Genomic DNA, 49,883 nt, shown 5'->3' with positions numbered 1-49,883 from the left:
AAAGTTCACCCATCCTTTTCTTTTGGAAAATTAATTCAAAATCATTTTACAAACCTAAGAGCCGACAAAGGCAGGCCCATAAGGCATTGGTTGAAAACGAATTTTCAATTTCGAGGCATGCCGATAATTATCGGGACGGGGTATTAAAACCTTTGGTGGTGCCAATAAATTTACAAACCTAAAGTATCTATCACACTTCCGCAGGTGAGCATCGCATCTCCGTAATAAGGATTACGTATTTCCGAAGAAGAACTCAACCAGACCGCACCCTTGCTGTTATTTGCCATTGGGCAACTTTGCACATACAAATCAGGTGCAATTCCCGAAATATTATTTACTAAAACAACCATATTTTCATTCAAAATAACAAACGCTGCACGCTGTTCTTCTAAAGTCTCTGACGCCGAAATCGCCTTGAGCTTTTGCTGAATCATCTCAAAATGAGATTTTACCATTCCCTCCAAATCTTGATTTTCTACAGATTGAAGCTCTACCTGTAAATTTGCTGCTGCACTACTAATGTGTTCAACTTCTGAGGCCACAAAAGCATCTTTTAAGGTCAAATAATTTGGTACTACATTTTTCAGTTGACTTTGAAAATCCTTTGGTAATTGCATTCTCATTGTATTCATCTCCTCAGTTGAAGTACCTTCAGAGGTAGCATTCATCATCGATTTTTTTCCGCTCAATTGTGCTGCTGCATCTACGGTAAAGGTTCCATTGGTAACGATTTCCTCTCCGTTGCTTAATCCTGAAACAATACTATAACTATCGCCTATTTTCTCACCCAAGGTGACCTCTCGCATTTCAAAAATAGATGCATTCGCATTAGGCTTTACATAAACTAGCGAGCGTTCGCCCGTCCACATCACCGCAGAAGCAGGAACCATTAAACCTGAATTCTTATTAGACACACCGGTTACTTTTGCTTCTACAAACATTCCGGGCTTTAATAGATCTTCAGCATTATTTAAAGTTGCACGCACGGTAACTGTACGTGATTGGGTATCTAAAACCGGATCAATAAATGAGATTTCCGCATCAAATATTTTGTTGGGATAGGCATTGCTGCTAATGCGTATGCTTTGTCCCTTTTTAAGCTGATTGATCTGACTTTCATAAGCATCAAATTCAGCCCAAACCGTACTCAGGTCGGCTATTTTAAAAATGGGATTTCCGTCCATCACGTGTGCCCCCTCGTTAACCGAAATTTCACTCACCACTCCAGAAAAGCTTGCATAAATAGGAAATCTAGTCACCGTTTTTCCGGTCTCTTCAATTTGGTCTAAAAGCGCATCAGAGATCATCCAGTTTTTAAACTTCTTACGCACTGCTGCATATAATTTAGGTTGAGCGCCTTTTAGCTTTGCTGCAGTAAACAATTCTTGTTGAGCCGCTACCAATTCCGGCGAATAAATAGTCGCAACTTCTTGTCCTTTACGCACCTCCTGCCCTACTGAAGAAACCAATAAGCGTTCTACCCGACCGTCAAAATGTGCCGGCTGGGTTGCAGTCTCATCTTCATTCACGGCTATTTTACCCGACAAAGTAAGCGCCTCTGAAACAGCATCACTAGTGCCAACCACCGTAGTTTGAATATTGGCCAGCGCCAGAGCATTCTCAGTCATTTTAAACTGATTTGCGGTAAGTCCATCGCTACTACTTTCTGCAGGAATTAGATCCATCCCGCAAATAGGGCAATCACCGGGTTCTTCACGCATAATTTGTGGATGCATTGAGCAGGTCCACATTTGAGAGGCATTCTCATGATTATGGGATTCTTCAGCCGTATCCTGTTGTTCTTCCGCAGCATTGAATAAGACATATCCCAATCCCAGACCTACGATCGCAGCCAATACTATGTATACAATTGATTTATTCATCATCAAAAAAGTTTAAATCTATTTTCGCTTTTTCTTCAGCTTTCTTAAAGTTGGCGAACTAATATACCAAAGCACAAATCCGCTCAAAACGGTTATCAATCCCAAAACTGAAAATGCGCGTAAAAGCCAATTATTAATATCATCACGACTTTCATAATCCATGGTGTGCGTCATCCAGAGAAAGTCAAACCAACGCCAGTCGCGATGTCGCACCGTTTGAAACGCCCCATCTTTTGTAGAAATGTAGGCTTTAATCGCATCGTCGCCTTTATAACGCACCACATACGCCGGCAACAAGCGCTCGCGATACTCGTGATGTTTTCCTGCGGAAGTTATATGCGTAACGTCTGCAACTTCCAGATGATCTGCCATATGCTTTGAAGCAATACTTAGGGCTTCTTCCTCGGTAATTTCTTCCTTTTGCTCTCCGGTCTGGGCGTTGTACAAAAGACTATCATTCACCCAATAATACGGTGTAGCATTGATCTCTCGCAGTGCAACTGAACGGATCCTTAAAGTTGAATCTAACGCAGATGGACTTACCAAATTCTCAAAGGCTACCGGTGCTGCCGGTTTGCGTAAATGATCCCCGTGAATTTCATCGATATCTGTCCAACTGAAATACAAGCCACTCACCGTCCACAGGATGAATTGAATCCCGATAAAGAGCCCCAAATACCGATGGGCTTTTCTAAGCTGTTTACGTACTCTAATTTTTCCCATCAATACTTATTCTAAAGATTTTGCGCGCAGTCGTAACGCATTTGCAATTACTGAAACCGAACTAAAACTCATCGCCAATGCAGCAATCATTGGCGATAGTAAAATCCCAAAAAACGGATATAATACTCCCGCCGCCACCGGTACACCAATGGAATTGTAGACCAGTGCAAAAAATAAATTTTGCTTGATATTACGCATCACGGCATCGCTTAGATTTTTGGCTTTTACAATACCGTGCAAATCGCCTTTTACCAGCGTGATCGCGGCACTTTCTATAGCGACATCAGTTCCCGTGCCCATTGCGATCCCTACATTGCTTTGCGCCAAGGCCGGCGCATCATTGATGCCATCACCAACCATTGCCACGTGTTTTCCTTCTTGTTGCAACCGAGCAACTTCTGCTTGTTTATCCTGCGGAAGCATTCCTGCTTTAAAATCGGTTAGATCAAGTTCGTTAGCCACGGCGCGTGCGGTATCTTCGTTATCACCGGTGAGCATGATTACGGAGATTCCTTTTTCTTTTAAGCTTTGAATAGCCTTTTTACTCGTCGCTTTGATCTTATCAGATATCACCACATACCCCAGAACCTCATTATCAACAGCTAAAAAGGAAACCGTTTTTCCCTTTTGTTGTTCGCTTAAGGCTTCTTTTTCCAAAACCGCATCCAACTTTGCTGAAGCTTCTTCCATCATTTTTTTATTGCCTAAAGCAACTTTTTTACCTTCAAGGCTTCCGGTTACTCCCTTTCCGGTAACTGCATTAAAATCTTCAGCTTTAGAAATAGTTATGTTTTTTTCTTCAGCATAACGCAGGGTCGCTTCTGCCAAAGGATGTTCACTCAAGGCATTGAGCGCAGCGATATAGTTTAAAACTTCAGTTTCTGAACTATGGTGTACAGCACCAATTTTTTCAACTGAAGGTTTTCCCTCGGTTAGCGTACCGGTTTTGTCCACGATGAGTGTATCTATCGCATTCATTTTCTCGAGGGCTTCGGCATTTTTGATCAGTACTCCGTTTTGCGCTCCTTTACCTACACCTACCATTACAGACATAGGCGTTGCCAGTCCTAAAGCACAAGGGCACGCGATGATCAAGACCGCAATCGCATTGATCAAGGCATAAACATAAACCGGTTGCGGACCAAAAATCGCCCATAGAATAAACGTGATGATCGAAACTCCAACCACAATAGGGACAAAATATCCTGAAATTCTATCTGCTAATTTTTGGATGGGTGCCTGACTGCGACTGGCTTTATTGACCATCTCAATAATTTGAGAAAGCAAGGTTTCTCCCCCTATTTTTTCAGCTTCCATCAAAAAAGATTGGTTACCATTGATGGTCCCGCTACTCACGCTGTCGCCTTCGTTTTTAGAAACCGGAATCGGCTCACCGGTGATCATCGATTCGTCTATAGAAGTTTCGCCTTGGGTTATTTTACCGTCTACCGGAATTTTAGCCCCTGGCTTCACCCTTAAAATCGCTCCTTTTTCTATGGAATCTATAGCGACCTCGTGTTCTTCTCCATCAATCACCTGAATGGCTTTATTAGGTGCTAGTTTCAACAATTCTTTTACCGCCGAATTGGTTTTACTGTGCGCACGAGCTTCTAAAACTTGCCCCATTAATACCAAAGTGAGAATTACCGTTGCCGCTTCAAAATACACGTGCACCGTGCCTGATTCTGTTTTGAATTGCTCCGGAAAGAAATCGGGTACCAGCAAACCAAAAACACTAAAAGTCCACGCGACCCCGGCACCTATGCCTATAAGTGTAAACATATTGAGATTCCAGGTTTTTACAGAGCGCCACGCGCGTTCAAAGAACATCCAGGTCGCATAAAAAACGACAGGAAGCGATAACCCAAACTGTACCCAGTTCCAATACTTTAGCGGCATAAGATCATACAACGGATTGTTGTTGAGCATCTCGCTCATCGCGATCAAAAACACCGGAAGCGTAAAGCCTAAGGCGATCCAAAACTTGCGCAACAACTTCTTATAGCTTTTCTCTTCTGCAGAGAGGTCGGGTTCTTTAGGTACCAGATCCATCCCGCAAATAGGGCAACTTCCCGGTTCTTCCTCGACGATCTCAGGATGCATCGGGCAGGTATAGTGCTCTGCAGAAGTGGCTGAAAGCGATTGCTCCTCGACCAAGTCCATCCCGCAAACCGGGCAATCGCCAGGCTTATCATAGGTTTTATCGCCTTCACAGTGCATCGGGCAATAAAAAGTACCGGTACCTTGGGTGTCGGCTTTTTGCTTTTTGCTCTCGCTTGATTGATGACCGTGTGCTCCCGATTTGTGTATCGTATAAGCCCCGCCATCATCTGCAAGTGCCTTTTTAAACCTTGCTAGCGGAATATGCTTTTTCATCGTAATGCTAGCTTCAGCTTTTTCCAGATCGACGCTCACCGATTGAACACCTTCAACATTCGCTAAAGTCTGCTCCACGTGATTTCGGCAGCCATTACAACTCATCCCGTGAATGTGATAGGTATGTTGCATAGCTTCATCTTCTGAAGCCGGCATATGAATACTATACCCACCTCCATCTTCCGCAAGTGCTTTTTGAAAAGTTTCTAAAGGAATATGCTCGTGCATCTCGATAGTCGCTTCAGCATTTTCCAGATCAACGCTCACCGATTGAACACCATCCACCTTTGCCAAGATCTGCTCGACGTGGTTTCGGCAGCCATTACAACTCATTCCGTGTATATGATAGGTATGTTTCATTTTACTATTTGTTTGTAAATAAGGTCGTCGCTAGACAAAAAACTTTACGATTAAACCTCCGGCTAGCCAGAGATAACAAAGGAACGCGGCATACTTTAATGTGCTCTCCAAAGTCTTGCTTTTAGGTGCCATTTCTTTCATATGCATAAGATCCTTCCGCTTAAAAAAGCCCAGATAGATCAGGTATCCTGAAACAGCTAGAAAAGCGAGATTCAAGAAAAACGTGTAATTGATCTTGAAGTATTCTGAATCTTGAACCGTAACCTGCGAAGGATCTGGAAGCATACTCAAAAGATCAAAACCATAATGCAAGATCAAAGAGGCTCCCACCAGTGCGGTGAACAATAAAAACAGAATAAACAACGACATCTTCCAGCCGTAGTATTTGGCGTTGATTCTCAAAATAGGAAACACCACCAGATCGCTGAAAATAAACGCCATTACGCCGGCAAAGCTCACCCCTTTTCCAAAAAGCAATGCTGCCAGCGGAATATTCCCCATAGAACCGATAAAAGTGATGAATGCTGCGACCGGACCTACGATGATGTGCTCTAAGATTTCCAGAAAACTAAAGTCGGTATTCCCATTTCCTGAGCCGATAAACAAGGTTTGAAACCACGCATCAGGAACAAAAGCTGCCACGATACCGGCAATTGTGAAGCCCACGGTTACGTCTTTCCAAACCATCTTCCACTCCATTCCGTATTGCTTAGAAACTTTTGCCCAGCTTTCTTCAGACTTCATTTTTTGTTTCCAGGATTTGGAACCTGAATCCTCATCGGCTTCAGTATCACCCAGGTTTTTACGCGCTTGCTCAATGAGCTTTTTCGGATTGATCAAACGGATTAAGATCCAGCTCAACAGAATAAGCAAAATACCTCCCACATATTCTCCAACCACAAATTGCCAACCCAGAAAGATAGAAATGATAATCCCGAGTTCAATAACCAGATTAGTCGATGCCAATAAAAAGGCAATACTCGATACAAAACTTGCTCCTTTTTTAAACAGAGATTTGGTGGAAGCCAGCGCCGCAAAGCTGCACGAACTGCTGATAAACCCAAAAAAGGTTCCCAGCAGAACACCTTTGGTCTCCTTGCCTCCCATTGTTTTTTGCATTTTCTTTTCGGTGACAAAGATCTGTATCATACTGCTTATGATATAGCCCAGCGCAAACGCCCAAAGTGCCATCCAAAAAAATCCTGCCGTGGTGTAGGCTGCCTCGCCCCATTGGTTAAAAAAGTCAGTCATAAGCTTGTATTTATTGCGTTATCGTTGCTGTTACAGAACCACAGTTCAGCATTTTATCTCCAAAATAAGGGTTCTTGATCGCCGACTCGTTAGAAAACCAATCTGCTCCTTCGCCACTAAAGGCCATTGGGCAATGCTGCTTATACAGTGTTCCTGCGTTGATCGTACTTTTAAAATAAGCTTCAACAGCATTCGAAAATTTGGAAAAAGCTTCGCGTTGTGCTGCAACATCTTCGGTCTTTGCGATTCCTTCAGCCATTGCTTTTAGCTTGGCATTATCTTCGTCAAAAATCATTGCCAGTTGTGCTGCTTCTTGTTTCGCTTTTGCTGCATCAGTAGCGACCAAAGCTTCACGTACCGCATTGTAAGCTTTCCAAACTGCCATGGCATTTTCATCAGTAAACGCTAATGCCGCAGTATCTTCATTCATAGCTTCTGAAGTTTTTTCAGAAGTTGCGTGGTTCATTTCGCCCATTTCATCCATCTCGTCCATTTCCATAGATTCATCCATAGCATGATCCATTTCTAGTTCAACTTCAGCATCCTTATCTGATTTTTTATCATCCCCACAAGAAGCTAAGGTTAATGCCAAAACGGCGACACTCATAAATTTTACAGTCTCTTTCATTGTTTTAGATATTAGTTAAATAATTGATTAAAGCAGCCTGCTCATAGTAGTTTTGAACAGCCTGTAATTGTTTTAATTGAAATTCTAATTGTAATTCTTGTATATCAAGCACGTCGTTAAAATCGATGCTGCCGGTCTCGTAGCTTTTAAGCAGAATCTCTTCAGCATCTTGTGCCTGAGCTATATTTTGTTTTTGGGTATTAAAATTAATACGCGCCGTATTTTTATTCTGTTTAGCTTCTGCTAAAAGATTTTTTAAGGTGTTCAATCGTTGCGCTTTTTGCGCATCCAGCTCTTGCTGTCGCAACTCATTTTGGCGAGAAACCGATTTGTATTTGGAATTGAAAATAGGCACCGAAACCGAAACCATAGGCATCACGATATCCTTACCATTATCTGCCGGAAACATATCAGTACGTTCAGAAACCGGAATATAATCTAAGCCTACACCCCATTTTGGCGAAGCTTCCTGACGGTTTAAAATTTCAGCTTGTGTGACGCTTTCATACAATTTATCATACTTCAAAAGCTCAGGATTCGCTGAAAGATCATCTGGATTAATCTGCGCATCTTCCGTCGGAATAGATAGACTATCAACAACCAGAATCCTTCCTTCTGAAGCTGTGTTCAAGGTGTTCTTAAACTGAATTTCTGCAGCGACACGTCGCTCTTCAAGAATTTGCTGCTGCGCTTTCAATTCGTTTTGACGCATCTCGAGTTTCAGCACATCTACCGCCGAAGCCTTTGCGACTTCCACTGCATTCAATGCTAATTCCTTGTAGCGCTCGAGCAGCTCCACATTTTGCTGCACAACTTTGCTTTGGGCTTCTATAGTATACAATTTGTAATAGCCTTGAGCGACCGCCAGGCCCAGCTTCCGCTTTGCGATCACATACTCGAGATATTCTGTTTCTACCAAAGCATCTTGATACTTTTCACGTTTTGCTATAGTGCCAAACCAAGGCAACATTTGCTTCACCGAAAAACGCGCGCGCTGTGCGCCAACACGAGTTTCTGGCGTACTCACAAAATACCCCACACCAAACTCGGTATCCGGAAGGGTATTCACTTCATTCACCTTTTCTTGCGCGATCGAATAACGCAATTCATACGCCTGAACTTCCGGATTGTTGGTTTCAGCTTCTGCTATATAACCGCTCAAATCCTGAGCAGGCGCCACAGCGGTGAAGCCTAATACTATTGCGATCGCTATGTTGATTCTCCTATTCATGGTTTTTAAGTGCTAATTCTTTTTTCCAGCTGTACAACACGGGAACTATAAAGTACGAAGTCACGTCAATGATCATCCCGCCAAAAACGGGTATCGCCATCGGGATCATAATATCACTTCCCCGTCCTGTAGACGTCAATACCGGCAATAATGCCAAAATTGTGGTTACCGTTGTCATCAAACATGGTCGTATGCGTTTACCGGCAGCCTTAAGCGTAGCGAGACGTATTTGTTTTTTGTCCTTTGGTTTTTCAGCATCAAAAGTCTGGGTAAGATAAGTGGCCATCACAACCCCATCATCGGTCGCGATTCCAAAAAGTGCAATAAAACCAACCCAAACCGCTACACTCAGATTTATGGTTTTCATATTGAATAAGTCCCTGAGGTTCGCACCAAAAAAGTCGAAGTTTAAGAACCAATCTTGACCGTATAACCAGAGCATAATAAAGCCTCCGGCGAAAGCCACTGCGATTCCTGTAAAGACCATTAAGGAAGTTGTTACCGATTTAAACTGAAAATAAAGGATCAGGAAAATGATGATTAAAGCTAGAGGAACTACTACAGCTAAAGTTTTTTCAGCACGCAATTGGTTCTCATAAGTACCGGTAAATTGATAACTGATCCCTTGCGGAACCACCAACTCCCCGGAGTCTATCTTTGACTGAAGCACTGCCTGTGCATTTTCTACCACATCTACTTCAGCATAACCATCGAGTTTATCAAATAACACATAACCTACCAGAAAGGTATCTTCACTTTTGATCACCTGTGGACCTTGCTCATAACGGATATCTACAAGTTCGCCCAATGGCACCGGACTCCCACCGGAAACCGGAACATAAATTTTCTTAAGATCATCGGGGTTTTCACGAAGCTCTCTAGGATAGCGCACCCGCACTGAATACCGCTCACGACCTTCTACGGTTTGGGTAATAGGCATTCCGCCTACAGCAACTTCAAGAACCTGCTGCACATCTGCAATGCTAATACCATAACGTGCCAATCGATCGCGTTTGATGTCGATGAGTAAATAAGGTTTACCCACGATGCGATCTGCAAAAACAGCCTCTTGTTTGACGCCTTCGGTTTGCTTTAAAAGTTTTTCAAGCTGAAAACCAAAAGCCTCGATCTGTTTTAAATCCTGTCCTTTTACTTTGATCCCCATAGGGGCACGCATTCCTGTTTGCAACATCACAAGCCGCGTTTCTATAGGTTGAAGTTTAGGCGCAGAAGTCACTCCCGGAAGTTTAGAAACCCGAGCTATCTCATTCCAAATATCATCAGGAGACTGAACCTCAGGACGCCAATTGCGGTAATATTCCCCATCTTCATCTTCGATCAAAGCTTCAGCTTTAACCGGAAAACTTCTATTACTTACAGAACCTTCATCAACTTCAGTAGAATTTGGATTAGAGGTTTTTCCTCCTGCTTTCAATACAAAATAGCCCGCCTCATCCACTTGATACCGTTGCTTTTTACCGGCGGTATTCAGCATATATTCGGGTTTGTATTGAATGATATTCTCGTACATCGATAAAGGTGCAGGATCGAGTGCCGACTCGGTTCTTCCGGCTTTTCCCACCACAGTTTCAATCTCCGGGATACTCGCCACAGCCATATCAAGCTGTTGTAACACGCGTTTATTTTCTTCTACACCGGCGTGCGGTAAAGAAGTAGGCATTAGTAGAAAAGTACCTTCATTAAGCGCCGGCATAAACTCTTTACCCGCATTAGAAAGTATAAATCCGCCGGAAATCAATAAGCCAAGCGGAATGCTTAAAAACACAATTCGATTGGCCAATGCCCAGCCTAAGATACGTTCGTAAAAACGACGCAACAGCCAAAATGCACCAAAAAATGCTGCACATAAAAGCGCTACAAAAATAAAGTTGATGAGGATGCTTCGGTTGAATCCTAATGGGCGCCAATAGGTTGCCAACAGAATTGCGATGGCTACGACGGTCAGTATACCTTCGGCATTTTTTAAATTGTTGAAAGGAAGCGCTTTCGCTGCGCGTAAAAAATAAAGTGCTCCAAAAGCGATCAATAGCAAGCCTAACCAAACTCCGTAGAAAATCGCTATAACACCTAAAACAATGAGAAGGGCATTAAGTGTTCTCGCGGTGGTCTTTTTAAAGCTGCGCTTTCTAAAAATTAAAGCGGCAAAAGGCGGAATGAGAAAAAGTGCAATGACCAGTGAAGCCGTTAATGCTGCGGTTTTCGTAAATGCAAGCGGTCGAAACAATTTACCTTCTGCTCCCACCATCGTAAATACCGGGATAAAACTGATGATCGTAGTAAGCACGGCCGTAACGATCGCTCCGGAAACCTAAGCAGTAGCATTATAAATAATCGTATTGAATGGAAGTTTTGAGGATTTACCAACTTCCTCATCCAAATGCCTGATCATATTTTCAGTCAAGATGACGCCTACATCTACCATCGTCCCGATGGCAATAGCGATACCTGAAAGAGCAACAATATTGGCATCTACCTCAAAGAGCTTCATCGCTACAAACACCATCAAAACAGCGACCGGTAATAATCCGGAGATCAAGACGGAAGCTCTCAAGTTGAAAATCATCACCACGATCACAAGAATAGTGATAAGAATCTCCATCGTGAGTGCTTCATCAAGCGTACCTAGAGTCTCATGAATAAGTTGTGTGCGATCGTAAAACGGAACGATCGTTAACTGGGATTTTCGCCCATCTGCAAGTGTTTTTGAAGGCAGCCCACCACTAATTTCCTGGATCTTCGCTTTGACATTGGTGATGACTTCCATAGGGTTGGCGCCATAGCGCGCAACGACAACTCCGCCTACCACCTCTGCGCCTTCTTTATCAAGAATTCCGCGTCGTGGCGCAGGTCCTAAGCTCACTTGAGCCACATCTTTAACGCGAATAGACGTATACTCTTGAGCGGTGATCACGGCATTTTCTATATCTGCAATAGACTTGATGTAGCCTAAACCGCGTACCAGGTACTCCGCCTTATTGATCTCTAAAGTTTGTGCTCCTACATCTTCATTACTCGACTTTACCGCTTTGACCAAAGCATCGAGGCTTATACCGTACTGCTTCAATAATTCTGGATTTACATCGATTTGATATTCCTGAACATAACCTCCAATGGAAGCTACTTCGGAAACACCTCCAGCAGAAGCCAGACCATATTTCACATAATAATCCTGAATGCTGCGCAATTCCTGCAAGTCCCAGCCGCCGGTCACATTACCAGCTGCATCGCGTCCTTCTAAAGTATACCAATAGATTTGGCCCAATCCTGTAGCGTCAGGTCCCAGAGTTGGGTTAACACCGTCCGGTAGTAAACCGGAAGGCAGCGAGTTGAGCTTCTCTAAAATGCGACTGCGGCTCCAGTAAAATTCGATGTCTTCTTCAAAAATGATGTAGATACTTGAAAAGCCAAACATCGACGAACTGCGTATCGTTTTCACCCCGGGAATCCCAAGCAAGGCAGACGTCAACGGGTACGAAATCTGGTCTTCAATATCTTGAGGAGAACGGCCTTGCCATTGGGTAAATACGATTTGCTGATTTTCTCCAATATCCGGAATGGCATCTACTGCAACAGGATCACGTGGAATCCCGACAGCTGTCGGGACCGTATCCCAATTAAAGGGTGCCGTAGCAATCCCCCAGCCCAATATAAGAGCCAAGAGTAAAAAAGCTACCAGCTTATTTTCGATAAAAAATTTAATGCTTTTGTTGAGCATAAGATGAAATGTATGTTATGAAACGCTATTTTTTCAGTCTAAAAACTGAAGTACAAGCTGTTCTTCCGCGGATGCGAAACAACTAAGATTCAGGCTCAAAGAACCTAAGCATACATTATCAAATTAAATAAACCTCATCCAGAGTCTGAACATCCCTGACGAGTAACGGAGGTGTGTAGTTTCTATACGCTTTTGGAGTCACCGTTTGCGGTGTAAACAGCGCTGCGTAGGAATAGAAAAAAGAGGTAATAAAAACCTGTTGCTCTAGATCTATAGAAGTAAAGCTGGGTTTAAGATCGTCGTGACCTTTAGCGGTAACTGATTTATCTTGACAACACGATTTTTTTACAATCTGAAGATCGCATCCTGCATTTTCGTTAGGAATGCTTAGCTCCATCCCGCAAGATTTTGCTTTTTGAACTAATGCATAATCCACTAAAGTATCGCCACAATAATGCATATTCACAGTAAAGGACATCGTCGTACAAAGTACTACGAAAGCCATCAACACTGCCATTATTTGTTTTGATACGTGTTTCATATTAATTACAAAGGTAATCAAAAATATAGCTCCGTGTAAAAGTTATCGTTAAGGGCCAGCTTTTTATCAAAAAAATGGATTTAACTTTATAACTTGAAACTGCTGAATAAACTACCTCAGGCCAAGCCTGTCTGACGACAAAGGCAGGCCCATGAGGCATTGGTTGAAAACGAATTTTCAATTTCGAGGCATCCCGATAATTATCGGGACGCAGTATTAAATCCTTTGGCGGCGCCAATAAAGCAGACAGACTTTAGCCCTGTAACCCAGATCGCAACCGTATGAATCCAGAACAACCTGATAAAAAGATGACCACCCTTAAAAAAAATTTGAATGAATTTTCGGGTTTTGCACTTTTTCTATTTCTCGGAATTTTGTTTTCTAGAATTATAGAACTCTTTCTTTTTCAAACTTCACAAAAATTACCTGTTGGCTTTTTTGAGCTGCTTTACAAAGGTTTTATAATCGATGTACTTTTCTGGTTATCTGCTATTTTTCCTGCGTATATTTTATTCCTCATCATAAGCTTTATCAGCCTACGGGGAGCTAAAATTGTTTTCAATATAATTTGGGTGCTTTTCTTCAGTTGCAATTTGCTGTTTATCTATTACCATAAAACAGCACTGGTCCTTTTAGGCTCTGATCTTTTTGGATATTCGCTGGAAGATATTACACAAACGGTAGGCGCCTCTGGTGTTTTGGCTTTAGGAACTGTTCTTTTATTTCTTGGTTTTGTCGCTTTGATCATTGCCGGATTGGTCTTTTTACGTCCGAAACTGAGCATCAACTTCATACCAGCCGGAGCTCTGGTTTTAATCGCGGGTATCGTGTTTATGTTTGACGGTTTTCCTAATCTCAGGCCACAGTATGAGCAAGACTTTACCAACAATCTCGTTACGAATAAAACACAACACTTTTTTAAGGCTGCAGAAGATTACCTTACACAAACCACCTATAAGCCCGATATTTATGCTGAAAATTACTTTGATCTATTAGAGCGCCGTATTGCCCAACAAGGCAAATTTGAATATACCGCTACTGCTTATCCTTTTCTTCATAAAGCAGAAACCACCGATGTTTTGAGTCCGTTTTTTGAAAAGAAATCCAGAAAACCCAATATGGTTTTTATCATTGTTGAAGGACTGGGCAGGGCTTTTACAAACGAAGAAGCCTACTTGGGAAATTTCACTCCTTTTTTAGACAGTCTGTCAAAACAAAGCCTGTATTTTAAAAACTTCTTGAGCAATGGAGGACGCACGTTTGCTGTGCTTCCTTCCCTTTTAGGATCGGCACCTTTTGCTGAAAATGGATTTTTGGCGCTTCAGGATAAAATGCCTAATCAGCTCTCATTGCTTAACGTTCTTGAGAAAAACGGCTATCAGAGCAGCTTCTTTTATGGTGGTGATGCCGGTTTTGATAATATGAGTGGATATCTCGACTTGAATAAAACAGCACGTATCTTTGACGAAGCATCATTTCCTGAAACTTTTGCAAAACTCCCGGAGGTTGGCGGCTTTACCTGGGGATATGGCGATGAGGAACTGTACGAGTTTTATTTAGATAAAAGTACAGACGATACTCTTGCCGCACCGCGTCTTGACGTCATATTGACGGTAAGCACGCACAACCCATTTAGAGTGAATGATCAAGAACGGTATAACAAGCTTTTTGAAAATCAACTGCAGCGCTTAAATCTGAGTGCTGAACAACAAACGCAACGACAAAATTTTAAAGAAGAATTTGCGACCGTGCTTTATGCTGACGCCTCTTTAAAAAGGCTATTTGAGCGCTACCGTAAGCGCACAGATTATGATAATACCATTTTTGTAATAACCGGAGATCATCGCATTCCTGAAATTCCATTGAGCACTAAGATCGACCGTTATCATGTGCCACTCATCATCTATTCGCCTCTACTTCAAAAAACAAAAGAAATAGCTGCGATCTCCTCACATTTTGACGTGGCTCCCAGTATTTTGAGATACTTAAATGCAACGCACGGGATCCCATTACCCAAGCAAACCAGCTTTTTGAGTAAAGGACTTGACACTTCGAGTACCTTTAGAAACATCCATCAAATCCCATTGATGCAAACCAAAACAGACCTGATCGATTTTGTTTCTGAAACCTATCACTTAAATGGTAATCAATTGTACAAGCTGTATCCCAACCTATATGAGGAAGCTATTACCGATGAAGTAAAAAAAGAAGAATTACTAACTGCTTTTTCAGAGTTTAAAAAACGAAATCAACAAATAGCCAACGGAAGTCCTTTAGTTCCTGACAGTTTGGTCACCCGATATGCGCACTAAAAATACGGCTACATTTGATCGTAAGTTTCACTTAAGATCTGAGTGACCAAGGGTTTGTAGAAATTGAAGAAAAACCCACCGCGATCTGAAGGTTCGTTAGCGTTGTAAAAAAAGCTTTTCAGCAAACCGATTCCTTTAAAATAAGAAGTCGTAAAACCTATAGGATTATCACTAAAATCGCCGGCTAAATAGTAAAAATCATAATCTGAATCACTATGGTTAATAACTGCCGGGAAGGTATTGGGTATTCCATATTTTTTTAACTCCTGTACTCCTGCCGTGTTGGTTGCGAGTTGGTAACTGGCATAGGTTGTATTCACCTGCGTATCACTTTCCATAATTTCAAACCAAAAAGGATACTTTTCTTTTTCGGGCAGGTCAAAGCGCTCTTGTCCTGCTGCAGTAGCATAAACAAAAGGCAACGGATTGTTGAGATGGGTTTCGTTTTCTAGAATAACCACTGTACCCGAATCATCGTTAACCAAAACGACGCCATCTTTGGTAAATGGCCAATTCCCGTTGTGGTTATTTTTGTAATTGGTTAAAATCCAAGAAGGCAGTTCTTGATTCACATTTTCATCTAAAGAATCAAAATAACGACCACTCCAGCCTGTGAAACGCACATGGTATAATGCTTCAAACGCTGCTCTAATAGGTTTTGGAGTCGGACTGGCCAAACAGTTAAATTCTGCGATAACCGGCTTTTGCTTTGCCTTCATCTGTTTGATGAAATTGATATCCTTTTCACTCAATCCACCGTATAAAACCCCTGGTCTTTTACTGTAATTAGCATACCACTCTTGCTTGTAAATCCCATAGGTATCTGTGATATACAGCATATCTGAATCATCGCTTAATAAGCTTAATGCTTCAGCAGGAAAACGCTCGATCCCTTTGATAGCATATGCTGTATCTTTTTTTGGGAAAAAACCAAAATAGTCACGCTCCACTTCATAGGCTTCAGAACCACTTTTCATAAAGCGGTTGTGATTTAACACCCAGTGAAAAGAGATGTGTTCCTGACCGTCTGTATTAAAAACCGTTTTGTCGATTATAGCGGCTGTAAGGTATTTTTTTGGCGTAAAATACCAGGAAAGAAACGATACTAGTGGTGCTAGAACGACTAGGAGCAAAATGATTCTGAGCGCTTTTTGCCACATAATTAGAAACGTTTAATAAAGCCCACACTTACAGAGAACTGAAGCCCACTGCTATCTGCTGCATATTCCTGATCTTCAAGCCCCGCCTGAGCTGTCAAGACGTGAGTTGCACCCAACAGCTTCCTGTAAAACAAGGTCAGGTTATTAGAGCGCAAACGCGTGATCGTGGCCCCGTTAAAAAGTGCACTATTGGCATTATCATCCGGAGAGATTCCTGTACCGATTCTTGCACCAATAAAATCATCTGCACCCCCAAAATAATACCGCACCGTAAGCGCATAGGATTGTGATAACGCACTGTCTGAAGGCGTCAAATAGGTTCTGAAGTTGAACCAATAGTTTTTATAGTATTTCCCCAAGCCCAAGGTATACACAAACGTGTCATCGTCAAAAGCCAAATATCTAAATCCCGCGTCTGCTTCAAAAGAAGCCGGAAGGTTTGAAAACAAAGAAAACCCTGCACGATACTGCGGAAAAATCCCGCTATCGCTAGATATACCAAGGTTTACATAGGTATAAAACACGTCTGATATTCTGGGGTAAGCATCTACCTCAAACTGAAGCGCATCAGTCCTGAATCGGTTGGCAAAATTAATACGTGCAGCGACAGAGCCCAGCTTGGTTTGCCTGATATAGTCAAGCGCAGCCAAATGCCACGGATCATCAAATCGTTCATCAAAATAAACAAATTCATAGTTGAGACCTACAGCGTTCTTAGCGGTTGCGCTATTGATACTGCTCAATAAACTGCGTGCCTGATCGAGTTTCGGGTTTTGTTCTAAAAGCCCCTGCAGCGTGGCCGTGGCTTCTTCATAAGCTTCCAGATCTCTTAACACTTTTGCTTTTAAAAGCCCTAAATTTTCAGATTCAGGATGATAGTCTAATCCCTTATTTACAACTTTCAGCGCTGCTTCAGAATTATCGTTCCAAAATTCCAGATTTCCGTAGGCAAAACTCGCTTCCTCGTGTCCTTTTTCTTTAGCCAATACTTCTTCAAAAGCCATTCGCGCTTGAGGTAAACTGTCTGAGTAGGTATAAATTCGACCTAGAAATACGCGTACTTCCAGATAATCGGGACTTTTTTTAAGCGCCGCCTTTAAGAGTGCGATCGCCTTAGGGTAATCATCTTCTTCAAAAGCAGCATTGCGCGCTTGTGTGTAAAGTTCATCTGTAGTATACTCCTGTTCCTGTGCCACAGCGGCAAACGAAACCAAGAAAACAGCCAGAATAACAGCTTTAAAAGTTTGGTACAAATGGGGCATGATTCTTATTTTTTTAAGTTTTACCGGAATTTCCCAATCCTGCGCGAGACATTTCTCCCCAGGATTTTTTTCCGCGAATTAAATCAATATTTCCTTTAACTGCCGCCCACATAACAATAGGGTGATACAGGATAGGTTCTAATAAAGCCGTAAATATGAGCATAAACATATATTTTGGCTTTTTATACTGCTGAAAAGAGTATTCTTCAAAAAAGATCGCTGTGATCGAAAATAGTATAGAAAAGGTATAGATCACAATGAAAAAGATCATAAATACCTGAAAATTTATCTTTCCAAGAAGCATAAGAACGATAAAAAATAGAATTCCGATAAACTCGATAATTGGCGCAAACCACTCAAAAAACATCCAGTACGGTGTGCTCAATAATCCTAAAACTCCATATTTGGGATTGAAGAGCATTTTCTTGTGCAGCATTAAGGTCTCTACTGTTCCCCGCGCCCAGCGATTGCGTTGCCGGCGTAAGACTTGGGTGCTCTCTGGCACTTCGGTCCAACATAAAGGATCGGGAACAAAACCCACCTTATAGGGGATTCCTTGTTCACGCATAACCCTACGCATACGCACGAGCAACTCCATGTCTTCGCCCACCGTATTGTGGTTATAGCCCCCGGCTTCAATAACCGTTTGTTTGTCAAACATCCCAAAAGCTCCAGAGATAAGCAACAAACCATCAACCCGTGACCAGGCCATTCTCCCCATCAAAAAAGCTCTAAAATATTCTAAGATCTGTGCCTTCCCTAGAAACGTTCGCGGGAGACGCACTTCGATGATTCGTCCATCTTCTATGATACAATTATTTGCCACGCGAATGATTCCGCCACTGGCGATCACGCGTTTTGTATTGTTCAAAAAGGGTCTTATGAGCTTTAAAAGCGAGTTGCGCTCTAAAACACAATCTACATCAATACAGCAGATCACATCGTGTATGCAACAGTTGATCCCCATATTCAAAGCGTCGGCTTTACCTCCATTCTCCTTATCGATGACCCTAAGGTTTTTATAGGCCTTAATTTTAGACTTATAAATTCCCTTTAATTTTTTTGTTGCTACGTGATTATAATGAATAGGCTCTTGCTCTTCGAGTTGAAAAGTAGTTATGAGCTTTTGTAGCGAATTGTCTTTACTCCCATCATTTATGATCACTATCTCAAAGGAAGGATAGTTTAACGTCAACAGCGAGCGTATGTTTTCAACAAGATTTGCTTCTTCATTATAGGCAGGAGCCAATACGGAAATCGCAGGTAAATTGGCCGACTGCAAAAGGGCTGCGTCGTCCTGAAAGTTATTTCTACGTTTATAATCCCGAATTTCGAAGATTGAAAAAAATGCAGAAAAAATATATCCCGAAATGATGATCAATCCATAGATCAAAAACAGGACACTAAAAACTTCTATGATAGCGGTTGCGTTAAGTTGCAAGTTGTTCAATTTTTAGAAAAGATAAGCAACTTTCATTGAAAACAGCCTGCTTAAGCCCCAATACTTTGTTGCATTGAATACTCTTGAAAATCTTCCCAATCTTTTGATAAAGTTTCAATATTTAAAATGCTTTTTACCGGGATTTGATCTTCAAAACAGCGGGAGATTTTATAAAAATCAACTTGTAAATTTTCATCTTCCTTGTGAATATGCGGAACCAAAGTCTGCAGATCTTTATAGGTACCCATCTTTTTTATAGCGTATAAAATACTGCGTTTATTCTGTGCAGTTTCTTCAGGAAAATGAGTAAGCATTAACTGTAAGGCTTCAGAAACTTCCATGGTTTGCAAAGACTGAATAGCCTGATATCTCACCTCTTCCGCATCGTGATCTAAGCAATCTACCAACAAGGGTATATTCTGAAATTGATTAAAACTCAAGATCATTTTAATACAAAAAACGACAATACTATCTTCGTGATGGTCGAGCCAGCGCGCAAAATCAGGAATCTCTACTTCAAAGCTTTTCAGGCTATTTTCAATCAGCACTTGTTGCCACAGGGTCAAGCGTCCTTCCAAATTATCAAGAAAAACCAGAGGATCTGTTTTTGAAGTGTTTAAAAAGTACAAAATAGCGTGTTGTCGAAGTTCTACCCGTTTGGACTGTAATAAAGGGTATACATAGTTCTCGGGAACTTCAATACCCAATTTAGAAAACGCAAACATTGCCCGTGCTTTGTAATACCATCGATACCCCTGTAGATCTTCCAATAGAAATTTATATAAACCTAAGCCATAAAAAATCTCTTTGATGAGTAAGCTGGACTCTCCTTTTAAGTTTTCATCAAAAATTAAAATCTGCTTGATCAAGATTTTATGGTCATAGGAAGACTTTATATAGCTGTACTTAAAATCGCCTAAAGCTTTACTCTTATTAATGGTTTCATCAAAAAGAAACGCATTGACAAAATCTATAAACCTGGCCTCTAAATGTTTTCTGTGCGACTCCTTGATATTTTTAAGTATACGCAAATACAGCACTAAACTTACAAAAAACAGTGCTATACAAGAAAAAATCAAACTGAGGATTAAATTGATCTTTAGGATCAAAGACCAATCTTCCAGATTAAAATAAAGCGTAGGCATAGTAATAAATTCATTTGTGACTTGGGGAGTCGGGGTTAGATGAAGGTTTATGTTTTCTTATACGTAAGGATTTTAAAAGTGTTACTTAGCTAGTGTTCTTTTAACACGTAGCGACAACTCACTAGGGCTAAAAGGTTTGGTTATAAAATCGTCGACGCCCATCTCAAAGGCATCAGTTATAATGTCTTCTTGTGTTGAGGTAGACAATACTATGATAGGAACCTCTTGGTTCACGTTTTTTATATGTTCTATTATTTCGTTTCCATTTACAAAAGGTAACATTAAATCGGTAAGCACTAAATCAAACTCCTGGTCTTTGAGCAACTGCATAGCCACGCGGCCATCTTCAGCCAAGACAACCGTGTATCCATCCTTCTTTAGCTTAAACTCTAAAGATTTTACGACCATGGGGTTATCTTCTATGACCAAGATTCTTTTACTCATACGCTGTACACTTCAGGAAAATCATCTTTTAAAGCTTCCTGCATTTTTTTGTGTTCTTCTATCAATTCATTTATAAGTGGAAACATCGCTGTTCCTGTAATTTTGTGAGCCAATTCATTACTCAATTGTGCAGCCTTGCTGTTTTGCAGCATTTCAAAAGAAGGCTTTAAACTATGTGCAACCTTGCTCACCTCCTCGTAAGCTTCCTCTTTATAAAATTGAAGCATTTCTTCCAGACGTGGCGTTACAGAATCCTTAAAAATGCTGATACTCTCTCTAATGAACTCAGCATCACCATCAGAGAGCTCTATAAGATAATTGAGGCTGTAGATTTGTTCTTCAGGTTCTTCAGGAGAACAAGGAAGCTGCAAAAATGTCTTTACAAAGCCAATGTCTTCATTTTTAAAAGGTTTACTCAAAAATCTTACAAAATCTGCACTTTTTGAAACTAAGGACTCCGAATTAGTGATTAACATGACAGATCCCTTAAAATTAACTTGTTCTTTCAAATAATTCAACGTCTGAATAGCCCCTAGAGGTTTAACGTTCTCTTCGATCAACAAAAGATCTGGCTCGCCAGACTGCTTGATGTGTTGAATGGCTCCCATCGCCGAAGCAAAGCTGTTGACCTCCACCTCACTTTTAGAAAAAAAAGTGTTGAATCTCGCTTGTGCCAGCGCATCTGCATCTACAAGGACTATATGTTTTTTTCGTTCGTTCAAAGTTTTAAGCTTGTTTCGCTTGTTTTAAGATACGCTTAGTTTTTCATTATTCAAATGCTCTTGCAGCACCTTTTTAAGGTCTTCAAGAACCAAAGGTTTGGCTATATATCCGTCCATTCCACTTGCTACACATTTCTCGTGCTCTCCTTTTAAGGCTCTAGCTGTAAGCGCAATAATGGGTATGTGATCTCCGTGTGGTTCTAATTTTCTTATTTCCTGAGTAGCTTCATAACCGCTCATTACCGGCATTTGAATATCCATGAAAATAAAATCTAACTGCTGATTCTTATAGACTTCAACGGCCTGAGCCCCATCATCTGCTTCAATAATAGTGGCGTTTGCGGTGATCTTGTTGAGAATGGTTTTGGTTAAGAACTTGTTTACCGGATTGTCTTCTGCAACTAGAATGCTAAGAGTTCCGTTGCTTAGATCTGTCGTCTCTTGCGCCTCTTCTAGCTGCCCGTGATCTGATTCATCCAAACGATCTATAGTTTCAAAAAGATCATTACGCAAAGCAGGTTTCACCAGTTTTCCGGCTACGCCTAAAGCTTTGGTTCTCCCGTTGATCTCGGTATCTTCTTCAGAACTGTGTAATAATATAACCGGTAATTGTTCTTTGTCTATATTTAAATCTTCCCTAAAATGTTGAATTAAATCAAGACCATTCAAATACGGCATATTGTAATCTACAATGGCGATATCAAAATTTGTATCCTGCTGCAATAGCTCAAGCGCATCGATACCATTTGCGGCATGAACCGTTTCTATACTGCGTTCGCTCAACATTTCTTCTAGGATGACACGATTGTTGGTGTTATCATCTACGATCAGGGCGCGTTTGATATCTTTAAACGGTCTGGCGGCTCGACTTATAGAACTATCGGTTTCAAAATCTACAGTAAAAGAGAAAGTCGTTCCTACGCCTAAAGTACTTCTCACCTCGAGTTTACTTTCCATCAATTGCAACAATCTGTTGCTTATGGTGAGTCCGAGTCCGGTACCGCCATATTTACGCGTCGTAGAAGCGTCACCTTGATTAAAGGCTTTAAAGATCTCTTGAAGATTTTGTTCTGAAATCCCAATCCCGGTATCTCTTAAGGAGAACGTAAATTGTTTTTTATTAGGATGTAACGCGCTATTTTGCTCTTCAACCTTAAGTTCGATCTCACCGTCGTGTGTAAATTTTACGGCATTACTCAACAAGTTGATTAAGATCTGTCGCAAGCGCAAACCGTCTGCAATGATAAATTGATCGATCTTTCGCGGAATGTTGAGCAATACTTCAATATTCTTTTGATACGCCTCATGTTTGATCATTTCCACCGATCGGCCACAAAGCTCTGTGATATTCACTCGCTCTTCGCTTAGACTCAATTTACCAGCTTCGATCTTAGAGAAGTCTAAAATATCATTGATCAGATCGAGCAGTGAAATTGCCGATGCATAAATGGTCTCCATGTATTTTTGCTGATTCTCATTGAGTTGAGACTTCATCAAAATATCGGCAAAACCAATTACACCGTTTAAAGGCGTTCGGATTTCGTGACTCATATTTGCTAAAAACTCCGACTTGTATTTGTTTGCAGCTTCAGCTTTTTGTTTGGCCTTGATCAAGGAGTATTCCATCGCTTTCAATGCAGAAATATCTGCCGAAACGCCTAAATAGCCTGTGGTTTTGCCTTCATCATCTTTAATGGCCGTTACTACCAGCTGTACCGGAAATGTGGTGCCATCCTTTCTAACATAGGTCCAATCACTGGTTTCTAGTTCGCCCCTATTGATCTTATAAGTAAAAACATCATGTTTGTCAACCTGCTCTCCATATTCTTCTTTCAGTTTCAAAGCATAGTCTTCAACTTCCTGGTCTTTATGAAAAATAGCCGGCTTTTGTTTGCCTATCACTTCTTCAGCCTCATAGCCTAAAAGATTTTCAGCACCTTTATTAAACTTTTTAATAACGTGATCAAGGTCGGTTTCAACGATAATCACCTGTGTGGTCGAATCAAGAATCACGCGCATCTCATTCAAACTCTCCTGTAATGCCCGTTTTGCATGGATTTCGTCGGTCATGTCAACAACCTGACCAATGAGCGAGCGCACATTTCCGTGCTCATCAAATAAGCCTGAAACCGTCAAAAAGCAATGAACTACTGAACCATTTTTATGTAAGTAACGCTTTTCGATCTGGTAATTGGTTAACTCCTTGGTAATGATCTTTGAGAAAAGTTGCGCATCATTTTCGCGATCATCAGGATGGGTGATCTCGCTCAAAGATTTCTGCAATAACTCTTCTCTGGTGTACCCGATCATTTGTGCCAAATTATGATTTACACTACGCCATCTCCCGTGTAAATCAACTAGGGCCATTCCATTTGGGGAATATTCAAAAACCCTTTTAAATTTGGAAGCATTCTCTAAAGCTCTGCGTTCTAAACTTTTTCTTTTCGTAATATCTTCTACCTGCGTAATGACTAATTTAGACCGTGCCTCTGCTTCTGTTATCATGGAGCAGCTTAAATTACACCAAATGATTTTGCCTGAGCCGTGATAGCTCTCTACCTCCATTTGATAATGGTCTATTTTACCAGACAAGAGTGCTGTTCTGTTTTCTAAAGCTTGCGGAATGTATTCAGGAAGGAGGACATCTTTTATGGTATATTTTAGAACCTCTTCTTCAGACAAATGATTTAAACCGAAAATTCTTCTTGCAGAAGGATTAGCCATCACCAGATTGCTTTGTTGATTTACTAAAACAATACCTATAGAAGAATTCTCAAATACTTTTGTAAACCGATTTTCTGCTTTTTCTCTAGCGAGCTGGTGTTTTTTCCTATTACTTATGTCTTGAAAAGCACCGTAAACGCGAATGCAGACCCCGTTCTCAAATTCGGCTTTGCCCATACTGCGCACCCACTTCTCTTTACCATCGGCAGTGATTATGATAAACTCATCATCAAAACTCTCCCCTTGCTCCATACATTTTGTAAAAAGCGCTGTAATTCTTTTTCGGTTTTCTCCTTCTTTATAAAAATTGATGCCGGTCTCTAAACAGGGTTTATATTTTTTAGGAACGCCATGAATTTCTTTGGTAACCCGGGTCCAGGTAACGGTATTCTTGATCAAATCTACTTCCCAGCCTCCAACGCAAGCCAGGTCATTAGTCTCTTCATAGATCTCATTGAACTTACGAAGCTTCTTTATTTTCTTTAAATAGTTATCAGATGAGGACTTTTGAGCAACATCGGCAATAAATTTCACAAAAAGATGACGTTTGCCGTCGCTGTCAGTGTATACCAAATGCCGCGAAGTTGCCGTAAGAATTCTCCTGTTTTTGTCGGAAAAAGAAAAATAATGACGCTCTTTTGTTAACTCATTGAAACTTGTTTTGTTTATCAGGTCTTGAATGGTTTTCTTTCCCGCTACTCCCAGAACCTCCCAGAATACATCGAGTTCAACCTCTTTTTCAGGCTTTCTATAGCCTATTGTATCCCAAAAAGAAGTGGTGATATGAAAGCGCTCTTGATGCTCTAAATTGATGTAGAATACTCCAATAGATGCTTTGCTTAAAATCCAGGAAAAGACCTCAGCATCATCGCAAAGAATACGATGAAAATCCCTTTTAACAAATGCAGAATCAGACATTGTAGAAGCGTTTTAAGTTGGGTAAAATTAAAAGTAAGGTACTTTTAAAATTCATTGGGCAATCAAATGTACGCTTTTCAGCCTAACTTTTAAACACTTTAACGATTAACTTAAGCATTTTAGCTATTTGTTACTTCAGTCTTTTCGAGAAAGTACTGCTTTTGAACCCGTTTTTGCAGGCTGAAATAGGATCGTGTTTTTAAAATTCAGTCCGGGCTCTTCTCTATGTGAAACATAGATCACAGCGGTTTTACTCCCTGCTTTTATTTTATTGATAAGCGAAACGATAAGGCGTGCACCTGCCGAATCTAACGCGGCCGTAGGTTCATCCAAGATCAATACCGGCGGATGTTTGATCATTGCTCTTGCGATCAAGACCAGGCGTTTTTGAACTTCGGTCAGGGATCTGAAGGGTTTTGTACTGTAAGTAGTAAGACCGATGACTTTAAGCCAGGCTTCGGCAGTAGCGATTTCTAAAGTAGTGGGCTTTTGATACAGTCCCACACTATCGTATAAGCCCGAAATGATCATATTCTTCACATCGTGCATTCCGTCAAAACGTTCGGTCATTGTTGTGGTAAAATACCCTATTTTCTGTTTGATCTCCCAGACGCTCTCTCCTGTTCCCTTTTTTCTTCCGAACAAATACAATTCCTTCCCATAGCCTTTGGTACTATCCCCGGTAATCATAGAAAGCAAGGTGGTTTTCCCTGAACCATTAGGTCCTTTGAGGTGCCAGGAAGTGCCGCGCTTCACCGTCCAGGATATGCTGTCGAGTACGGGCTTTTCTCCAAAGGAAACAGAAACCTCTTTTAATACAATAAGCTCTTCAGGAATGTCTTTAAAGGAAGTAAGCGGCTCAGGAATAGGATGAACCGCTAAAGTGTGATCTACCGCTTGATCTTGCCGGGGTAGCGCTGTCTTCTTAAAATGTCCCTCTTGATACTGTAAGCCCTGTGTACAATAGGGCAACACATCTTCTTCACGCCGATAGACTTGTATGAGCAAGGTGGTTTCTTTGAGGGCCTCTAGCTGTTCTTTAAACCACTTGATCTTTTCAGTATCTAAAGCATCAAAAGGATTATCGAGAATTAAAAATTTAGGCTGTTGTGCCAATTGATAATCTAACAAGAGTTTTTTGCGTTCGCCACTTGATTTGGTTTGTAAACGCTCATTTGCTTCGGTCAATATCGACCTACCGTGACGGTATTCTTCATCCAGGTATTCTTCTAAAATATGATTAGAAAATAATAATCCCTCACCTCCTGCTTCTTCGATCAACCAAGCTGCTTTGAGGAGTTCCTTTAACTGCTTCTTAGTTAAGACCTCCTGAGTAACCGCTATCGCATAATGTTGTTTTGTTGTATTTACCTGCATAGTATTTAGGACGCACTGTTTTCTAAAATGATCTTTCCTATATGAGCACTGCTTTCCATCAGTTGGTGAGCCTTGGCCGCTTCTTCTAGTTTGAAAACTTTATGGACAATTGGCTTGACCTGTCCTGATGCCAACAACGGCCAAACCTTTTCTTTCACTTCCTCGGCGATACGTTCTTTAACGATGATGGGTTGTGGCTTCAACAAACTCCCGGAGAGGATCAATTGTTTGCTCATCATCGTCCATAAATTAATTTGTGGAGTCAGGCTTTTCATTCCGTTAATGTGAATCAATCGTCCTTTAGTATTCAGTAATTCAAGATTTTTCTGCGTATAATCACCACCCACCATATCTAAGATCACATCGATCTTATCATTCTTAAACGCTTCTTCAAAAGCGGTTTCTTTATAGTTGATGCCTTTGGCCAATTGGTGTTCCTCTATAAAGTCTAGCTTCTCTTGCGAACCTACCGTGGTAAAGGTTTTTAATCCTAAAGCTTTAGCGATTTGCAGTCCCATCACCCCAATACCACTAGTACCGCCGTGAATCAAGAGGCCTTCGCCTTCTTTAGCTTTTGCCTGTTGAAACACATTAAACCATACCGTAAAAACAACTTCAGGCAGTGCTGCGGCTTCGGTATAACTCAGGCCTTCAGGCACAGGAAGACACAGACGGGCATCTACATTACTATGTGTAGCATAGCCGCCGCCGGGCACCAAAGCACAAACCGCATCCCCCACCTTAAACCCTTTGACCTGCTCCCCCACAGCAAGCACTTCGCCAGCCACTTCCAGACCGGGGATTTGCGCTTTGGGCGTATCTCCTCCATAAGCATCCGGGTGGTTGCGTGTCAAGATATCACTACGATTGACTCCGGCAGCTCTGACTGCGATCTGCACTTCGTGCTGCTGCAGCTGCGGAAGTTCGTGATCTTTATACTGAAGTACTTCGGGCCCACCGGCGTGGGTTATATAAATCGCTTTCATAGTATTTTATGTAAATACCGTTAAGGACAAGCTGCAAGCTATACTATCCTTTGACGGCGCCAACAAAAAAACCCTTTTCAGTTGAAAAGGGTTTTTAAAAATTTCATAATTCTTTTAAATATGCAGCGCACGGTCCTCGGTTGCTGCGAGTGCAGCTTCCTTAACCGCTTCAGCATACGTAGGATGCGCGTGTGACATAATCGCTATATCTTCGGCACTTGCACGGAACTCCATTGCAGTAACACCTTCAGCGATCAAATCGGCTACACGAGCGCCCACCATATGCACGCCCAGCACCTCATCGGTCTCTTTATCTGCGAGTATCTTTACAAAGCCATCGATATCTCCTGAAGCTCTAGAGCGCCCTAGAGCACGCATTGGGAATTGACCTGATTTGTAAGCTACGTCATCTTCTTTAAGCTGTTCTTCGGTTTTACCTACAGAAGCAACTTCCGGCCAGGTATATACTACTCCCGGAATCAAGTTATAATCGATATGCGGTTTTTGTCCGGCTAAAGTTTCCGCTACAAAAACACCCTCTTCTTCGGCTTTATGCGCAAGCATTGCCCCACGCACCACATCGCCAATCGCGTAAATATTGCTTACAGCAGTTTGTAAATATTCATCAACTTCGATACGACCTCGATCGTCTGTTTTTAGACCAACAGCATCAAGATTCAAGCCGTCTGTGTATGCTTTACGCCCAACAGAAACCAAAACATAGTCTCCCTTGAACTCGACTTCTTTATCTTTTTTATCGGTTGCTTTAACGATCACCTCGTCACCTTTGCGTTCTACAGCGCTCACTTTGTGTGAGGTATTGATCTTCATTTTAGACTTTTTCAGCACTTTGGTAAGCTCTTTACTCTGTGCACCATCCATTGTTGGGATGATTCGGTCTAAATATTCTACCACAGTCACTTCTGCACCTAAACGCTTGTATACCTGCCCCAATTCGAGACCGATCACACCACCGCCAATCACGATAAGATGCTTCGGAATTTCTTTCAATTTTAAGGCTTCGGTAGACGTGATGATACGTTCTTTGTCGATCTCTATAAACGGAAGACTTGCCGGTTTACTTCCGGTAGCAATAATGGTGTTTTTTGCTTCTATCGTTACATCATCTCCTTCTGCCACTGCGATATGAATATGGGTTTTATCTTTAAAACTCCCTACTCCCTGATAGGTATCGATCTTATTTTTACTCATCAAGAACTCGATTCCCTTGGTCGTTTGCTCCACCACCGAAGCTTTACGGCCCATCATTTTTTCCAGATTGATCTTTACTTCACCCGGAATCTCGATCCCGTGCTCTTCAAAATGTTTAACGGCATCTTCATAATGGTGAGAAGAATCTAATAAGGCTTTAGAAGGAATACAACCTACATTAAGGCAGGTACCGCCCATAGTTGCATATTTCTCAATGATTGCTGTTTTAAGCCCCAACTGGGCGCAGCGAATAGCAGCCACATAACCTCCGGGACCGGAACCAATGACCGCAACGTCGTATGTACTCATAATATGAATTTCTGTTTAAGAAGTATAAAGGTACAACGTACAGTTGCTTTAAACAATAAAAGGATTATTGAATTGGCACAACTAAGGTAGGAATCTTCTAGTAGCTTCGGTTTAGCAACAGCCAACGCGAACTGGAGCCGTCGTAGATAAAGGTTGCACTGTGATAACCTTCAGCATTCATATCTATATTTTGCTGGATATTGAAGCGCGACTTAGCAGCTACGCCTGAAGAATTATTTTGAAATTGAAATCTAAACTGTTTCTCTGCATTCATAAGGGTAACCACTCTTCCATCTGTGCCCCCTTGAATACCACCAAATTGAATAAGACTTTGATGTCCGTCAGAGCTTACATTGTTATTTTTTCTAAAAATAAACACCGATTTTGTAGGGTAAGCAGAAATATCGAAGATGTATTTATTGTTATACGTACTACTGTTTTGATGAAAACTACCGTCTTGCGTACTTGTGTTTGGATCTTTTATAATTTCAATCCCTCTAGTATTCCCACCTCCACTTTGATGCTCTTGCTTCATAGCGTACCAACGTGTACCATCCCAGTAATAATAGCCCGGTGTAACATCACTCACGGTAGCTGTATTATATACCAAAAGACTTTCTACAGGATGGTCGATCGTGCTCTCATCATCAGTACCTGTTAAAGCTACGCGTGGTATTAGAAGTCCCTTGTCTGAAGCTGAAATATCAAGAATGCTTGTTGCTGACGGCGAAGAGGTACCAATTCCCACTTGGGCGTGTATCGTAACTGAACAGAAAAAGCATAATACACCTATGAGGTATTTTTGTTGCATGATTTGGAGTTTTCTTGGATGACAAATAAATGAAAAACCTCCTAATCAACTGATCATCAATTTAATAATACGATTTATTTAACCTAAAGCGTTGTAGATGCGTAAGCTCTCTGATGTTTAACGCTTTTCTTAGTTTTTTATCGATTGCACTTGTATAAAAGCATAGAAAAGTGCTGCAAAAAACACCTTAAACAATACTTGTAAAATACTGTATATCAATGATTCACACAGAATCAATAGCTCCTAAAAGAGCAGATTTCCTGAAAAGCGCAAGACAAACCTGACGAGTAGATTTATTTAATTTGCTCCGATTCTTTTCAGAGATAGGCTACACGTATTAGCAGGAAAACTCGTATCACCAGCTCCTGTTGCATATCTCAACCGAATACGATCATTAGCGTCTAATGAAACCAAAATTGACCTTTTAGTGTTCTGTCTATCTCCTGTTACCAGATGCGTTACATATGATGAGCTTCGATCAATTTTCACAAAAGAATTGTTACCTGGTGCTGCCTCTATATAAAACTCTATAACTCTGCTTCCATCGTCCCCTAAAACCGTCGCATTATATGTGACTTCATAAATTCCTGACACCTGAACTTCTAAATAATACGCGCTATTACTATGAATGACATTCTTCAGAACGGAAGCAGCTCCTAAACTTCTTGTGTAACTAGAAGTCCCTCCTGAATTTGTAGATTGTCCTCCTCCGTTACTATCATACATTTCTCCATAAGCCTCCAATGAAGTGTTGGCCGGTTCTTGCCAGGTAGCATCACCAGCACCATCGCTAGTAAGCACCTTACCTGCTCCTTGTGTACCATCTGCATATCTGAATGATGTTGTAAGATGTAATTTTGCTTGAGGATTATTTGTCCCTATCCCTACATTTAAATTATTACCTAAGATCATTGTGTTTGCAGCATAGGCATTTACTCCGTTTCCAAGAGCAACAGCATTATTTGCTGCTCCTGAATTATTACCAATTGCTATCGAATTACTTCCATAAGAATTGGAATTTGTACCTAAAGACACTGAATTGGTCCCATTCGCATTACCTCCGTTCCCAAGTCTGATAGCACCCTGAGCTGTAGCTCCTGCATTACCCAAACTTATAGCATCTTCGGTTGCATTTGCCGCGTTTCCAATTGCTATAGCATTTGCAGCATATGCGTTAGAAGATCTACCTATCGCGATGGCATCGTTAGAATTTGAATTTGATGACAAACCTAGTTCAATCCCTGCATTAAAGACCATTTGACCTGCAGTAGTAAAACTAAATCGCTCTGTATTATTGGTACGTATGCGTAAAGGTTGATCATTTGTAGTTCCTAAAAAATTACCGCTGGCAATTGAATTACCGGTCAATGCCCATCCTGAAGCACCGCCTCCTGAACTAGGAGTCTGCCAACTCGCATTACCATTGGCATCTGAGGTCAGTACTTTATTGGCGTCATCACCAGGAGTGGCATCAACAAATCTAAACGATCCATTCACTTGAAGTTTTGCTGATGGTGTGTTGGTTCCTATTCCCACATTAAGGCTCGCATTATCGTGCTTTCCTAATATTATGGTATTTGCAGTAGATGCAATTGCCTCTGCTCCTAGAGCTACTGCATTTGCCGCATTAACCTGAGCTTGTCTACCTATTGCGATTGAGGAATTTCCGGTAGCTGCATCTCCGTTTACAGTAGCATCATCTCCTATGGCTATCGAAGATTGTCCTCCAGCATTAGCCGAATAACCGATCACTAAAGATTGATTCCCTACAGAAGTTACTCCATTTCCTATCCCGATGGAATTGTTGGCCGTAGGTTTGGCATTCAATCCTATCGCAACCGCGTTATCATTTACAGCTGCTGCGGCATTACCAATAGCGATGGTATTGTTGGCGGTTGCATCTGCATGATATCCTAAAGACAATGCATTATCTGCGGTAGCTCTGGTGTTTGCTCCTATAGCCGTAGTATTTATCTCAGTCGCTTTGGCGTTATATCCAAAAGCATTTGCATTGGTCTTGGCTCCTTCAGCGGCACTTCCTATAGCAACAGCATTAGTTCCTGTTGCTCTGGCTTTTGTTCCCACCCCAATACCTTCGGCAGCATTCACATAGGGCTCATTACCAATAGCAATAGTATTTTCAGCGAGGCCTTGTGCAAAAGCTCCTACTGCCACGGCTTTAGAAGCATTTGTAAGTGATTCATTCCCTACGGTAACACTCTCAAGCCCTTCAGCCCTAGTATTACTTCCAATTGCAGTAGCTTCAGTATTGGTTGCTCTTGCATTGTACCCGAAAGAACTCCCTGAATTCTGAGAAGCAAGGGCCGCCGGCCCTACAGCAGATGAGTTGGTTGCTGCGCCTTCTGCCCCCTGACCTATAGCAATGGCAGTTGTAGTGCCGGTTGACGCTGAACCCACTTCAATACCGCCATTAGTGTAAAGCAATTGTCCATCGGTAGAGAAATTGAAACGTTCGGTATTATTGGTTCGAATGCGCAGATTTTGAGCATTGGTGGTTCCCAAAAATGCGGTAGCAGCGACACTATTTCCATCCAATTTCCATTCCTGATCAGATGGCGTTGCATTCATAGACACCCAGATACTTCCATCCCAGTAATAATACCCTGCTCCATTACCCCCCGTAACGGAAGCATTGGTGTTGTAGATCAGTAATCCGGCTGCATTGGTATTAGCTCCGTCAATACTAGAGTTTGTAACAGATGACAGGTTAATACGTGGGGCTAAAAACCCCTTTGTAGTCGATTGCACCTCTAGAATACTTGAAGGATCAGGACTGGTGGTACCAATACCTATCTGTGCGTTTGTTAAAAATGTAGATAAGATAAAAATTAAGGAGAGTAAAAGTTGTTTCATACTGTAATAAATCGATTTAAGGCAGCACAAAAATAACTATTAACATCACTGTATTTTATTTATAAACAGTTATTTAACACAAGTAAAAAAGCAAACCTGCTTTTTATCGCTTAATCGTTTTATTTGCGCCTTTTATCGATATGTACGAATTGGCGAGTCCTTTGGATTTCAATTTTATCATGAAAAGGATACACTTTAGCATAAAATTGGAAGGAATGATAAGAATTAAATCTGATTAGGTCGCAAGTTATTTCCCCAATTAATCCAGTAGTTCTATCATTAGTGAAGTGCCCTCAATGACTTGATAGTTCGTAGCTGTATTGGTCGCTGCAGCATAAAGCTCTATCTGATGGTTTTGATTGGCATCAAAGGATATCAAATGCGTTTTTGTCACCGTACCTACATCACTGTTGCTTGATAAGGTAATATAGGAAGAGGTACCCGCTATTTTATTTGTATTGCGCCCCAAGTAAAATTCCAATACACCTCCATTTGATGACGAAGTACGTTCGACATTCACAGAATAAGTCACTTTATACAGCCCAGTAATGCCTGGTCTTAAATTTCCATTAGCAACGGTCACATTGGAAGACGCCTGCGTAGTTCCAAGATTTAGCTGCGTGAACGAATATCGCTGTAGACTTTGAGCACCAGAATTCCTATAAGCTTGAGCATAAGCTCCAGAACCACCACCGGTTCCACCCGTACCTCCTGAAGAGGCATCCTGCCAAGTGGCATTTCCATTTGCGTCTGAAGTCATCACCTTCCCGTTTCCTTCATTACCATCAACATAACGAAACGTACCATTAATATGAAGTTTTGCTGATGGGTTTGAAGTTCCTATACCCACCTTGGTCGCAGCATAAGAATCTGTTGTGGTATTTGTAGTGTTTCCTAAAATTATTGAATTATCTACAGACGTTGTTGCAGGACCAATAGCTATCGAATTTTGATTACTGGCTATGGCTTGGTATCCTAAAGCCGTTGCATTATTATTGATAGCTTGTGCTTCATTACCTAATGCCAATGTATTGTTAGACGCTGAAATCGATTGGTTTCCAATCGCAAACGAACCGGTTGCACTCGAATTTGCCCCTGCTCCAATAGCATAAGACCCTGTAGCCAAAGAGGCAGAACCTTCACCTATCGCATACGAACTCGTACCCGACGCCGTCGACGAAGTACCAATAGCATAGCTTTTGTTTTGAGATGAAACTGAAGATTCTCCAATGGCATACGCACTGCTTCCTGAAGCATTAGCACCTTTACCAAAAGCATAATTGCTGGTATTCCCTGCAGAGGCATTTTCTCCAATAGCAAAAGCCTGATTTACGCTTGAACTTGCCCCGAGCCCCAAGGCAATACCTCCGTTGGGATGTAAGCGCCCAATCTGATCTCCATCTACTTTAAAATATAAAGAGTGATAGGTTGTAGTACCCAAAAATGTGGTCCCGTCATTGGCTTTTCCGTTTAGGTTATTCCCATCCAGTTGCCAGCCATCACTTGACGGTGGTGGAGCCGGACTTGGAATATCTGAGTATGCAGTTAAGGCTTCCCAGAACAACCCATCCCAATAATAAAAACCGGGGGTAACATCATTTGAAGTTGCGGTGTTGTACACTAACAAACTTTCTACCGGATTAGCAATAGTTGTTTCATCATCAGAACCCGTTAAGGCAACTCTTGGAATCAAAAGCCCTTTATCTGAAGCTGTAACATCAAGCACGCTCGAAGCATCAGGACTGGAGGTCCCTATACCTACCTGAGCGGTAACGGATAAAAAGGTAAATGCAAAGATTAGGGAAAGTAATTGTTGTTTCATGGAAGTTAATCGATTTAAGGCGCTACAAAAATAAATGTTAATTTTGGTATATTTCTCTGACTTATAGTTATTTAACAAAAACACAGCATTTTTCTTACAATTGTGCTTTTCATCAGTCTAAATAGTATTTTCGTCGATATATACGATATCTTTAGCTGTAGAGTTTTCCATATTCCTACTAATTTTCCTAATCATAAGGAGTTCTCTTTTAGCCGAATGCTAGCATTTTTATAAGACTCCTGCTAAAAACCTTGAAACAAGAAATTTACAGTACTCCTCTTTCTAAGTATTGTAATCAAACTTTTTTTGGCCCGCAAAAAAGCCCAAAAAAACAGTATACTGACTATCAACCTGCTCCTCCCCTCATCAAAAAATTGGATAGCATGCCGTTTGAGTTAGCTGCGAATACCGCTTGCCCAGAAAAGTCAACTTATCCCCTAAACTTCTACTCCAATCAACCTAACCTCCTGTTTATGTTTAGGTTACCCTAACAACCTATTGAATAATTCATTACCTTAGGAGCAAGGCATATGCTCCCATAGTGAGTCCACACTCATCCCACACTAAGTCCACACTTTACCACACTTTTTGTGGGTCAGTTTAGGTTTATTATGGAAATAGCATAAACCTACCATTCACATAAACTGCAATAACTATGGCATATTTAGATTCTAAACTGGGTATTGTAGGCCGTATAGGCCCACTCGTATTTCGAAATGTTAACGGAAAAACCATCGTACAGGCTAAGCCTGAAAAGACGGGCAAATTCCCTTCGGGACGTTCGCGGCAATCGGCGACCGATTTTGGAAAGGCCTCCCAAACCACCAGCGCTTTGATGCGCGGGTTACGCCCCTTTATTGGGACGCATTACGATCCTCAATTCTTTAACCGGTTTCGTAAAGCGGTATATCAAGGCATGAAAATGACCAGCACCCTGCCTCAAGGAAGTCTGGATTTTTGGCAGGGAGAACCCTCCGCCTTAGAAGGGCTGGAAACCGACCTGAACCATCAGTATCCGCAATATGTGCAGCTGCCCGGCTTGCAGTTAAGCTTTGAAGCGGGAACTCTAGAGATCAACGTACCCCAATTTAAGGCCAACACTAACCTCTACTGGCCTTCAACCGCCGCCGAGGCCGAACTCTGCTACTGGGTGAGCGTATATGATTCGCAGACGTATCAGGTGTTGCAGTACGAACTCTTTTGCATCCCCATACCGCACAAGACACGAAGTATCCCTGCTACCCGTTTTACAGCTTCGGCACTGCCGGCCGAAGCCCTGCTTTTGGTCACGACGGGTGTGTTGTACTTTACGGCAGCCATGCGTCTGGGAAAATTAGGTATGAATTCAAAAGCCTTTAATCCTACGCAGGTGTTGAAGGTGTTTAAGACGTGATCTTTTAAATGAAAATTTAATAGTCTTCCTATACTTCTTGCTTACAGTCTGTAGGTCGTTTAATAGTGTTCTTGTTTTGAATAGTAAAACATTTGGAAAGGTGTTTTACGTTGCTATTGCATGTTCTGTTCATTTTCTTTGCTTCTCCAAAGAAAACGAACCAAAAGAAAAGAGCCTTTTTCTTAGGCATTTTTGCCTTACCAGGCAAAACCGCAAGAAGTCCCCTAAATTTTCTCCAAGGCTTCGAAAATTTTTAACGGGGACTTCTTGCTATGCTGAAGAAAAAGAACACTTCTAAAGTATATTCCTGCAAAGAAGAATAATTCTAAAAGAGTCTAACTGTGTATTCTGAGCCGAGAAATAGCCCTCTGTTTAGTCAAGATGTTTGAATAATTTAGACGCTTATTTTAAAAAAATAAGCAAACTCCCTTTTCCTGAGGAGAAGGGCTGGGGATGAGGACAACTTTTAACGGGGCACCGCCGCTATACTGACCAAAAGGACAACGAACCCTTCGGGTATGAAGGATTTTATTAGAATGGTAAAACGGCCTACTTTTTACATCTGTAGTAAAACAAGCAAACGCCGCAGCGATGGGCAGCGGAGGATGGCTTAGCGCAGCGGTTTGCCATCCGCACGATAAGGCGTTTGCGTAGTTTTCAAGGATGTAAAAATAAGCCTTGATCTTTTGGTTCTTTTGTATCAAGACAAAAGAACAGAACCACAATTACGAGTTAGGATTTTGGCTTTGGAACTCATAAACTCAATCGCCCAAAATCAAAGACTTGCGGGAGTAGGTGCTTAAGGTAGCATGAGAAGTACTACGTGCACGCGATACAATCGCGCGCAAACCTTGAGAGCCTGCCACACTGCGCACAGCCGAAGTGCAGTCGAGAAGTACGTGACGGTCGAAACCAGCGGTGAGACCGGTGTATCGGGAAGGTCACTTCGAGTGCCGGACGAGGTCTGCGACCGAGACCGGTGTATCGGGAAGGTCACTTCGAGTGCCGGACGAGGTCTGCGACCGAGACCGGTGTATCGAGAAGTCTTCTTAGTCCGGAGCCTTGTTGTTTACGTGCATTATAAGTCAAAAAAAATCGAGCGGGGCTGGTACCCTGAGCTTACCGCTTATAGCCGCCCACTTGATTATACCGTACTTTTATTATTTTTTATCCCACCAACCATTCCGTTTTCGTATATAAATTATCTGTCCGGTATGATAAGCATTATGTGCTGTCATATTTAGAATTTCGGAGTTCCATTCGGTCAACTGTTCATCGGTGGCATTTTCGGTCAATCTTTACCATTCCGTTTGAATACTGTCTAATTTTATCACTAATTCCCTCCATTCCTGGTCTGTATATTTTTTAAACGTTGCATTATTATCAACATCAAAGTCAGACATATCCTCTCCTTTAAAAGCCCTTAAATTCATACCATTCCAAAAGCTTAGATGTGATACCAATTCCGCAATTGAGTGGTTCTCCGTACTATCTTTCCAATTTGATTGTTCCGCTGAAAGTCCCTGAATTGCAATTTTTGTTGGCACAAACCAATTTTGTTCCGAATGCGTGTTTTTTAATTGTTCCATGAGCACTGGCTTTATTGCGGACTTATCAATTTTCTCGGAACACCCCAAAATAAATGCTATAAGTGGGAGTACAATTAAAATTTCTTTTTTCACGCTGTTTTTGTCTATATGGAGTACAACTTGTTATATCATCATTAAATATAGAACTATCCACGCAAAATTTACGGCATTTCAACACGTGATCAGAAGTCTTTTGTAGCGCGCTTTGTAGTTTACGAGCACCGTAAGTTAAAGATTTTCGGGAGCGGAGGGAGCAGGGTGTTCAACTATAAAACTGAAATTCTGTTTACACAAAATTTTAAATACTGTCAATAATATTCTAGATACTCATAAGATTTTTTTCAACTCCTCAATATTCCGTTTATGATTAATTAAATTCCGCCTGATTTCAATACAACTATCCTCTGTAAATTCAAAATCTTTTCCCTCCATCTGGCCTTTGAGTTTTAATACCCCTTTGTCCTCAATAGCTTTGGCGTGGGCAAATTTGTTGCGAATATCAATTACTTGTAATTGATAAGTCTTGTTGCTGTCAAGAAAGCTTTTTATTCCTTGTTGACCTTTTAAAGGCTTTAATAAATCTCTTAATATCTCCCATTTTTTAACCGCATCAATTTTCGGGAAGTAACTATGAAAATCAATGTATTTATCCCAAAAAGTTTCTAACCGTCTTTGCAATGGTGTATGAGTCTTATTAGTAACTATCCTCTTCAAATCTTCTTCAGTTATCTTATGTTGCAAAACTAGTTGCATTACAATTTCTTCAATTTCAACATCCAATTCACTCGTTGCTGCTGTTATTAAACCTCGCGTGGCGTTGAGTTCAAGGAGCTTTTTAAGAGTCAAATTAATCACCCTTTCAATCTTATCCATTAACCTGTCTCTCCCTAATTGAAAAGTCAATCTTTCTACAAAAGCGAGATTTATAACTTCGCTATTAAATTCTGCGCTATTTTCTGTTTGGGCGGTATAAAACAAAATTTCTGTATCAAGTTGCTTTTCATTTCTAATTCTCTCAATAACCTTTCCCCCCGTAGTATTCTCAAGATTAAAATCTGAAATAATCAAATCATATTCATACTTATCAATGAATAGATCTAACTCTGCTTCGTCAAAAACTTTCTCTATATGCGGCTCAAAACCGCTCTCAATCAAAAAAGCTTCAATGTCTGCTACCTCTCCTCTTTCGATATAGCCAGGCAAGTCATTGTCTATCCATAGTATGTTGTAATCCAATCTCATTAGTCTTTAATTTTAAATGAAAAAATAAACTCAACCCCTTTCGCCAGCTTATTATTAACACTTATGGAGCCTTTTAATTTTTCGATAATTTCTTTAACGTGATATAATCCAATACCTGAACCACGTCTTGAAGTGGTAAAGCCAAAGTCAAATATGTTATCAAGAATATTATCTTTTACGCCCGCGCCATCATCCTTAAATGAAAACTCAATTAAATTCTTGACTTTACTCCATTTTAGTTCAATTCTTGATGCACCGTGTTTGGATGAATTATTGATAAGATTATCCAAAACTATAACAACATCAATTGGATTAAATACAATATTGAATTCTAAACCTTTTGGTGTATCAATTTCAATGCTTAACAATTCACGATTAATTCTCAAATCATCTCTTTGCTTGTAAACATTTGTGAGATACTCATTAATAAATGAAACTAAATCTGCATTGAGCTTGTTCGAATGAATATTGAAATTGACTTTTTTGAAATATTTAGAGAAAGACGTTATTTTTTCGTTTTGTTGACTGATACGTTTTACAATTCTTTGTATGTCATCTTTTGAAGCATCATTATTTATAGCTTTTACTAAATTTTCAACATCTTTCCTAATAAAGTTAGTTGTTAATCCTATATGATGTAATATACTCTCTAAGTTCTTGGTATCATCACTTATTTCAGATTGTAAGAAGTTTTTTTGGCTTATTATGACGTCAAGTTTCTGCTCTGCTTCTTTACGTAATAATTCTTCTTTTTTTACCCTTTCTTTATCTCTATCAGCATCAGCCTTTATTTCCTTAACTGCTTTTTCAATCTTTTTTGCCTCTTTAACCAATTCTGGGTTGTCAGAATTGGCAGCTACTTTGGTTATATTCTTTACAATTTTATCTACACTCTTCTCCTGTTTATATTCAATAATTTCAAGAAAATCTTTATTATACTGAATGTCTATTATATCCTTGGAATTGATAAATCCAGTAATTAATTCAAGTATTTCGACTTTTACGTCTTTTGCCCAAAGTTCAGCATTTGACTCTCCAGTCTCCTTATTTACCCTTTCATCACCCCAACGAATAACATTTACAACATAATTTTCTAATCTTTTTAGAACATAATCATAGAAAAATTCGACAAATTGATAATATGTTTCGGTTTTTATCAAACCACCGTCCCTTGTTGTTGTTTCCTTTAATTCAGGCTGTTCCCCAGAAATTTCAATTCTACCAATTAGATCTCTATTTCCTAGAAAACGATTATAACCTTGTGCTTTTCTTCTATCTATTAATAATAAATCTTCTCCCGGTTCTCCGAATGGATATACTCTAAATCCATTTTTATACATAAATACAGAACCATAGTCAACCGAACGCATACCCATAATTCTGTGGAAATTTGTCTTAGCCTTAAAGTTCAATTGGAATAAATATGTTCGGATGTTTTCTAATTTATCAAAAGGATTCTTTTCTTTCAGATAATAAATTAAGTCCCCTCTATCTTGTAAGGTTGTTTCAATGAATTTACCGTCTTCGGAAACTTCAACTAGGATGTTTGTAGTTTTAATCTCGAGTGTTTCAAAAACAGTATTTTTTACAAACCCATTTACTATTTCTAAATCACCTCTTTGTTTTCCATTCTTAGTTGGGGTATTGTCTAGATTTAATTCATCTTTTGCAACAATCTCAATACTGAACCGGTCACTATCATTACCTTGATTAGGATTAATGAGTTTAGCTAATGATTTTTTTAAGTCTAAAATTCTTTTTCTGTCCCAATTATCACGCAATCCGGTTATTTCAAGAATTGTCCCACTTTTAATTTTAAATGAAGTATACTTAAGTTCATTGTGTGTTACCGTAATATCCACAAACTCCTCATCATCAGCATTTTCAAAATCCTCCCAATGTACAACTAGGTTTTCAATTATAGCCTTGGGTTCATCTTTGATAGTAATTAAATTAAGGTCTCTTCCTAATCTATCGCAGGAAAATCGCCCAACCCCCTTTGCTCCCGCAAAAACTCTTTGTGTTTTTATTTTATCTCGATAATCTTCGTTCTCTTTACCTAAACGCTTTGCTGAATAAGCTACGAACAACCATTTATTTTTAATGTCTTCATAGTTCATTCCTATACCATCGTCCTTAATAATTATTTTAGCGTTATCGGGATTGTAATTATCTTCGAAAATGACTTCTACTTTTGTTGCGTTAGCATCAAAAGAGTTTTTGACTAATTCAAATACTGCAACAAACTCATCGGTTATTAATTCTTTACCTATAAGATCCTTTAGAGCCGCACTTATTTTGAAAGTTTCAGTATTAGCCATTAAATAAGTTCCTTTAGAATTAAACCAGCTTGTTCGCTAAATAAGGGTGGTATTGCATTCCCAACTTGAGTATATCTTGGTACTTCAAACTTTCTCAGTTTACCTCCAGTCGTATACTTCCCCTTAAAATGGAACCAATCAGGAAAACTCTGTAACCTAGCACATTCTCTTACTGTCAAAATTCGAGGTTGGGAATAATGTATCATATCATCAGGATGCGAAGTAACGGTAGGAGACTGTTCTTTTGGCTGTAAGGGAATTAGAACCTGAGTAGATAATCCAATTTCCCTTTTCAAATCATCAGATATATTCTTACACTCAATTGAAACAGATTGAACATAGCTCAAACGATCAATTACTTTCTGAGAATGTTTAGTGAAACTATGGCTATTAGGGATTTTGACATCCTCATTTTCCTTTCTTATAAATCGCTGGTAATTAGAATCCATCTGGCCGTAGCCACTACTCTTGAAACCTTTTCTATCTGGTGTTTCAAAAGTATCATCTTTTTGAATTAAATCAGAAAGTGCTTCTTGAATAGTAGGTTTAATGGAAAGTTCCTTTTTAGCCAAAAAAGAAAACTTATTATTTTCAATGAGTTGGAAAAAGCTTTTAGCTTTCTCAATGCTGGAATTAGTCAAATCATTTCTAATCCCCACAAGAATAAAACGGGTCCTCTTCTGCGGAATTCCATAATCACCAAAATTGACTAATTTTCCGTAAACATTATATCCCTCCTCCGTCAATTTCTCTGTGACAATCTGTGAGTATTTTACTCCTTTTTGATGATTATTTCTAAACTTCATTGTAAAGCCTTTTACATTTTCAAAAAATACAAGTTTTGGCTTTACAAGTGAAACAAATTCTATATATGAATTAATGAGAGTGTTTCGTTCGTCCTTCTCATTTCGGCGTCCTGCAGTAGAAAAACCTTGACAAGGTGGTCCACCTGCAATTAAAGTTATATCGCCTTCTAGGCTTCTTAATTTGTCAGAATAGTTTTGAATTACATCATTGATATCATGCGCTTCTTGGGGTAACCACTGAGGCCAATTAAAATGATCTATTTTCTCGATCAGATTATGTTTTAAAGTCTGAAATGCATGGGGGCTTTTTTCGATAGCAAATAATCCTTTCCATTTAGAAAGGTTCAATCCAAGCGATAAACCTCCACAACCTGCAAAAAGATCAATGTACGTATGTTTATCTTTCATTCATTTTGATAAATCTAATTTATACTTCGAAGTCTAAGTTATTCAATCTAATGGAATTCGTTTTACAGAATCCTGTAAAGTACATAAATTTATTTTCCTAAAGTTCAACATATTGCATTATTCTTAAAATCAAACCATTATGAAAAACGCAGTCTAGTTCTTCTTCAGCAATTCCTCCAAATAACTCACTTTATCTTTCTCAGCCTGTACCAATCGTTCGTACAATTCCACAATTTTTTCGACTGTGTTAAAAGTAGGTTGATAATTAAGTGAACTTGCTATTAATGATGAATTATCATTACTCGTATTGTGGTATGTGTTTGATATGATATTAAAGATTGCCTCTTCATTAAAATTCTCAATCCCTTCTTTAGTTACGCCCAATACCTTAGCTACTTCCTCCAGCTTACTATCTTCCAGGCTTTCGCTTTGCTCCATATGCGACACGCTCTGTTGGCTGATGCCGAGTTCGTGCGCGAGGGCTTCCTGTTTCATCCCGCGCAGTTCGCGAATGCGGGCGATCTTTCTACCGATGTGATTGGGTTTGGTTGTGGTCATAGTCTCAAAAATAAGAATTCTTTTGTTAGCCTGTCGGGTAGCGGTACGGGTAAAATACCAGCCTTGATGGGTAGGTTACCAGCCGTACGGGTAGGTTACGCAGGGGGAGCGTGATACTTTTAATGCATCACACGAACCTGTATTGCCTAAAGCTATTCAAAAGTAAGGCTTTTTCTCTTTAATAGGAGCCCTACAGCCCTAATCCAAAGGGATTTTAGGCAATTCATTAAAACCCGGGATTATGAACACCGCATTTACCACAAATTCTGACCTGCACGACCTTATCCCCCTCCTCTGCTCCCTGAGTCGGGTACATACGGTCTATTTGCTACGGCAGGTAACTACAAGCCGTACCCAAACGTATATGGGCGGCTTGAGTATCCCTATAAAACCGGTTACGCGGGAGGTACTCAGCCTCTTGGTGGTCAGTCACGAAGAGGTAGCCGACCCTATACACATACAGCACAGCCTATTGAATAAGACACAGGGCCGCTATGAAGTCTTTTCGATACATCTTACGCTGCGAGAGGCCAACAGCCGCATCAATTGGGGCAGCACTTTTTTAAACCGGGTGCTCCGGGAATGTAAACTGCTGTATCGGGAAGACCAGCAGCTGGAGCTTCCGGTAAGCGACCTGCAGCATCCGCAGGTGTATGCCCGTATCGCAACCCATTGGAACACCCGTTTGCAACGCGCCCATTACTTCGAAACAAAGGCGGTAGACTGTGAAGACCCTCAAAGCAATTACGGGAAATACCTCTTGCTGCAACAGGCGGTGCAGCAGGCCTGTCTGGGCCTCATCTATGTGTTTTGGGAATACCAACCTTCCTGCTTTGCGCTTCCTTACCTGTTGCACCTGTGCGAACACTTTTGCGATCTGCCCCAAATCCTCTATCCCAAACGCTCCTTCCGCTCCCATCAGGTTTATACGCAGCTGTGTCATGCCTCTTATAACCTGCACGAGAAAACAGGAAGGGATACTTCAGATGCTGATGCCCACAAAGCGGAACAGCTTACCTACCGGTTTATCAAAGCGGCCCGTCAACTGGCGGAGGAGAAACTCCGTGAATTAAAGCAACGACACCATACACCTTTTCAAACAAGCACCTATGAAAACGAAACACATACAAACACGGCTGAATGAGCTGAAAGCGCAAAAGCTGGTGCACCTGACGCCCAAAACCGGAAGAACCGGACGCTATTATGAAGGCACCTACCGGGTAAATACATACAGTGACCTGATGTTTTTAGTAACCAACCTGATCAAAGTATCGGCCCTCGCCTTAGAAAAAAACGAAGGGGTCACTGCGCAGGAACTACCGGATCCGCAATACAACGTGCGGCAAGTATTGCTGCATGCACTACAACTTATCCCAATTGAAGAGCTGGAACTGATAGATGAGCTTGCGCAATTGCTTGAAGAGGTAAATGGAGATGAACTGTAATAGGGTTGCTCGTGTATGGGAGGTTTCAGCATCACATTGCAATCTACGTTGCTATTGCATGTTCTGTTCATTTTCTTTACTCGCGTGATTTCTATTTCACGGGAGCTCGTGAACCTCCTATCGTCGGTTTGCTTCTCCAAAGAAAACGAACCAAAAGAAAAGAGCCTTTTTCTTAGGCATTTTTGCCTTACCAGGCAAAACCGCAAGAAGTCCCCTAAATTTTCTCCAAGGCTTCGAAAATTTTTAACGGGGACTTCTTGCTATGCTGAAGAAAAAGAACACTTCTAAAGTATATTCCTGCAAAGAAGAATAATTCTAAAAGAGTCTAACTGTGTATTCTGAGCCGAGAAATAGCCCTCTGTTTAGTCAAGATGTTTGAATAATTTAGACGCTTATTTTAAAAAAAAAATAAGCAAACTCCCTTTTCCTGAGGAGAAGGGCTGGGGATGGATGTAGTTTCTTTATCGCTAAGTATGCTATTATTTTCGTGCTTGCTTCTTCTGCTTAGTGCTTTCCGGTAGGATGAGCCTTTATACGTGGTCTGGTAGCTGAGCATTATTCCATTCGTATATTCAACCATTTATTCCGCCCAATTGTAAATGTTCCAATTATACCGAACAAAAAAAGAATAAAGACGGCTATTCCTAAATTTTTCGGAACTACTTCTAAGTCAAAAAAGACAAGCCCTATTAAAGGAAATAGTGCTCCGAACAAAGGCAGTTTACTATTAAGAAAATTATTTCCACTAACTCTAATTTTTTCATTCTCATTCAGATGCTTCAACTCCCATTTTGCACTTCCACACCATTGTATCTTTGCTTTCAGCGTTTCAGTTTGGTAGGCATCGGGTATTTCAATACTTTTTTCCTCTCCGTTATGAAGTGTCGTCAGGTAGGTATTTCCCAGAAAAATGTCATAGGCGAAATTCTTATTGAATGCCTCAAAAGGTCGGTATATCGTAATGCTTTTCATGGGATAGTTTGTTTAAAAGAGCTCCTATAAAGTTATCGTATACTTGGAATAATTGCAAGCATATTCATCCTAAAATGACACCCACGCATTTCACCCATCTCGATATAAGTGTAGCATTGCCCGAAGAAGATAATACGCATCTCTAGTTTTGAGATCCATGATAGCCGATCTATAGAACTACTTAATAACTGCTGAAAATAATCAAAGTAGCCTATGCGATTATACGCCTAAGACAAGACTTTATCTTCAAGCTTTTAATAAAATACCTCATTGGTTATTGTATTTTTTCGATACCGCGATCATATCCTCTTTTTTCGGCACCCATTGATCTCCTATGCGCTCTAATAGATTTCCATCGCTATCAATAATCAATAGTGTGGGATAAGAAGTTACCTTGTATTTTTTGGCAATTTTGATCCCCTCACCTTTTTCGGCATCGTATTTTAGATTTACAAAAGCATCGTTCATAAATTCACCAACTTCCTGATCTGTAAGGACATTTTTTGTAAAGACCAAACAGGGTGCGCACCACCCGGTATAAAAATCAATAAAAAGAGGTTTATTCGCCTCCTTCGCCTTTAGCAAGGCGGAATTGAAATCTGTTTTTTCAAAACTAACGGCTGTTGGAATATCAAATTTGCTTCGTTCTCTTTCGGTATACAAATTGAAAGAATACGCTGAAAATAAGATCAGACCGGCACCAACGAACCCCCAAAGCATAAACGGGAATTGCGATCAGCTTCTTTTTGAACAGGTTGAAGGATAGCGTGGCAATCAAAATACCTAAGGCAAGTTTTCCATAAACCTGAGGAATTTCAATAAATAGGTAAATTGCATAAACAAACAAAGGAATTAAAATCAGATTCAAGATTACTTTGGCTGTTTTGTTCATAGTTTTAGTTTATAGCTATGGTCAACAATTGCAATATACCTCAAAAACAACTATTTACACTTTAAATTGCTAAACTAAACTACCAACGTGCAAAGCATCAGACTACGACCTTTATTGAAGACTTACCAACTGTAGTGCATTGTTAGCACCTCGCTTAAACGTACCCACTACAAAATCTTGATTTACTAACCTGGTGTCTAATTCATCACAAAGCGCGTTACAATCAAGGTCTATTTGATTGAGCAGTTGTAATCCCGAATCGCTTGTTATAAAGTTTTCTCCGTTTATTTTGAGATCAATATCAAACAGGGTTTCATCAGGAACTTCTTGAGTTGATGTAATATCCAAAAGCGTGTAGCTTACCGCACTTCCGTCTGCAGGAGGATTGTTTATAGGTGTTGTTTTTAAAGTTACATCGTAGACTCTTCCCGGTTCGTAGTCAAAGCCTTCGATAGTTGAGTAGAATTTGGTCCAGGTTTCTGTTCCTATAGCATCTCCGGTTTGCACCAGTAAGGTCAACATAGCAGCTTCACCAATGCCGGTATTCTGAAAATGATTGATTCTCATGGCTATAGTTTCAGCTTGCTCATCATCCTTAGTACATGAACATAAGGATCCTAGAGTGACTAAAAGTAAGAGTAGTTTTTTCATAAGCATTTGGATGAGTTTCTAAGTAAGATGCATTATCAGCTAAAGGTTGCGTTAAAAAAGAAAAAAACAACTCAAAATCAAACTTTTACAGAAGTAATTTAATTAATATGGAGTGATATTTAGTAGAGCTGGATTATCGCTTGATATAGAAACTTCGAGAGGTTATTATTAAAATCTTGGACTTGTTACATACATACCGAGGTTGTGCATCTTTATTTTTTATTTTAATTGAAAATGAATATGGTCATCGTGTCGAACAGCTTGACAACCATGAAATCTTACCTTTCCGTTTGTTAAATTCAGTCGGCTTTTTAAGTGTGGTTCAATAAATAATTTCCCGATGCTGTTTTGGCGTAAAATCAAATTTGCCAATTCACGAGTTCCTTTTTCAGAAAATTCAATTTCTTTGTTGATAGTCCCTAGCGTCAAATATTTTGGGAAATCATATTGCCAATTTCCACGTTGTTTGCAATCTGCATTTTGGTCATATTCGATTGTGGTCGGTTTTTCAAAAATCCCGTATCCGCTTATTGATGGTTTTTTGTTCGTCAATTGTCCGTTTGGGTCTTCGTAAATCAGAGAAACGTCAATTTTCTTTCCGTCGTTGTGACTTAAATGAGGTAAAAGAGGAAATCCATTGATGAATGGAAAGTTCGCGTCAAGGTAAATCATTTTGACTCCGCTATTGCGTTTCTCATATTCCGTTGCTATTTGAACCAGCGATTTGTTCAGCTCTGGTCGAACGTAATTCCTATTGGCAAGTCTGTAAAAAAAAGAATGCGCCTTTAAAAATTCGGTTTCTTTTATTTTTTCACGTCCAAAAATCGGCGCAATGTTTGGAACAATCAGAAAAGTTGTGATCAAGTAAAATCCGGTGAAAATTCCGAGTTTCTTCAATCGCCTTTTTTTGGCTGTACGTTTAATCGATAATACCGCAATTAGATAAAGAATTCCACCAATTTGTGTTACAACTGTCAAAAAGACGAAAATTATAATGTGAAGTAGTATTTTCAATGGTCTGGCAAGCTTATGGGTTACGGCAGGCTGTATCAAAACCACCTTTCTATGTTTTAAAAGTAGTTGAAGTGATTGCGAAATCACTAATAAAACAAAAACCGCTTAAACAAATTGAGAAATTAGATCAATTACTTCCTTTGTAAAGCAAATTGGTTCTGTTTTTTTTAGAATTAATTTAGTAATCAACATATTCTACTTCAATTTCATCATCAAGAATATCCTCTTTGTAAAGATCAATAGCTTTATTAATTTTTTCTTGGAATAATTTATCACCTCTTTTTATGTTTTGGATAAAGATGTGAACGCCCTTAGGTTTTTCAAAGTAGAAAAGCTTTTCGTTCATTTTCTCGTTTTTAAATTTATTCCAAGTCTTATGAGTCATATCCTTCTCGTTATTAAAAAAATGGACAATTGAAAAATCGCCATAGTTATACTGTAATCCATCTTCTGCAAAGTTTTTGGAACTCATTAATTGAAACAGTATTTGATCCTTTAAATACAAATTTACGTGGAGATTATTAGCTCCTTTTTGATTAAGAACTTTAATGTTTTTTGCTATTTCATCTAATTGATTGGGATTTCTTTTAAAGGATGAACGGAACAACATAATCTCTTAAGTTTAGAACTTACAATTGCTTGATAAGTATATTAGTAATTACACTTATTAGTTTGGGCTAAAAGCTATTTTCTCAAAACTACCTGTTTATTGCTTAAAAGTAGTTGAAGTGACTGTAATATCCTTATAATGCAAAACAGCTTAAACAAATTGACTTTATTAAATATTCAAGACTTGCGCACCGAGTAACCTTGTTAACTTACATGAGTATTACTCAAAAATCTGTTTCCACTTTTCAGATTCTGCAAACGCTTTGACAATTCGATTTCGCTGGGTAAGCAAATCTGTCATATACTTTTCAAGAAAGACTTTGTCTGCTAACTTTCCAAAAATTCCAAGAGGTGCTTTATAGTCAAAATAGTCGGTCATCAAAGTCCCGCCATTCGAATCTGCAAAATGATGTTCGTGTTTAAATTCACTAAATGCTCCGCTAACCATTTCGTCTACAAAGTAATTCGGCCGGTCAAATGCTGTTATTTTGGAAGTTAGTTTTTGATAAATGCCAAAATGTTTTGCGCGCCATGTCACGCTTTCATACAGTCCGATCAATCCACTTGTCTTTCCTGCGATTGCAGTTTCATTGGTATGCTCTGTTGATATTTTGTGTAAATCGATGCTCCGAGAAAGGTCAAAAACTATTTCCTTATCCGCTTTAATTCTAGTTTGTAGTTCTATTCTTGGCATTTGGTTTGAGTATAGCTCAGCGTTTATGAAAGTGATCCGCTACGAGCAAAACTAAAAGCATTTTAAGCGGGTCAAATTTAACGGTTGAGGCTCCGAACGGCTTTGCCCCTAAGTTATGCAACAAAATTGAACTAAATACTCTTGTATTTTCATTCAGATCTTTGTTATAGACAGGTTTTTAGTTCAGTTATTTTTGCATTTTTAAATTCGGGCTCTTGTAATTGCAGAAGTTCCATTCTACAATCATCAATTGATATAATTTGAAAAATATTGTTGTCAGCAGTTTGGTCAAGCGTAAATATTAGGAAAAAATTCTGTTCAATCTCTTTGATTAACCAATAACCTTCGTCATTCCAGCTTTTATTTATTAAAGCATTTTTCTTAATCGGATTCTCAAATATAGTGTCTTGAAAGAAAATTTCATCACTAAATTCTATATCAATTTCTCCATTAATTTTCTCAAACTTATTTTTAACTAAAAAGTCTTTAATTCGTCTTTTGTTAGTATTCAGTTTGTGATTCAAGTTCAAGGGATGAAATACGTGCTTCCTATTTTGTCCAAAATCAATTTCGATTGAGTCTTTATCAAAAACTTTAAAATCAATTTTAAGCGTGTCGGTTTTAATCAATAATTTTGACTTTTTCAAGTCAATTTTTATTTGGGTGATACTGTCTGAGTATATATTCCCGATTGTTTGATTATCAAAGTCAATTAAAACTCCTTCGTTTCCAGAAGTGTACGGTGAATTTATGTCAATAGTATAATTCTGATACGACATCCATATTCCATCAACTCCTTGAGCTTGACAAGATGTGAACACAAAGAAAAGTATTATTGTTTGCAGTATATTTTTCAAACTTGTTGATAATGATTTAGCTATGGTTACGTGGTTGAAGACGTCCACTGAATCTTTACGCCAGATTTAAATATAGTTAAGTAGCTCAAAAAAAATATAGAATAACAACAACAAAGAACTGAGTTAAAATCCAAGAGTATTTAGTTCAATTTTGTCGCATAATTTGGGTCATAGGGCAAGCCGC

Annotated in this window: 36 protein-coding genes and 1 pseudogene; 4 read left to right on the top strand and 33 right to left on the bottom strand. The window is 40.0% G+C overall.

The annotated features are described in order from the left end of the window. Window positions 1–170: 170 nt before the first annotated feature. The 8 genes and pseudogenes from WA338_RS18040 to WA338_RS18005 all read right to left on the bottom strand — a co-directional run bounded on the left by WA338_RS18040 (window position 171) and on the right by WA338_RS18005 (window position 12,729). Complete coding sequence (locus tag WA338_RS18040; RefSeq protein WP_336094432.1) at window positions 171–1,883, bottom strand: efflux RND transporter periplasmic adaptor subunit; 1,713 nt, start codon at window positions 1,881–1,883, stop codon at window positions 171–173. Window positions 1,884–1,901: 18 nt separating this feature from the next. Further along, window positions 1,902–2,606: a PepSY domain-containing protein gene (locus WA338_RS18035; protein WP_336094431.1), complete on the bottom strand. Its 705-nt coding sequence runs from the start codon at window positions 2,604–2,606 to the stop codon at window positions 1,902–1,904. 6 nt (window positions 2,607–2,612) lie between these two features. After that, window positions 2,613–5,342 (bottom strand): heavy metal translocating P-type ATPase, encoded by a 2,730-nt coding sequence (locus WA338_RS18030; protein WP_336094429.1) that lies wholly within the window; start codon window positions 5,340–5,342, stop codon window positions 2,613–2,615. 30 nt (window positions 5,343–5,372) lie between these two features. Next, window positions 5,373–6,593 carry a permease gene (locus WA338_RS18025; RefSeq protein WP_336094427.1) on the bottom strand — a complete coding sequence of 407 codons (1,221 nt, stop codon included), beginning with the start codon at window positions 6,591–6,593 and terminating at the stop codon, window positions 5,373–5,375. A 10-nt stretch (window positions 6,594–6,603) separates the two neighbouring features. Then, window positions 6,604–7,221: a DUF3347 domain-containing protein gene (locus WA338_RS18020; protein ID WP_009779794.1), complete on the bottom strand. Its 618-nt coding sequence runs from the start codon at window positions 7,219–7,221 to the stop codon at window positions 6,604–6,606. A 4-nt stretch (window positions 7,222–7,225) separates the two neighbouring features. Continuing rightward, entirely contained in the window at window positions 7,226–8,452 is a 1,227-nt protein-coding gene (locus tag WA338_RS18015) for a TolC family protein (protein WP_273017063.1), read from the bottom strand. After that, window positions 8,445–12,188: pseudogene (locus tag WA338_RS18010) on the bottom strand (efflux RND transporter permease subunit). Before WA338_RS18010 ends, WA338_RS18015 begins: the two are co-directional and overlap by 8 nt. Window positions 12,189–12,306: 118 nt before the next feature. Then, window positions 12,307–12,729: an HYC_CC_PP family protein gene (locus tag WA338_RS18005; protein ID WP_273017064.1), complete on the bottom strand. Its 423-nt coding sequence runs from the start codon at window positions 12,727–12,729 to the stop codon at window positions 12,307–12,309. A gap of 281 nt (window positions 12,730–13,010) precedes the next feature. Between WA338_RS18005 and WA338_RS18000 the strand changes: the two genes are divergently transcribed. Next, window positions 13,011–15,041 (top strand): LTA synthase family protein, encoded by a 2,031-nt coding sequence (locus tag WA338_RS18000; RefSeq protein ID WP_273017065.1) that lies wholly within the window; start codon window positions 13,011–13,013, stop codon window positions 15,039–15,041. A gap of 8 nt (window positions 15,042–15,049) precedes the next feature. Here WA338_RS18000 and WA338_RS17995 read toward each other — a convergent pair whose 3' ends face one another. The 13 genes from WA338_RS17995 to WA338_RS17935 form a co-directional block, all read right to left on the bottom strand. Continuing rightward, window positions 15,050–16,201: a hypothetical protein gene (locus WA338_RS17995; protein WP_273017066.1), complete on the bottom strand. Its 1,152-nt coding sequence runs from the start codon at window positions 16,199–16,201 to the stop codon at window positions 15,050–15,052. Between the two features lie 2 nt (window positions 16,202–16,203). Then, complete coding sequence (locus WA338_RS17990; RefSeq protein ID WP_273017067.1) at window positions 16,204–17,463, bottom strand: YaiO family outer membrane beta-barrel protein; 1,260 nt, start codon at window positions 17,461–17,463, stop codon at window positions 16,204–16,206. Window positions 17,464–17,476: 13 nt separating this feature from the next. Beyond that, window positions 17,477–18,904, bottom strand: coding sequence for a glycosyltransferase family 2 protein (locus WA338_RS17985; RefSeq protein ID WP_273017068.1), 1,428 nt, complete (start codon window positions 18,902–18,904; stop codon window positions 17,477–17,479). A gap of 50 nt (window positions 18,905–18,954) precedes the next feature. Further along, window positions 18,955–20,049 carry a HEAT repeat domain-containing protein gene (locus WA338_RS17980; RefSeq protein WP_273017069.1) on the bottom strand — a complete coding sequence of 365 codons (1,095 nt, stop codon included), beginning with the start codon at window positions 20,047–20,049 and terminating at the stop codon, window positions 18,955–18,957. 81 nt (window positions 20,050–20,130) lie between these two features. After that, complete coding sequence (locus WA338_RS17975) at window positions 20,131–20,493, bottom strand: response regulator transcription factor (protein ID WP_009779783.1); 363 nt, start codon at window positions 20,491–20,493, stop codon at window positions 20,131–20,133. Then, complete coding sequence (locus WA338_RS17970; RefSeq protein ID WP_273017070.1) at window positions 20,490–21,215, bottom strand: hypothetical protein; 726 nt, start codon at window positions 21,213–21,215, stop codon at window positions 20,490–20,492. Before WA338_RS17970 ends, WA338_RS17975 begins: the two co-directional genes overlap by 4 nt. Window positions 21,216–21,239: 24 nt before the next feature. After that, window positions 21,240–24,857 carry a PAS domain-containing hybrid sensor histidine kinase/response regulator gene (locus WA338_RS17965; RefSeq protein ID WP_336094421.1) on the bottom strand — a complete coding sequence of 1,206 codons (3,618 nt, stop codon included), beginning with the start codon at window positions 24,855–24,857 and terminating at the stop codon, window positions 21,240–21,242. Window positions 24,858–24,992: 135 nt separating this feature from the next. Next, window positions 24,993–26,234, bottom strand: coding sequence for an ATP-binding cassette domain-containing protein (locus tag WA338_RS17960; protein ID WP_336094419.1), 1,242 nt, complete (start codon window positions 26,232–26,234; stop codon window positions 24,993–24,995). A gap of 5 nt (window positions 26,235–26,239) precedes the next feature. Then, the gene (locus tag WA338_RS17955) at window positions 26,240–27,220 is read right to left on the bottom strand and encodes an NAD(P)H-quinone oxidoreductase (protein ID WP_336094417.1); all 981 of its coding nucleotides are present in this window, start codon (window positions 27,218–27,220) and stop codon (window positions 26,240–26,242) included. Window positions 27,221–27,334: 114 nt separating this feature from the next. Next, window positions 27,335–28,741 (bottom strand): dihydrolipoyl dehydrogenase, encoded by a 1,407-nt coding sequence (gene lpdA / locus WA338_RS17950; RefSeq protein WP_336094415.1) that lies wholly within the window; start codon window positions 28,739–28,741, stop codon window positions 27,335–27,337. Window positions 28,742–28,838: 97 nt separating this feature from the next. Further along, the gene (locus WA338_RS17945) at window positions 28,839–29,552 is read right to left on the bottom strand and encodes a hypothetical protein (RefSeq protein WP_336094413.1); all 714 of its coding nucleotides are present in this window, start codon (window positions 29,550–29,552) and stop codon (window positions 28,839–28,841) included. 297 nt (window positions 29,553–29,849) lie between these two features. Further along, window positions 29,850–32,426, bottom strand: coding sequence for a hypothetical protein (locus WA338_RS17940; RefSeq protein WP_336094411.1), 2,577 nt, complete (start codon window positions 32,424–32,426; stop codon window positions 29,850–29,852). 259 nt (window positions 32,427–32,685) lie between these two features. After that, a complete protein-coding gene (locus tag WA338_RS17935; RefSeq protein WP_336094409.1) occupies window positions 32,686–34,248 on the bottom strand; it encodes a hypothetical protein in 1,563 nt (520 codons plus the stop codon). 655 nt (window positions 34,249–34,903) lie between these two features. Between WA338_RS17935 and WA338_RS17930 the strand changes: the two genes are divergently transcribed. Continuing rightward, window positions 34,904–35,641 (top strand): hypothetical protein, encoded by a 738-nt coding sequence (locus WA338_RS17930; RefSeq protein WP_336094407.1) that lies wholly within the window; start codon window positions 34,904–34,906, stop codon window positions 35,639–35,641. 1,298 nt (window positions 35,642–36,939) lie between these two features. Here the strand turns inward: WA338_RS17930 and WA338_RS17925 are convergent. The 5 genes from WA338_RS17925 to WA338_RS17905 all read right to left on the bottom strand — a co-directional run bounded on the left by WA338_RS17925 (window position 36,940) and on the right by WA338_RS17905 (window position 42,565). Further along, complete coding sequence (locus WA338_RS17925) at window positions 36,940–37,323, bottom strand: DinB family protein (RefSeq protein WP_273005147.1); 384 nt, start codon at window positions 37,321–37,323, stop codon at window positions 36,940–36,942. 234 nt (window positions 37,324–37,557) lie between these two features. Next, window positions 37,558–38,472 carry a response regulator gene (locus WA338_RS17920; RefSeq protein ID WP_273005146.1) on the bottom strand — a complete coding sequence of 305 codons (915 nt, stop codon included), beginning with the start codon at window positions 38,470–38,472 and terminating at the stop codon, window positions 37,558–37,560. Beyond that, complete coding sequence (locus tag WA338_RS17915) at window positions 38,472–40,793, bottom strand: ATP-binding protein (RefSeq protein ID WP_273006303.1); 2,322 nt, start codon at window positions 40,791–40,793, stop codon at window positions 38,472–38,474. The genes WA338_RS17920 and WA338_RS17915 overlap by 1 nt, the downstream gene beginning before the upstream one ends. Next, on the bottom strand, window positions 40,793–42,007 hold the full coding sequence (locus tag WA338_RS17910) for a DNA cytosine methyltransferase (protein WP_273005141.1): 1,215 nt from the start codon (window positions 42,005–42,007) through the stop codon (window positions 40,793–40,795). The genes WA338_RS17915 and WA338_RS17910 overlap by 1 nt, the downstream gene beginning before the upstream one ends. Window positions 42,008–42,160: 153 nt before the next feature. After that, on the bottom strand, window positions 42,161–42,565 hold the full coding sequence (locus WA338_RS17905; RefSeq protein WP_273005140.1) for a helix-turn-helix domain-containing protein: 405 nt from the start codon (window positions 42,563–42,565) through the stop codon (window positions 42,161–42,163). 241 nt (window positions 42,566–42,806) lie between these two features. Here WA338_RS17905 and WA338_RS17900 point away from each other — a divergent pair, with 241 nt between their 5' ends. Both WA338_RS17900 and WA338_RS17895 read left to right on the top strand, forming a co-directional pair. Continuing rightward, a complete protein-coding gene (locus tag WA338_RS17900; protein ID WP_273005138.1) occupies window positions 42,807–43,709 on the top strand; it encodes a hypothetical protein in 903 nt (300 codons plus the stop codon). Then, a complete protein-coding gene (locus WA338_RS17895; RefSeq protein ID WP_273005137.1) occupies window positions 43,675–44,010 on the top strand; it encodes a hypothetical protein in 336 nt (111 codons plus the stop codon). Before WA338_RS17900 ends, WA338_RS17895 begins: the two co-directional genes overlap by 35 nt. 555 nt (window positions 44,011–44,565) lie before the next feature. On the opposite strand, the gene WA338_RS17890 is transcribed toward WA338_RS17895, so the two are convergent. The 7 genes from WA338_RS17890 to WA338_RS17860 all read right to left on the bottom strand — a co-directional run bounded on the left by WA338_RS17890 (window position 44,566) and on the right by WA338_RS17860 (window position 49,699). Then, window positions 44,566–44,982: a hypothetical protein gene (locus tag WA338_RS17890; RefSeq protein ID WP_273005009.1), complete on the bottom strand. Its 417-nt coding sequence runs from the start codon at window positions 44,980–44,982 to the stop codon at window positions 44,566–44,568. Between the two features lie 267 nt (window positions 44,983–45,249). Beyond that, window positions 45,250–45,702, bottom strand: coding sequence for a thioredoxin family protein (locus WA338_RS17885; RefSeq protein WP_273006977.1), 453 nt, complete (start codon window positions 45,700–45,702; stop codon window positions 45,250–45,252). A 283-nt stretch (window positions 45,703–45,985) separates the two neighbouring features. Continuing rightward, on the bottom strand, window positions 45,986–46,525 hold the full coding sequence (locus WA338_RS17880) for a DUF4377 domain-containing protein (RefSeq protein WP_040533320.1): 540 nt from the start codon (window positions 46,523–46,525) through the stop codon (window positions 45,986–45,988). A gap of 219 nt (window positions 46,526–46,744) precedes the next feature. Continuing rightward, on the bottom strand, window positions 46,745–47,503 hold the full coding sequence (locus WA338_RS17875; RefSeq protein ID WP_083777989.1) for a hypothetical protein: 759 nt from the start codon (window positions 47,501–47,503) through the stop codon (window positions 46,745–46,747). 214 nt (window positions 47,504–47,717) lie between these two features. Further along, window positions 47,718–48,149, bottom strand: a complete 432-nt coding sequence (locus tag WA338_RS17870; RefSeq protein ID WP_273005008.1) for a hypothetical protein — start codon at window positions 48,147–48,149, stop codon at window positions 47,718–47,720. A 219-nt stretch (window positions 48,150–48,368) separates the two neighbouring features. Further along, window positions 48,369–48,842, bottom strand: coding sequence for an SRPBCC family protein (locus WA338_RS17865; protein WP_273005007.1), 474 nt, complete (start codon window positions 48,840–48,842; stop codon window positions 48,369–48,371). 164 nt (window positions 48,843–49,006) lie between these two features. Next, window positions 49,007–49,699 carry a hypothetical protein gene (locus WA338_RS17860; protein WP_273005006.1) on the bottom strand — a complete coding sequence of 231 codons (693 nt, stop codon included), beginning with the start codon at window positions 49,697–49,699 and terminating at the stop codon, window positions 49,007–49,009. Between the last annotated feature and the right edge of the window lie 184 nt (window positions 49,700–49,883).

Source organism: Leeuwenhoekiella sp. CH_XMU1409-2, from assembly GCF_037029365.1.
Lineage (GTDB): Bacteria > Bacteroidota > Bacteroidia > Flavobacteriales > Flavobacteriaceae > Leeuwenhoekiella > Leeuwenhoekiella blandensis.
This window is presented reverse-complemented; position numbering and strand designations above follow the sequence as displayed.

Coding starts and splice junctions, on each gene's coding strand:
- WA338_RS17885 (WP_273006977.1), bottom strand. CDS start 45,702: ATGCTTTGGGGGTTCGTTGGTGCCGGTCTGATCTTATTTTCAGCGTAT.
- WA338_RS17965 (WP_336094421.1), bottom strand. CDS start 24,857: ATGTCTGATTCTGCATTTGTTAAAAGGGATTTTCATCGTATTCTTTGC.
- WA338_RS17890 (WP_273005009.1), bottom strand. CDS start 44,982: ATGAAAAGCATTACGATATACCGACCTTTTGAGGCATTCAATAAGAAT.
- WA338_RS17960 (WP_336094419.1), bottom strand. CDS start 26,234: ATGCAGGTAAATACAACAAAACAACATTATGCGATAGCGGTTACTCAG.
- WA338_RS18000 (WP_273017065.1), top strand. CDS start 13,011: ATGAATCCAGAACAACCTGATAAAAAGATGACCACCCTTAAAAAAAAT.
- WA338_RS17905 (WP_273005140.1), bottom strand. CDS start 42,565: ATGACCACAACCAAACCCAATCACATCGGTAGAAAGATCGCCCGCATT.
- WA338_RS18025 (WP_336094427.1), bottom strand. CDS start 6,593: ATGACTGACTTTTTTAACCAATGGGGCGAGGCAGCCTACACCACGGCA.
- lpdA (WP_336094415.1), bottom strand. CDS start 28,741: ATGAGTACATACGACGTTGCGGTCATTGGTTCCGGTCCCGGAGGTTAT.
- WA338_RS17900 (WP_273005138.1), top strand. CDS start 42,807: ATGAACACCGCATTTACCACAAATTCTGACCTGCACGACCTTATCCCC.
- WA338_RS17940 (WP_336094411.1), bottom strand. CDS start 32,426: ATGAAACAACTTTTACTCTCCTTAATTTTTATCTTATCTACATTTTTA.
- WA338_RS17995 (WP_273017066.1), bottom strand. CDS start 16,201: ATGTGGCAAAAAGCGCTCAGAATCATTTTGCTCCTAGTCGTTCTAGCA.
- WA338_RS17935 (WP_336094409.1), bottom strand. CDS start 34,248: ATGAAACAACAATTACTTTCCCTAATCTTTGCATTTACCTTTTTATCC.
- WA338_RS17895 (WP_273005137.1), top strand. CDS start 43,675: ATGAAAACGAAACACATACAAACACGGCTGAATGAGCTGAAAGCGCAA.
- WA338_RS18020 (WP_009779794.1), bottom strand. CDS start 7,221: ATGAAAGAGACTGTAAAATTTATGAGTGTCGCCGTTTTGGCATTAACC.
- WA338_RS17915 (WP_273006303.1), bottom strand. CDS start 40,793: ATGGCTAATACTGAAACTTTCAAAATAAGTGCGGCTCTAAAGGATCTT.
- WA338_RS17870 (WP_273005008.1), bottom strand. CDS start 48,149: ATGTTGTTCCGTTCATCCTTTAAAAGAAATCCCAATCAATTAGATGAA.
- WA338_RS17910 (WP_273005141.1), bottom strand. CDS start 42,007: ATGAAAGATAAACATACGTACATTGATCTTTTTGCAGGTTGTGGAGGT.
- WA338_RS18015 (WP_273017063.1), bottom strand. CDS start 8,452: ATGAATAGGAGAATCAACATAGCGATCGCAATAGTATTAGGCTTCACC.
- WA338_RS18005 (WP_273017064.1), bottom strand. CDS start 12,729: ATGAAACACGTATCAAAACAAATAATGGCAGTGTTGATGGCTTTCGTA.
- WA338_RS18035 (WP_336094431.1), bottom strand. CDS start 2,606: ATGGGAAAAATTAGAGTACGTAAACAGCTTAGAAAAGCCCATCGGTAT.
- WA338_RS17975 (WP_009779783.1), bottom strand. CDS start 20,493: ATGAGTAAAAGAATCTTGGTCATAGAAGATAACCCCATGGTCGTAAAA.
- WA338_RS17920 (WP_273005146.1), bottom strand. CDS start 38,472: ATGAGATTGGATTACAACATACTATGGATAGACAATGACTTGCCTGGC.
- WA338_RS17990 (WP_273017067.1), bottom strand. CDS start 17,463: ATGCCCCATTTGTACCAAACTTTTAAAGCTGTTATTCTGGCTGTTTTC.
- WA338_RS17930 (WP_336094407.1), top strand. CDS start 34,904: ATGGCATATTTAGATTCTAAACTGGGTATTGTAGGCCGTATAGGCCCA.
- WA338_RS18040 (WP_336094432.1), bottom strand. CDS start 1,883: ATGAATAAATCAATTGTATACATAGTATTGGCTGCGATCGTAGGTCTG.
- WA338_RS17955 (WP_336094417.1), bottom strand. CDS start 27,220: ATGAAAGCGATTTATATAACCCACGCCGGTGGGCCCGAAGTACTTCAG.
- WA338_RS18030 (WP_336094429.1), bottom strand. CDS start 5,342: ATGAAACATACCTATCATATACACGGAATGAGTTGTAATGGCTGCCGA.
- WA338_RS17945 (WP_336094413.1), bottom strand. CDS start 29,552: ATGCAACAAAAATACCTCATAGGTGTATTATGCTTTTTCTGTTCAGTT.
- WA338_RS17880 (WP_040533320.1), bottom strand. CDS start 46,525: ATGAAAAAACTACTCTTACTTTTAGTCACTCTAGGATCCTTATGTTCA.
- WA338_RS17980 (WP_273017069.1), bottom strand. CDS start 20,049: ATGCCTACGCTTTATTTTAATCTGGAAGATTGGTCTTTGATCCTAAAG.
- WA338_RS17865 (WP_273005007.1), bottom strand. CDS start 48,842: ATGCCAAGAATAGAACTACAAACTAGAATTAAAGCGGATAAGGAAATA.